The 56,812-nt window shown below is 74.6% G+C and carries 50 protein-coding genes and 2 riboswitches; of the genes, 22 read left to right on the forward strand and 28 right to left on the reverse strand.

What is annotated here, in order from left to right:
• Window positions 1-202: 202 nt before the first annotated feature.
• Window positions 203-607 carry an MFS transporter gene (locus tag ACFY00_RS27440; protein ID WP_388034202.1) on the reverse strand — a complete coding sequence of 135 codons (405 nt, stop codon included), beginning with the start codon at window positions 605-607 and terminating at the stop codon, window positions 203-205.
• 130 nt (window positions 608-737) lie between these two features.
• A complete protein-coding gene (locus ACFY00_RS27445; protein WP_388034203.1) occupies window positions 738-2,069 on the reverse strand; it encodes an MFS transporter in 1,332 nt (443 codons plus the stop codon).
• Between the two features lie 454 nt (window positions 2,070-2,523).
• Window positions 2,524-2,687, forward strand: a riboswitch (cyclic di-AMP (ydaO/yuaA leader).
• Window positions 2,688-2,690: 3 nt separating this feature from the next.
• On the opposite strand from ACFY00_RS27445, the gene ACFY00_RS27450 reads away from it, so the two are divergent.
• Window positions 2,691-3,947, forward strand: a complete 1,257-nt coding sequence (locus tag ACFY00_RS27450) for a transglycosylase family protein (RefSeq protein WP_388034204.1) — start codon at window positions 2,691-2,693, stop codon at window positions 3,945-3,947.
• 37 nt (window positions 3,948-3,984) lie between these two features.
• Here ACFY00_RS27450 and ACFY00_RS27455 read toward each other — a convergent pair whose 3' ends face one another.
• From ACFY00_RS27455 to ACFY00_RS27465, 3 genes are all read right to left on the reverse strand, one after another.
• Window positions 3,985-5,157 (reverse strand): CapA family protein, encoded by a 1,173-nt coding sequence (locus tag ACFY00_RS27455; protein ID WP_388034205.1) that lies wholly within the window; start codon window positions 5,155-5,157, stop codon window positions 3,985-3,987.
• Window positions 5,158-5,298: 141 nt separating this feature from the next.
• Entirely contained in the window at window positions 5,299-6,198 is a 900-nt protein-coding gene (locus ACFY00_RS27460; protein ID WP_388034206.1) for a diiron oxygenase, read from the reverse strand.
• 145 nt (window positions 6,199-6,343) lie between these two features.
• Window positions 6,344-7,291: a pseudouridine synthase gene (locus tag ACFY00_RS27465; RefSeq protein ID WP_388034207.1), complete on the reverse strand. Its 948-nt coding sequence runs from the start codon at window positions 7,289-7,291 to the stop codon at window positions 6,344-6,346.
• Window positions 7,292-7,814: 523 nt separating this feature from the next.
• Between ACFY00_RS27465 and ACFY00_RS27470 the strand changes: the two genes are divergently transcribed.
• From ACFY00_RS27470 to ACFY00_RS27485, 4 genes are all read left to right on the forward strand, one after another.
• Complete coding sequence (locus ACFY00_RS27470) at window positions 7,815-9,053, forward strand: IS110 family transposase (protein WP_388034208.1); 1,239 nt, start codon at window positions 7,815-7,817, stop codon at window positions 9,051-9,053.
• Window positions 9,054-9,143: 90 nt separating this feature from the next.
• Window positions 9,144-9,740, forward strand: a complete 597-nt coding sequence (locus tag ACFY00_RS27475) for an Imm21 family immunity protein (RefSeq protein ID WP_388034209.1) — start codon at window positions 9,144-9,146, stop codon at window positions 9,738-9,740.
• 162 nt (window positions 9,741-9,902) lie between these two features.
• Window positions 9,903-13,001, forward strand: a complete 3,099-nt coding sequence (locus tag ACFY00_RS27480) for a SpoIIE family protein phosphatase (protein WP_388034210.1) — start codon at window positions 9,903-9,905, stop codon at window positions 12,999-13,001.
• A gap of 224 nt (window positions 13,002-13,225) precedes the next feature.
• The gene (locus tag ACFY00_RS27485) at window positions 13,226-13,645 is read left to right on the forward strand and encodes a hypothetical protein (protein WP_388034211.1); all 420 of its coding nucleotides are present in this window, start codon (window positions 13,226-13,228) and stop codon (window positions 13,643-13,645) included.
• Window positions 13,646-13,705: 60 nt separating this feature from the next.
• Here the strand turns inward: ACFY00_RS27485 and ACFY00_RS27490 are convergent, their stop codons facing one another.
• The 3 genes from ACFY00_RS27490 to ACFY00_RS27500 form a co-directional block, all read right to left on the reverse strand.
• Window positions 13,706-14,485 carry a 3-oxoacyl-ACP reductase gene (locus tag ACFY00_RS27490; RefSeq protein WP_388034212.1) on the reverse strand — a complete coding sequence of 260 codons (780 nt, stop codon included), beginning with the start codon at window positions 14,483-14,485 and terminating at the stop codon, window positions 13,706-13,708.
• Complete coding sequence (locus ACFY00_RS27495) at window positions 14,482-15,858, reverse strand: aldehyde dehydrogenase family protein (RefSeq protein ID WP_388034213.1); 1,377 nt, start codon at window positions 15,856-15,858, stop codon at window positions 14,482-14,484. Before ACFY00_RS27495 ends, ACFY00_RS27490 begins: the two co-directional genes overlap by 4 nt.
• A gap of 102 nt (window positions 15,859-15,960) precedes the next feature.
• Window positions 15,961-17,319, reverse strand: a complete 1,359-nt coding sequence (locus ACFY00_RS27500; protein ID WP_388034214.1) for a glutamine synthetase family protein — start codon at window positions 17,317-17,319, stop codon at window positions 15,961-15,963.
• Between the two features lie 293 nt (window positions 17,320-17,612).
• Here ACFY00_RS27500 and ACFY00_RS27505 point away from each other — a divergent pair, with 293 nt between their 5' ends.
• Complete coding sequence (locus ACFY00_RS27505; protein ID WP_388034215.1) at window positions 17,613-18,536, forward strand: GNAT family N-acetyltransferase; 924 nt, start codon at window positions 17,613-17,615, stop codon at window positions 18,534-18,536.
• Between the two features lie 33 nt (window positions 18,537-18,569).
• Here ACFY00_RS27505 and ACFY00_RS27510 read toward each other — a convergent pair whose 3' ends face one another.
• Window positions 18,570-19,952, reverse strand: a complete 1,383-nt coding sequence (locus ACFY00_RS27510) for an acyltransferase (protein ID WP_388034216.1) — start codon at window positions 19,950-19,952, stop codon at window positions 18,570-18,572.
• A 234-nt stretch (window positions 19,953-20,186) separates the two neighbouring features.
• Window positions 20,187-20,360, forward strand: a riboswitch (M-box (ykoK) riboswitch).
• A 654-nt stretch (window positions 20,361-21,014) separates the two neighbouring features.
• On the opposite strand from ACFY00_RS27510, the gene ACFY00_RS27515 reads away from it, so the two are divergent.
• The 3 genes from ACFY00_RS27515 to ACFY00_RS27525 all read left to right on the forward strand — a co-directional run bounded on the left by ACFY00_RS27515 (window position 21,015) and on the right by ACFY00_RS27525 (window position 24,286).
• Window positions 21,015-22,382 carry a magnesium transporter MgtE N-terminal domain-containing protein gene (locus tag ACFY00_RS27515; RefSeq protein ID WP_388034217.1) on the forward strand — a complete coding sequence of 456 codons (1,368 nt, stop codon included), beginning with the start codon at window positions 21,015-21,017 and terminating at the stop codon, window positions 22,380-22,382.
• The gene (locus ACFY00_RS27520) at window positions 22,379-23,776 is read left to right on the forward strand and encodes an NRAMP family divalent metal transporter (RefSeq protein WP_388034218.1); all 1,398 of its coding nucleotides are present in this window, start codon (window positions 22,379-22,381) and stop codon (window positions 23,774-23,776) included. Before ACFY00_RS27515 ends, ACFY00_RS27520 begins: the two co-directional genes overlap by 4 nt.
• 198 nt (window positions 23,777-23,974) lie before the next feature.
• Entirely contained in the window at window positions 23,975-24,286 is a 312-nt protein-coding gene (locus tag ACFY00_RS27525) for a DUF2087 domain-containing protein (protein WP_388034219.1), read from the forward strand.
• Here the strand turns inward: ACFY00_RS27525 and ACFY00_RS27530 are convergent.
• Both ACFY00_RS27530 and ACFY00_RS27535 read right to left on the reverse strand, forming a co-directional pair.
• Window positions 24,268-25,413, reverse strand: coding sequence for a serine hydrolase domain-containing protein (locus ACFY00_RS27530; RefSeq protein ID WP_388034220.1), 1,146 nt, complete (start codon window positions 25,411-25,413; stop codon window positions 24,268-24,270). The two genes, ACFY00_RS27525 and ACFY00_RS27530, sit on opposite strands and share 19 nt — an antisense overlap.
• Window positions 25,414-25,907: 494 nt before the next feature.
• A complete protein-coding gene (locus tag ACFY00_RS27535) occupies window positions 25,908-26,291 on the reverse strand; it encodes a hypothetical protein (protein WP_388034221.1) in 384 nt (127 codons plus the stop codon).
• 276 nt (window positions 26,292-26,567) lie between these two features.
• On the opposite strand from ACFY00_RS27535, the gene ACFY00_RS27540 reads away from it, so the two are divergent.
• The 3 genes from ACFY00_RS27540 (at window position 26,568) to ACFY00_RS27550 (ending at window position 28,921) form a co-directional block, all read left to right on the forward strand.
• Window positions 26,568-26,801: a hypothetical protein gene (locus ACFY00_RS27540; protein WP_388034222.1), complete on the forward strand. Its 234-nt coding sequence runs from the start codon at window positions 26,568-26,570 to the stop codon at window positions 26,799-26,801.
• Window positions 26,798-27,073, forward strand: coding sequence for a hypothetical protein (locus tag ACFY00_RS27545; protein WP_388034223.1), 276 nt, complete (start codon window positions 26,798-26,800; stop codon window positions 27,071-27,073). The genes ACFY00_RS27540 and ACFY00_RS27545 overlap by 4 nt, the downstream gene beginning before the upstream one ends.
• Window positions 27,074-27,598: 525 nt before the next feature.
• Window positions 27,599-28,921: an NUDIX hydrolase gene (locus tag ACFY00_RS27550; RefSeq protein WP_388034224.1), complete on the forward strand. Its 1,323-nt coding sequence runs from the start codon at window positions 27,599-27,601 to the stop codon at window positions 28,919-28,921.
• A gap of 137 nt (window positions 28,922-29,058) precedes the next feature.
• Here the strand turns inward: ACFY00_RS27550 and ACFY00_RS27555 are convergent, their stop codons facing one another.
• On the reverse strand, window positions 29,059-30,102 hold the full coding sequence (locus tag ACFY00_RS27555; RefSeq protein WP_388034225.1) for a DUF6777 domain-containing protein: 1,044 nt from the start codon (window positions 30,100-30,102) through the stop codon (window positions 29,059-29,061).
• An 842-nt stretch (window positions 30,103-30,944) separates the two neighbouring features.
• Here ACFY00_RS27555 and ACFY00_RS27560 point away from each other — a divergent pair.
• Window positions 30,945-32,312, forward strand: coding sequence for a streptophobe family protein (locus tag ACFY00_RS27560; RefSeq protein WP_388034226.1), 1,368 nt, complete (start codon window positions 30,945-30,947; stop codon window positions 32,310-32,312).
• A 6-nt stretch (window positions 32,313-32,318) separates the two neighbouring features.
• On the opposite strand, the gene ACFY00_RS27565 is transcribed toward ACFY00_RS27560, so the two are convergent.
• The 4 genes from ACFY00_RS27565 to ACFY00_RS27580 all read right to left on the reverse strand — a co-directional run bounded on the left by ACFY00_RS27565 (window position 32,319) and on the right by ACFY00_RS27580 (window position 38,201).
• A complete protein-coding gene (locus ACFY00_RS27565) occupies window positions 32,319-34,181 on the reverse strand; it encodes a M1 family aminopeptidase (RefSeq protein ID WP_388034227.1) in 1,863 nt (620 codons plus the stop codon).
• A 132-nt stretch (window positions 34,182-34,313) separates the two neighbouring features.
• A complete protein-coding gene (locus tag ACFY00_RS27570) occupies window positions 34,314-35,312 on the reverse strand; it encodes a serine/threonine-protein kinase (protein WP_388034228.1) in 999 nt (332 codons plus the stop codon).
• Window positions 35,313-35,318: 6 nt separating this feature from the next.
• Window positions 35,319-35,816 carry a hypothetical protein gene (locus ACFY00_RS27575; protein ID WP_388034229.1) on the reverse strand — a complete coding sequence of 166 codons (498 nt, stop codon included), beginning with the start codon at window positions 35,814-35,816 and terminating at the stop codon, window positions 35,319-35,321.
• 3 nt (window positions 35,817-35,819) lie between these two features.
• Window positions 35,820-38,201: an FHA domain-containing protein gene (locus tag ACFY00_RS27580; RefSeq protein ID WP_388034230.1), complete on the reverse strand. Its 2,382-nt coding sequence runs from the start codon at window positions 38,199-38,201 to the stop codon at window positions 35,820-35,822.
• A 145-nt stretch (window positions 38,202-38,346) separates the two neighbouring features.
• Here ACFY00_RS27580 and ACFY00_RS27585 point away from each other — a divergent pair, with 145 nt between their 5' ends.
• On the forward strand, window positions 38,347-38,625 hold the full coding sequence (locus tag ACFY00_RS27585; protein WP_388034231.1) for a hypothetical protein: 279 nt from the start codon (window positions 38,347-38,349) through the stop codon (window positions 38,623-38,625).
• Between the two features lie 90 nt (window positions 38,626-38,715).
• On the opposite strand, the gene ACFY00_RS27590 is transcribed toward ACFY00_RS27585, so the two are convergent.
• The 5 genes from ACFY00_RS27590 to ACFY00_RS27610 form a co-directional block, all read right to left on the reverse strand.
• Window positions 38,716-39,408, reverse strand: coding sequence for a hypothetical protein (locus ACFY00_RS27590; protein ID WP_388034232.1), 693 nt, complete (start codon window positions 39,406-39,408; stop codon window positions 38,716-38,718).
• Between the two features lie 13 nt (window positions 39,409-39,421).
• A complete protein-coding gene (locus ACFY00_RS27595) occupies window positions 39,422-41,071 on the reverse strand; it encodes a protein kinase (RefSeq protein ID WP_388034233.1) in 1,650 nt (549 codons plus the stop codon).
• 197 nt (window positions 41,072-41,268) lie between these two features.
• Complete coding sequence (locus ACFY00_RS27600) at window positions 41,269-41,577, reverse strand: dsRBD fold-containing protein (RefSeq protein WP_388034234.1); 309 nt, start codon at window positions 41,575-41,577, stop codon at window positions 41,269-41,271.
• The gene (locus tag ACFY00_RS27605; RefSeq protein ID WP_388034235.1) at window positions 41,574-41,747 is read right to left on the reverse strand and encodes a hypothetical protein; all 174 of its coding nucleotides are present in this window, start codon (window positions 41,745-41,747) and stop codon (window positions 41,574-41,576) included. The genes ACFY00_RS27600 and ACFY00_RS27605 overlap by 4 nt, the downstream gene beginning before the upstream one ends.
• Before the next feature lie 59 nt (window positions 41,748-41,806).
• Window positions 41,807-42,319, reverse strand: a complete 513-nt coding sequence (locus tag ACFY00_RS27610) for a phosphohydrolase (RefSeq protein ID WP_388034289.1) — start codon at window positions 42,317-42,319, stop codon at window positions 41,807-41,809.
• Between the two features lie 179 nt (window positions 42,320-42,498).
• Between ACFY00_RS27610 and ACFY00_RS27615 the strand changes: the two genes are divergently transcribed.
• Window positions 42,499-43,131: a uridine kinase gene (locus ACFY00_RS27615; RefSeq protein ID WP_388034236.1), complete on the forward strand. Its 633-nt coding sequence runs from the start codon at window positions 42,499-42,501 to the stop codon at window positions 43,129-43,131.
• A gap of 36 nt (window positions 43,132-43,167) precedes the next feature.
• Here the strand turns inward: ACFY00_RS27615 and ACFY00_RS27620 are convergent, their stop codons facing one another.
• Window positions 43,168-43,959 (reverse strand): DNA-formamidopyrimidine glycosylase family protein, encoded by a 792-nt coding sequence (locus ACFY00_RS27620; RefSeq protein ID WP_388034237.1) that lies wholly within the window; start codon window positions 43,957-43,959, stop codon window positions 43,168-43,170.
• Window positions 43,960-44,138: 179 nt separating this feature from the next.
• Between ACFY00_RS27620 and ACFY00_RS27625 the strand changes: the two genes are divergently transcribed.
• A complete protein-coding gene (locus ACFY00_RS27625; protein WP_388034238.1) occupies window positions 44,139-44,900 on the forward strand; it encodes an alpha/beta fold hydrolase in 762 nt (253 codons plus the stop codon).
• Between the two features lie 289 nt (window positions 44,901-45,189).
• Window positions 45,190-46,086: a GNAT family N-acetyltransferase gene (locus tag ACFY00_RS27630; protein ID WP_388034239.1), complete on the forward strand. Its 897-nt coding sequence runs from the start codon at window positions 45,190-45,192 to the stop codon at window positions 46,084-46,086.
• 189 nt (window positions 46,087-46,275) lie between these two features.
• Here the strand turns inward: ACFY00_RS27630 and ACFY00_RS27635 are convergent, their stop codons facing one another.
• Window positions 46,276-46,620, reverse strand: a complete 345-nt coding sequence (locus ACFY00_RS27635; RefSeq protein WP_388034240.1) for a hypothetical protein — start codon at window positions 46,618-46,620, stop codon at window positions 46,276-46,278.
• 343 nt (window positions 46,621-46,963) lie between these two features.
• On the opposite strand from ACFY00_RS27635, the gene ACFY00_RS27640 reads away from it, so the two are divergent.
• Entirely contained in the window at window positions 46,964-47,290 is a 327-nt protein-coding gene (locus ACFY00_RS27640) for a hypothetical protein (RefSeq protein WP_388034241.1), read from the forward strand.
• Between the two features lie 145 nt (window positions 47,291-47,435).
• Here the strand turns inward: ACFY00_RS27640 and ACFY00_RS27645 are convergent, their stop codons facing one another.
• Window positions 47,436-48,296, reverse strand: a complete 861-nt coding sequence (locus tag ACFY00_RS27645; protein WP_388034242.1) for an S-methyl-5'-thioadenosine phosphorylase — start codon at window positions 48,294-48,296, stop codon at window positions 47,436-47,438.
• A gap of 347 nt (window positions 48,297-48,643) precedes the next feature.
• Between ACFY00_RS27645 and ACFY00_RS27650 the strand changes: the two genes are divergently transcribed.
• Together ACFY00_RS27650 and ACFY00_RS27655 are read left to right on the forward strand one after the other, a co-directional pair.
• Entirely contained in the window at window positions 48,644-49,402 is a 759-nt protein-coding gene (locus tag ACFY00_RS27650; protein WP_388034243.1) for an alpha/beta fold hydrolase, read from the forward strand.
• Window positions 49,403-49,602: 200 nt separating this feature from the next.
• Window positions 49,603-50,145, forward strand: a complete 543-nt coding sequence (locus ACFY00_RS27655; protein ID WP_388034244.1) for a GNAT family N-acetyltransferase — start codon at window positions 49,603-49,605, stop codon at window positions 50,143-50,145.
• A 97-nt stretch (window positions 50,146-50,242) separates the two neighbouring features.
• Here ACFY00_RS27655 and ACFY00_RS27660 read toward each other — a convergent pair whose 3' ends face one another.
• From ACFY00_RS27660 to ACFY00_RS27670, 3 genes are all read right to left on the reverse strand, one after another.
• Complete coding sequence (locus tag ACFY00_RS27660; RefSeq protein ID WP_388034245.1) at window positions 50,243-51,259, reverse strand: hypothetical protein; 1,017 nt, start codon at window positions 51,257-51,259, stop codon at window positions 50,243-50,245.
• 77 nt (window positions 51,260-51,336) lie between these two features.
• A complete protein-coding gene (locus tag ACFY00_RS27665; RefSeq protein ID WP_388034246.1) occupies window positions 51,337-52,557 on the reverse strand; it encodes a serine hydrolase domain-containing protein in 1,221 nt (406 codons plus the stop codon).
• A 171-nt stretch (window positions 52,558-52,728) separates the two neighbouring features.
• Window positions 52,729-53,214 carry a carboxymuconolactone decarboxylase family protein gene (locus tag ACFY00_RS27670; protein ID WP_388034247.1) on the reverse strand — a complete coding sequence of 162 codons (486 nt, stop codon included), beginning with the start codon at window positions 53,212-53,214 and terminating at the stop codon, window positions 52,729-52,731.
• Between the two features lie 128 nt (window positions 53,215-53,342).
• Between ACFY00_RS27670 and ACFY00_RS27675 the strand changes: the two genes are divergently transcribed.
• Window positions 53,343-54,269 (forward strand): pirin family protein, encoded by a 927-nt coding sequence (locus ACFY00_RS27675; RefSeq protein ID WP_388034248.1) that lies wholly within the window; start codon window positions 53,343-53,345, stop codon window positions 54,267-54,269.
• 457 nt (window positions 54,270-54,726) lie between these two features.
• Here ACFY00_RS27675 and ACFY00_RS27680 read toward each other — a convergent pair whose 3' ends face one another.
• Complete coding sequence (locus ACFY00_RS27680; RefSeq protein WP_388034249.1) at window positions 54,727-55,740, reverse strand: alpha/beta fold hydrolase; 1,014 nt, start codon at window positions 55,738-55,740, stop codon at window positions 54,727-54,729.
• 136 nt (window positions 55,741-55,876) lie between these two features.
• On the opposite strand from ACFY00_RS27680, the gene ACFY00_RS27685 reads away from it, so the two are divergent.
• Window positions 55,877-56,200: a hypothetical protein gene (locus ACFY00_RS27685; protein WP_388034250.1), complete on the forward strand. Its 324-nt coding sequence runs from the start codon at window positions 55,877-55,879 to the stop codon at window positions 56,198-56,200.
• The last annotated feature ends 612 nt before the right edge of the window (window positions 56,201-56,812 follow it).

Raw genomic sequence — 56,812 nt, forward strand, 5'->3', positions numbered from 1 at the left:
CAACTCGCCCCGGAGCCGCTCCACATCCCCCAGCTTCACACCCAGAAGATGCCCACCAACAGGCAAGATCGCTCAACGTAACGAAGTACTACTAGTCGGCGGGGCCCTGCACGACCGCCCGCGGACGGGTCTCGTGCCTCCGCACCTCCGCCCGTGACCCCGGCCGCCGCGGTGAGGGCGGCGACGGACCGGACCGCGGTGGTCAGGCCGTGGGCGTCGGCGAGGACACCCGTGACCAGTGCCCCGACCGCGAACCCCCGTCGTGCCACAGCCGGTGGACGCCGACGGCCCGGTCCCGCGCAGCCAGGTGGGCGGCGTCCCCGATGACGGCGAGCAGGGTCGGGTGGACCAGTGCGGGGCCTGCGCCGAGCAGGGCCCGGGCCGTCTCCCGCACCGGGAAGGTGGCGGCGACCGCGACCAGGCCGAGGGCGGCCGCCTGGAGCAGCATGCCGGTGGTGATCAGGTGCTTGCGGCCGAGGCGGTCCGACCACCAGCCGGTGAGCAGTTGCCCCGCACCCCATGCCCCGGACCGCCGGGCGGAGCGCGGCGAGGATGCCGATGCGCCCAGGCCAGGGCGTCGTTCAGGTTGTTGACCACGCCCGCCCAACCGGCGGCGGACAGCGCCCGGCCGCCGAGGCTGGTGGTGCGGACTGGTCGGGCGGTGCTCAGCCGGGGCTGCTCGCCCGCGGGCCAGGGCGTTCCCATGTCTCTTGGACGGGTTCGATCCATGGGCGGGGTCACGCTCCCACCACCGCCCCGGGAGCGGGATCGGGCTGCCCGGAGGCCGCGTCGGCCCCGGTCGGCAGGCTCCCGGGCAGGCGGCGGATCGCGGGGATGGCCAGCAGGGCGAGCGAGGCCGGGACGGCGAGGACGGTCATCCCGAACAGCGTCGGACGCACGCCGAGACCGTCGGAGAGCGGACCGGCCAGCACCAGCCCGAGCGGCATCAGGGCGACGGAGATCAGGTGGTCGTAGGAGCTGACCCGGGAGAGCACCCGCTCCGGTATGTGCACCTGGAGCGAGGTCTCCCACAGCACGAAGCACAGGGACACCCCCACCCCCGTGACCGCCTCCAGCACGGCGATCGCCCAGACCGGCGCGCCGGACCCGATGATCAGCGCCTGGCAGGAGGCGACCGCCAGCGCCACGGCCGCGACCGCCATCGGGCGGGCCGGTTTCAGGCGGTAGGCGCACACGTCTCCCACGATCGAGCCGAGGCCGAACGCGATGACCACCACGGTCCACGCACCGGCCCCGCCCCATTCGCGCTCCGCCAGCACCGGCCCGAGCACGAACACCGAGGGCAGCACCACCACGTGGTAGACCGCCAGCGCCAGCATCCCCGCCCAGACCCACGTCCGGCTGCGCACCTGCTGCCAGCCGACCCGGAGCTCGGCCAGGAACCCGAGCCGCGCACCTCGCTCCGCCCCGCCACCGGCGCCGTCCACCACGTCGGCCGCCGGGCCACTGACCGCCGGGCCGCCGACCGCGCCCAGCCGAGCCAACACGGCCGCACTGACCGCGAAACTCGCGGCGTCCATCGCCAGTGCCCCGCCCGGGCCGACCGCGGCGATCAGCAGGCCGGCCAGCGCGGGCCCGACCACCAGGCTGCTCGACTGCACGAACCCGCGCAGTGCGTTCGCCTCGCGCAGTCGGTCGGCGGGGACGAGCAGGGGCAGCAGCCCGGTGGAGGCGGGCAGGAAGAAGGCGTCGGCGACACCGAACAGCGCCATCAGCAACGCCAGCACCCCGACCCGGGCGGTACCGGTGAACAGCAGCACCGCGACGGCCGCCTGCACGGCGCACCGCACCAGGTCGGAGGCCAGCATGATCCGCTGTCTCGGCAGTCTGTCCGCCCAGACTCCCCCGGCCAGCGTGAACACCAGCAGCGGGAGCAGCCCGGCGGCCGTGACCAGCCCGACGTCGGCCGCCGAGCCCCCGATCGACAGCACCGCGAAGGGCAGCGCCACGAACGACACCCGGTCGCCCAGGACCGACAGCGCCTGGCCGACGAACAGCCGGGCGAACTGGCGCTCGACACGGAGCACTTCAGGAATCACGACACCCACGGGACCTCCTCGACGAACCCGGCGACTCGGCTGACGCAGCGAGCAGGGCGATCGTAGGAAGGCCCCCGGCCCCCTGTCGCGTGATTTATCCGCAACGCCACCAATGCCCCTTTTCCGTCGAACTCCCGTCAGCAGAAGGGGACTTGACTCCGACCTCCCACCTCACGGCCGAACCCGGGCGCGGGCCTTCCCTCTTGCCCTCCCTCCCAATCCCACCGATCGGCCAGACTTCTCCAGCCGATCCGCCGACCCCTCCCTCCGTCTGACGGACGTCCACCTCCGCCCGAAGCGCCGTCAACAGGTCGCCCACGCACCAGGCGGCAACCGGCGTGACGAGGACGTGATCCTGGCGCGACGCGCTTGTGATTGCCACGTTCGAGTGAATAGGCTCCTCCCAGCCCGCACCGCCGGGCCCCGCGCGCGAATACGCCGAACCCCGTCCGCCGCGCTGTCGGGTCGACCACCACCACCCTTGGACGGGGGCGGGGGAACCACGATTGTTGCCGTTCCCCACGGCTAGGGGTGAAGCCGTCCGCGCCGGGTGACCGGGGCGTGGCGGCCGGGCCTCCTCCCGGTCCGAACCCGACAGCTCACCTCGCAGGCGTGCGGAGAGGATCCTGCATGCTCTTCACGGGTTCGGGACGTCACCGCCGGCAGGGCCCGGCGGAGAAGGCCGCCGAGCGCGCGATCGCGGCGGCCGGCGTGGCCGGCGTCGGCATCGCCCTGCCGCTGCTCGCCGCGACCGGCGCACACGCCGCTCCCAGCGCGGTCTGGGACCGGGTCGCCGACTGCGAGAGCGGAGGGAACTGGGCCTCCAACCCGGGCAACGGCCTCTACGGCGGCCTGCAGATCAACGCCCAGCGCTGGACCGACTACGGCGGCACCCAGTACGCCCCGCTGCCGAACGGGGCCACCCGCAGCCAGCAGATCGCCGTGGCCGAGCGCATCCTGGCCACCGAGGGCCCCTCGCCCTGGTCCGCCTGCGCGGACGACGCGGGCCTGAACACCGCCACCGCACCGGGCGTCGTCGACGACAACGACTCCGCGGACGAGACGGGTTCGCTGCGCGGCGCCCGCGGCGTCGCAGCGGTCAACGCCGCCCCGGACGGCAGCACCGTCCCGGCCGGGAACGCCGCACCGGTCTTCTCCGGCCTGCCCGGCTACGACCCGGTCTCCCACGTGTACTGGTACGAGAAGAACGGTGCCTGGTTCTGGACCAGCCACCAGAGCCTGTACGAGCGCTACATGCAGCTGGCCCACCCCCACCCCCAGCCGCAGCCGAGCACCCCCGCCCCGGACGCCCAGGCCACGCCGACCCTCCCGCCGACCGCCCCCGGCGTCCCGCTGCTGCCCGCCGACCCGAGCGCCACGCCCAGCCCGAGCACCCCCGCCGACGGCGGCAACGCCAATGGCAGCGGCGACGGCACCTCGAACGGGAACAACGGGAACGGCAACGGAGACGGGAGCAACCCCGGAAACGGGAACGGGAACGGAAGCGGTCTGATCCCCACCCTCCCGGTCATCCCCTCCCCCAGTCCGTCGGCCGACCCCGGCACCGGCACCGGCACCACCCCCGAGGCCACCCCCAGCGGCACCACGGCGCCCCCCACCGCGGGCGCGTCCACCGCTCCGGCGACCTCGGCGGCCTCGGCAGCCCCCGCGACCCCGACCCCGGCCGCCCCAGCAGCCCCGGCACCGGCCGCAACCGCCGCCCCGTCCGCGCAGGCGTACACCGTCAACCCCGGTGACACGCTGGCCGCGATCGCCCGCGAGCACGCCGTGGGCGGCGGCTGGTCCGAGCTCTACAAGTCGAACCAGCAGGTGGTCGGCGAGAACCCGGACCTGATCCGCCCCGGTCAGGTGCTGGACCTGGGCTGACCCCCGCTCCGCCGGTGCGCGCCCGGCTGAGCCGCCGTCACTTCGGGACGGCGGCCAGCCCGGTGCAGCCGCGCAGGCCGTCGCGGCGCTGCTGGGCGGCCTTCGCGGCGCTGCCGGTCTGCGGGACGGGCACGCCGCGGCCGTCGATGTGGGCGGGGGTGAAGTCCTCGCCGGTGACGCGGCCGTCCGCGGTGACGGTGAGCGTGGTGACGCCGGTCTCGTCGGAGGCGGTGTAGTTCGAGGTGCCGTACCAGAGGAAGTTGCCGAAGCCGTACGACACGTAGGTCTTCCCGAGCATGCCCGCGCCGAGCATGGTGTGGGCGTGGGTGCCGACCACGGCGGTCGCTCCGGCGTCGGCGAGCTCCTTGGCGAGGCCGGTCTGCGCGCGGGTCGGGCAGGCCACGCCCTCGTCGCCCCAGTGCAGGTAGACCAGGACCACGGGCGCCTGCGCCTTCGCCGCGGCGACGGCGCGCAGCAGCGCGTTCTCGTCGAGGGCGGAGGCGATGCCGGGCTTGTGGGCGCCGGCCCGCCACTTCTGGTTGGTGATCTCGTTGACCTGGCTGGCCGCCAGGACGGCGACCTTCACGCCGCGCACGGTGGTGACGTACGGGGCGTACGCCTCCTCGGCGTCCTTGCCGATGCCGATCACCGGTATCGGGGAGGCGGCCTTGGCGGCGAGGGTGTCGGCAAGGCCGTCGGGGCCGAAGTCGACGGCGTGGTTGTTGGCCTGGGAGACCACGTCGACGCCCGCGTCCTTGAGCGCGTCGAGCGCCTTGGGCGTCGTGCGGAAGGTGTAGGTCTTGGGCTCGGCCTTGCCCCGGCCGGTGATCGCGGTCTCCAGGTTGAGCACCGCGAGGTCGGCGGCGGACAGCGTGCCGGAGATCGGGCCGAGGGCGGTGTCGGCCTTGGCGGCGCCGAGCCGGGAGGCGGTGCGCCCCTCGAAGTGGACGTCTCCGGCGAACGCCACCGTGATGCTGCCGCCCGTACCGGTGCCCGCCGGAGCGCCGCCCTCCGACGCCCCGGGGGCCGGTCCGGTGGGCGCGGCGGTCGCGGCGCCCGTGGGTTCGGGTGTGCCGGAGGCCGGGGCGGCGGTGGCCGCGCCGCTGGCGGCCCGGTCCGCGGAGGGCTCCGGTCCGCCGCATCCGGCGACGGTGCTGAGCAGCAGGACGGTGGCGGCGGCAGCGGCTGTGCCGGCCGTGGCGCGGTGCATGAACGGACCCCCCGGTGGTTCGGTGACGACGCACTTTATCCGCGTCGTTCGAACACCGGAAGCCCACACCGACACCGAATGATCACGATCCGGGAACCGGACCGGACGGCTCCGCCCCCGCGGCACCCCGGGGGCGCCCGCTCAGGCCACCACTCCGGCGGCGCGCAGCAGCCAGCGGTTGGTCCGGCCGACCAGCCCGGCCCGGTCGAGCACGGAGACGACCTTCTGCGCCATCTCGACCTTGGTGGCCCGCCAGCGCGGGTTGGCGCGGGCCGCGGCCTTGCCGACCTTGGGGTCGATGCCGACGGCGGCGTAGAGCCGGGGGTGGATCAGCGCGGTGGTGGCGTAGTAGACGATCAGTCCGATGAACAGCTGCTCGTACCGGCGACGTACCGGGCCGAGGCGCTTGCGGACGAGCTCCTCGCGGGCGTAACTGATGTGCCGGGCCTCCTCGATGACGTGGATCCGGGAGACCTGGCGGGTGAGCGGCTGGAGGGTCTCGTCGTTCATCACCTCGCGCTGGAAGGCGTCCAGGATCTCCTCGACGTACATGGTGCCGCCGAAGGTCTGGCTGTGGGTGGAGATCGCCTTGAACAGCCGGCCGAGGTTGTGGGCGACGAACCCGGCGCCGTACGCGGGGACGCCCATCTTGGCGATCATGCGGGCGAACATGATCGAGTGCCGGCACTCGTCGGCGATCTCGGTGAGCGCGTACTGGACGTGGTTGCTGGTCGGGTCCCGGTCGAAGGCGTGGCGCAGCAGCATCTGCATGAGGATCTCCTCGAACCAGATGCCGACGCTGGCGATGGAGGCGACCTCGTGCTTGGAGAGTTCGATCCGCTGCTCCTCGCTCATCCGCTCCCAGAGGTCGGTGCCGTAGAGGGAGAGGTGGCGGGGCGGGCAGTAGTAGGCGCCGGGGACGGGGTCGGCGTCCCAGTCGACGTCCGTGAGGGGGTTGAACGAGAGCTTCGCGGAGGAGGCGAGCAGGCGTTCGGCGGTGCGCTCCCGGTCGGGGGCGGTGCGGGCAGGGTGGGGCGACATGCCGGCTCCTTCGCGGTGGGGGCGGAGAGGGTGGAGTGGTGGCCCTGCCGTGAAGGTAGAAGTTATTAGACTTTCCGTCAATACAGCACGCGCGAAGCGGCCCCGACCGGCGCCTGACGGTCCGCCTGCCCCGTGCTCCCCGGCCCTACCAGCCCGCCGGGTCCTGCCAGGCCGCCAGCACCCGGCCGCTGGTGAAGCGCCGCCGCCGTCCGTCCACCGGGTCGGTGAACTCCAGCGAGCGCGCCAGCAGTTGCAGCGGGCGCCGGTAGTCCTCGGGGTCGCCCTCGCCCAGCACCTCGGGGTAGAGCGGGTCGCCCAGGATCGGCAGGCCCAGCCCGTTCATGTGCACCCGCAGCTGGTGGGTGCGCCCGGTGCGCGGGGCGAGGCGGTAGCGGCCCAGGCCGTCGCGGGCCTCGGCCAGTTCGATCCGGCTCTCCGCGTTGGGCTCGCCGGACTCCTCGTACGCGTCGAGCCGGCCGCGGTCCTTGCGGATCCGGCTGCGCACCACGGCGGGCAGCCGGGCCGCCGCGCCCTCCTCGTACCGGGCGATCGCCTCGTACTCCTTGACGGCCTCGCGGCGCTCGAACAGGCCCTGGTAGGCGCCGCGGAGCGCGGGGTCGGCGACGAACAGCACCACGCCCGCGGTGAGCCGGTCCAGGCGGTGGGCGGGGCTGAGCCGGGGCAGGCCGAGGTCGCGGCGCAGCCGGGCGAGGGCGGTCTCGGTGGCGTGGCTGCCGCGCGGGGTGGTGGCGAGGAAGTGCGGCTTGTCGGCGACCACGATGCGCTCGTCGCGGTGCAGGACCTCGACCGGGAAGGGCACCACGGGCTCGGGCGGTCCGGGTTCGCGGTGGAACCAGACGTGGCCGCCGGGCTCGTAGGGCGCGTCGGCGGCGACCGGGCCGTCGGCGGCGACGAACTCGCCGGCCGCGAGCATCGCGGCGATCCGCCCGTCCCCGGCGGCGGCGCCGTAGCGCTCCTCCAGGTAGGCGCGCACCGTCGGCCAGGCGCCCTCCAGCGGCAGTCTGACGTGTACGGGGTCGATGCCGTCGCGTTGCGGCAGCGGGCTGACGGGGGCGGGTTTCCTACGCACCACCGCGCGCCACCGGGGGGTTCGTCCGACGGGTGTCCATCCGGTCCACCCTAATTCCTTCTTAGCGGATGGCGGGAACCCGGGGTTGCCACCAGTCCGCTCGAACGTTGGGGCGTGATGCCTGGGTCCACCCGGACCGTTGAGGTCTCCCGCTAGAGCGGCACACGGCCCCGGCGCTCGTTGCAGTGGTGGTCGTGTGGACATCGGATGGACGCCTAGATAGCACCTGGCTTCGCGGCCTTGCCCCAGAGCGGCGGTGTCCGGCGTCTGCGTGACCACCACCGTCAACACCTCGTACTTGATCACTCGTTGGTGTTGGTGGTGCGAGCCCGCCGCACGGTGACCTCTCGATCTACCCGAGCTGCTCAAGCGCTCGCAACAGACCGAGGCCCGCGCGGCGCGCTGGTGCCACGAACGGCTAGTGAGGTGGCGGACCGACCAGACGGTCGAGTCCTGGAATTAGGTCGCTGCGTGGCCCCGCATGCGCTCGTAACCAGCGCAGACACCGCGTCCCGGGGAGTTAGAGTTGATCTATTGCGGCATTGACTGGGCTGAGAAAACGCACGACGTCGCCCTGGTCGACGACACTGGCCAGTTGCTGGCCAAACGGCACATCACCGACGACTTGGCCGGCTACGAGATCCTCCTGGGCCTGCTTGCCGAGTACGGCGACACCAAAGAGTGCCCGATCCCGGTTGCGATCGAGACGTCTCGCGGCCTGCTGGTCGCTGTCCTTCGGACTGGCCGACGGCAGGTGTTCGCGATCAACCCGATGGCTGCCGCCCGCTATCGCGACCGGCACGCCGTCTCCCGCAAGAAATCTGATCCCGGTGACGCCCTTGTACTGGCGAACATCCTGCGCACTGACATGCACGCCCACCGGCCCCTGCCCAACGACAGTGACCTGGCCCGCGCGATCGCCGTTCTCGCCCGGGCCCAGCAGGACGCAGTCTGGAACCGGCAGCAGATGGCGAACCAGCTACGCTCGCTGCTGCGGGAGTACTACCCCGCTGCCCTGGACGCCTTCGCCAAGTGGGACAACGGCCTGTGCCGCCCGGAGGCCCGCGAGTTGCTCAGGCTCGCTCCCACCCCGACCCAGGCCGCCCGCCTGACCCGCCCCCAGATCACTGCGGCCCTCAAGCGGGTCGGCCGCAAACGCGGTATCGAGGCGGAAACGGAACGGCTACGCGAGGTGTTCCGCGCCGACTGGGCCCACCAAGCCGCTCCGGTCGAAGAGGCGCTCGGCCAGCAGATGCTCGCCCTCCTCGGCCAGCTCACGGCCGCCTGCACGGCGGCCGACGATCTCGCCCATGCGGTGGAGGATGCCTTCCCTCAACACCCGGACGCCGAGATCATCCTCAGCTTCCCAGGCCTGGGCACCCAGCTCGGCGCCCGGGTTCTCGCCGAGATCGGCGACGACCGCGCACGCTTCGCCGACGCCCGCGGTCTCAAGGCATACGCTGGCGCGTCCCCCATCACCCGGGCCTCTGGCAAGAAGTCCAGCATCACCCGCAGATGGGTGAAGAACGACCGACTCAACCACGCCGGCTACCTATGGGCCTTCTCCGCGATTACCGCCTCACCCGGCGCCAAAGCCCACTACCGCCACCGCCGGGACGACGCCGGTGACTGGCACGCGGCCGCCCAGCGAAACCTGTTCAACCGCATGCTCGGCCAGCTCTACCACTGCCTCAAAAACCGCAAGTTGTTCGACGAGCTCATCGCCTTCCCTACCGCGCAGGAGCCCGCTGCGGCAGCGGCGTAGACGATTGGGTGAACCGACACCCCACCTCGCCCTGAGGAGTGAACGACCCCCGCCTCCCTGTCTGTCACAGGCCAGCGGCACACTGCGGGCATGAGCGATACCCCGAACCCTGCCCGTCTGAGACTCGAACTGACCTGGGTCGGGTCTATGGGCGGCCCACTGATCGTCGTCCCGGTGTCCGCACTGCACAATTGGGGTGGCTGCACCGAGGACGGCATGATCCTCGGCAACACCGACCAGCAGGACGACTACGATCGGGCCTGCGCGGTCGCGGACTACGCCGGGGTGATCAGCCTGCGCGGAACCGACTCCGCGACCGCTCTCGTGCTGGGCGATACGCCCGACAGCACCTGCTACCTGCCCGAACACCGGGCCTTCATGCGATGGCTCGCGGCCGACTCCGATACCGAGCTGCTGGCAGCCGCCGAGATCGTACTGAGCGACCCGGCGACGCAGTGGGAGGAGTGCGGCGTCTGGGAGACCGACGGCCCCGCAGTCCTCATGGACTCGGCCGAGGCTGGCAAGGACCTCGGAGTGCCCTACCCGAACGGCAGAGGATTGCCGGACGAAGCCCCGGTCCCCGTCCCTGCAGGGCGCTGGAGAGTCCGCGCGTTCCACCAGCGGGCCAGCGAGGGCGCCTGGGTCGGTGTGGTTCAGCTCCATCCAGAAGCCGAACCCACTCGTTAGCAACCGTGCCTTGGGCATTCGAACAGCGAGTTCCACCCGCGCCCAGTCTTGACTCCTTGGCGCCGTGAGGTGTCTAGCGGCAGGTCACCCGTCTGGGCGCGGGCGGCCCGCCGTGCGACGATGGCAGGGCGGTGACCACCCTCCGGAACGGCAGGTGGCCAGATGGACACCGACAGACAGCGCACAGCACCCCGGACCCGCACCACCTCCCCGCTCGCGGCAGGTGGCGCGTCGGTACCGGACGGTCTGCTCGCGATCCCGGTGGCCACGGCGCTGATCGCGGCGGACGGCCGGATCCTGCACTGGAGCCCGGACGCGGAGGCCCTGCTCGGCTTCCCGACGGACCTGGCGGTGGGCACGCGCGCGGCGGACATCCTGGTCGGCCCGGAGCGGCGCCCGGAGGCGCTGGAGCTGTTCGCCCGGATCCTGAGCGGCCGCCCCTGGGCCGGGGTCTACCCGGTGCGGCACCGGGACGGGCACCTGGTGCAGCTCGACTTCCGGACGTACCCGGTGCTGGACCGCAGCGGCTCGCCGATGGTGCTGGCGGTGGCGTCCGACGTCAGCGAGGTGCAACGGCTGGCGGCGGACCTGGCGCTGCTGAACGGGTTCTTCACGCAGTCGCCGGTCGGCATGGGCGTGCTCGACACCGACCTGCGCTTCGTCCGGCTGAACGAGGCGCTGGCCCGGATCAACGGGCTGCCGGTGGCGCAGCACCTGGGACGGCGGCTGACCGAGCTGCTGCCGGGGATCGACGGCCGGACGGCCGAGGCCACCATGCGCCGCGTGATGGCCGACGGCCGCCCGCTGGTGGACCTGCGCACGCACGGCCGGACGGCGGCCGACCCGGAGCGCGAGCACGCCTGGTCGGTGTCGACCTTCCGGCTGGAGCAGCCGGACGGCACGGTGCTGGGGGTGAGCACCACGGTCGTGGACATCACCGACCGCTTCGAGGCGGAGACCGTCGCCGAGGCCGCCCAGCAGCGGCTGGCGCTGCTGAACGAGGCCTCCACCCGGATCGGCACCACGCTGGACCTGGCCACCACGGCCCGGGAGCTGGCCGAGACCGCCGCCCCGATCCTGGCCGACACCGTGGTGGTGGAGGTGCTGGACGGCCTGGTGCGGGGCGAACCGCCCGCGCTGCCGGACCGCAGGGACCGGTCCGCGGTGCTGCGCAGGCTGGCGTTCCACACCGTGCCGGGCAGCGGGATGACCCCGATCGCACCGGTCGGTTCGGTGCAGCGGCTGCACCCGAGCACGCCGTACGCGTGGGCGCTGTCGCACGGGCGTCCGGTGCTGGTGCCGCGCACCGACGGCGCGGCGATGAGCTGGTTCGCGGACGACCCGGTGCGCGGCGGGGCGATCCGGGCCCAGGGGGTGCTCTCGCTGATGGTGGTGCCGCTGATCGCGCGCGGCGCGGCGATCGGCACCGCGACGTTCTTCCGCTCCCGGAACACGGCGCCGTACGGGCAGGCCGACCTGGCGCTGGCCGGCGAGCTGGCGGCGCGGGCGGCGGTCTCGATCGACAACGCGCTGCTGTACACCCGGGAGCGGGACGCCGCCGAGCAGCGGCAGCGGGCGCTGGAGGCCGCGGAGGCCGCCCAGCAGCGGCTGGCGCTGCTGAACGAGGCCTCCACCCGGATCGGCACCACGCTGGACCTGTCGATCACCGCGCAGGAGCTGGTGGACGTGGTGATCCCGCGGTTCGCGGACTTCGTGACGGTGGACATCCGCGAGGCGGTGCTGACCGGCGAGGACCCGGAGCCGGTGCCGGAGTCCGGTTCGGTGGCGCTGCGGGCGGTCGCGGTGGGCGAGCGGGAGGGCGGCACGCTGCTGACCGGGGCGGCGGACCAGGTCGGGGAGACCACGCACTCGGCCAAGCTGTACGCGCAGGCGATGCGCACCGGCCGGTCGATCCTGGTGCCGCACGTGGACGAGGCGGAGCTGCGCCGGATCGTCGCGCACCCGGACCGGGTCCAGCCGGGCCTGGACGCCGGGATCCACTCGTACCTGATGGTGCCGCTGCTGGCCCGCGGCCAGGTGCTGGGCGGGGTGGAGTTCGTCCGGCTGGCGAACCCGGAGTCGTTCACCCCGGCCGACCGGGCGCTGGGCGAGGAGCTGGCGGCGCGGGCCGCGGTGTGCATCGACAACGCCCGGCTGTACCGGCGGGAGCGGGACACCGCGCTGACCCTGCAGCGCAGCCTGCTGCCGCAGGACGTGCACGGCACGCCGGGGCTGGAGATAGCGCACCGGTACCTGCCGTCGACGGTGGGCGACGAGATCGGCGGCGACTGGTTCGACGTGGTGCCGCTGACCGGCGGGCGGGTGGCGCTGATCGTCGGGGACGTGATGGGGCACGGCATCCGGGCGGCCGCGACGATGGGCCAGTTGCGGACGGTGGCGCGGACGCTGGTGACGCTGGACCTCGACCCGGCCCGGGTGCTGCGGCGGCTGGACGAGGCGACCGCGCAGCTCGGCGAGGGCCAGTTCGCGACCTGCGTGTGCGCGGTGTTCGACCCGGTGGACGAGGAGTGCATCCTGGCCTCCGCGGGCCACCTGCCGCCGGTGCTCTCGGAACGGGACGGCGAGGCCCGGCTGGTGGAGCCGCCGCCGGGCGCGCCGCTGGGCGTGGGCGGGGTGCCGTTCGAGTCGGTGCGCTTCCCGCTGCGCGAGGACGGGCTGCTGGTGCTGTACACGGACGGGCTGGTGGAGCGGCGCGGGCAGGACCTGGACGACGGCCTGGAGCTGCTGCGCGCGACGGTCACCCAGCGGCAGCCGACCCTGGAGCGGGGCTGCGACGCGGTGCTGGGGGCGTTCGGGTCGACGCTGGGGCAGGACGACGTGGCGGTGATCATGGCGCACGCCGGTCCGGTCGGCGCGGACCGGCTGGCGACCCTGGCGCTGTCCGGCGATCCGGCGCTGCTGCGGTACGCCCGGGATTTCGTCCGGCGGACGCTGACCGGCTGGGGGCTGACCTCGCTGGTGGAGCCGGTGGTGCTGCTGACCGGCGAGCTGCTGGCGAACGCGGTGCTGCACGCGGGTTCGCCGATGCAGCTGCGGATGTTCCGGGGGGCGCTGCTGACCGTGGAGGTGTCGGACGCGGACAGCCGGGAGCCGAGGCTGCGGCCGGTGGGCGAGCACGACGAGGGCGGACGGGGAATGCTGCTGATCAACGAGCTGGCGCACCGCTGGGGCAGTCGGGCGACCCGGGACGGCAAGGTGGTCTGGTTCGAGATGGAGCTTCCGGTCCGATCGTCACACTGACGCGTCCTCAACTCCCTTTCCCCGCAAGCGCGTCAACCCCGCACGTCGCCCCGTACGGCATCCGGCGGTACCGCGCTCACCCGTCGCGGCGGTGCCCTTGCCCCGGCCGGGTGACCGCCCGGACCGCCGCGTGCGGCCCGGGCCCGCGGGCGCCGATGATCGTCGCGTCCCGCACCAACCCGCGTCCGACGCCACCGCGTTCGGCGCTGAGCATGGAGAACTCGATGCGTTCCAGCCTCGCCAAGGTCACCACCGCCACCTTCCTCACCGGGCTCGCCCTGCTCGGCGGAGCCGGCACCGCCTCCGCCCACTCGCACCACCACAACCACCACCAGGAGACGCACCCGCACGGGGCACTGGCCGTCGGCGGCGACGCGGCGGCCCAGGGCGGCGACGCCCTCGCGGTCGGCGGGGACGCCTGGGCCCAGGGCGGGGACGCGCTGGGCGTCGGCGGGGACGCGGGCGCGCTGGGCGGCAGCGCCGGTGCGGTCGGCGGGGACGCCTGGGCCGAGGGCGGGAACGCGGGCGCGGTCGGCGGCGACGCCGAGGCGCTGTGCGGCTCGGCCCTGGCCGTCGGCGGCGACGCGCTGGGCAGCGGCGGCGACGCCCTCGCGGTCGGCGGGGACGCCTCCTCCTCGCACTGACGCCCTCGGCGCCGCCCCGGCCGGGCGGGTCCGCCGCCGACCCGCCCGGCCGCGCTGCCGCTACGGGAGCGGGGTGACGTACGCCCCGGAGATGCCGCCGTCCACCAGGAAGGTGCTGGCGGTCATGAAGGAGGAGTCGTCGCTGGCCAGGAAGGCCACCGCGGCGGCGATCTCCTCGGGCTCGGCGAACCGGCCGAGCGGGATGTGCACCAGTCGGCGGGCGGCGCGCTCCGGGTCCTTGGCGAACAGCTCCTGCAGCAGCGGGGTGTTGACCGGTCCGGGGCACAGCGCGTTGACCCGGATGCCCTCGCGGGCGAACTCCACGCCCAGCTCCCGGCTCATCGCCAGCACGCCGCCCTTGGAGGCGCTGTAGGAGATCTGCGAGGTCGCCGCGCCCATCACCGCCACGAACGACGCGGTGTTGATGATCGACCCCCTGCCCTGCCGCCGCATGTGCCCGATCGCGTACTTGCAGCACAGGTAGACCGAGGTCAGGTTGACGTCCTGGACGCGCTTCCACGCCTCCAGGCCGGTGACCAGGATGGAGTCGTCGTCCGGCGGGGAGATGCCCGCGTTGTTGAAGGCGACGTCCAGGCCGCCGTAGTGCGCGACGGCGGTGTCGAACAGCGCCCGGACCTGCTCCTCGTCGGTGACGTCGGTGCGCACGAACAGGCCGCCGACCTCGTTGGCGGCCTTGGCGCCGGTCTCCTCGTCGATGTCGGCGCACACCACCTTCGCGCCCTCGGCGGCGAAGCGGCGCACCGTGGCCAGGCCGATGCCGCTGCCCGCGCCGGTGACGACCGCCACCCGGCCGTCAAGTCGCTTGCTCATGTGGTTCATTCCTCCGTCGCGATGAAGACGTTCTTGGTCTCGGTGAAGGCGTGCAGGGCGTCCGGCCCGAGCTCGCGGCCCAGGCCGGACTGCTTGAAACCGCCGAAGGGCGTCCAGTAGCGCACCGAGGAGTGCGAGTTGACGGACAGGTTGCCCGCCTCCACCGCCCGGGCGACCCGCAGGGCCCGGCCCACGTCGCGCGTCCAGATCGATCCGGACAGGCCGTACTCGGTGGCGTTGGCGATCCGCACCGCATCGTCCTCGCCGCGGAACGGGACCACCGCGACGACCGGGCCGAACACCTCCTCGGTGAACGCCCGGTGGTCGGGGGCGATCGGCGCCAGCACCGTCGGCGGGTACCAGAAGCCCGGCCCCTCGGGCGCGCTGCCGCGGAACGCCACCTCGGTGTCGCCGTCCACGTAGGACGCCACCCGGGCCCGGTGCGCGGCCGAGATCAGCGGCCCCATCTCGGTCTTCTCGTCCGCCGGGTCGCCGACCCGGACCCCGCGCACCGCGCGCTCCAACCGCTCCAGGAACTCCTCGTGCACGCTCGCCTCGACCAGGATCCGGGAGCGCGCGCAGCAGTCCTGCCCGGCGTTGTCGAAGACCGCGTACGGGGCGGTGGCGGCGGCCCTGTCCAGGTCGGCGTCGGCGAAGACGATGTTGGCGCTCTTGCCGCCGAGTTCGAGCGTGACGGGCTTGACCTGGGCGGCGCAGCCCGCCATCACCGACTTCCCGACGGCGGTGGAGCCGGTGAACACCACCTTGCGGACGCCGGGGTGGGTGACGAAGCGCTGCCCGACCACCGGGCCGCGGCCGGGCAGCACCTGCAGCACGCCCTCGGGCAGGCCCGCGCGCAGGGCGAGTTCGGCCAGCCGGAGCGCGGTGAGCGGGGTGAGTTCGGCCGGTTTGACGATGACGGTGTTCCCGGCGGCCAGCGCGGGGGCCAGCGCCCAGGCGGCGATCGGCAGCGGGAAGTTCCACGGCACGATCACGCCGACCACGCCCAGCGGCTCGTGGAAGGTGACGTCGAGGCCGCCGGCCACCGGGATCTGCCGGCCGAACAGCCGCTCGGGCGCGCCGGCGTAGTACTCGATCACGTCCCGGGCGTTGCCGGCCTCCCAGCGGGCGTTGCCGATGGTGTGCCCGGCGTTGGCGACCTCCAGCACGGCCAACTGCTCGCGTTCGGCGTCCACTTCGGCGGCGAAGCGGCGCAGCAGCCGGGCCCGGTCGCCGGGCGCCACCTGCCGCCAGCTCTCGAACGCCGCCCCGGCCCGGGCGATCGCGGCGTCGGTCGCGGCCAGGTCGGCCAGTTCGACGGTGGCGATCACCTCCTCGGTGGCGGGATTGACCACCTGGTACGGCTCGGGCCCCTCGGTCACCTGCTCCTCCTCGCTCTCGGTCCTGTTCCGTTCCGTTCCCGCACCGCGGTCGCCCGCGGCGGCTCGGCACGGCCGCTCCTCACGGTTCGGCAGGGCCGCTCCTCACAGCCGCTCGAAGCCGCGGCGACGCTCCCAGTCGGTCACCGCGGCGTCGTACGCGGCGAGTTCGACCCGCCCGGCGTGGGCGTAGTGCCGCACGACGTCCTTGCCGAACGCCTCGGTGGCGGCCTCGCTGGACTCGAACCGGTCGACCGCCTCGCGCAGCGTCGCGGGCACCCGGGGCGCGTCGGAGGCGTAGGCGTTGCCGGTGAACTCGGCCTCCAGCGGCAACTGGCGCTCCACGCCGTGCAGTCCGGCCGCGATCAGGGCGGCCACCGCCAGGTACGGGTTGACGTCGCCGCCGGGCACCCGGTTCTCGAACCGCAGCGAGGCCCCGTGCCCGACCACCCGCAGCGCGCACGTCCGGTTGTCGCGGCCCCAGGCGATCGCGGTGGGGGCGAAGCTGCCCGGCACGTAGCGCTTGTAGGAGTTGACGGTCGGGGCCAGCAGCAGCGCGAACCGGTCGAGGCAGGCGAGCTGCCCGGCCAGGAAGTGCTCCATCGTCCGGGAGAAGCCGTGCGCGCCCTCGCCGGGGAACACCGGGCGGCCCCGCTCGTCGCGCAGGCTCAGGTGCACGTGGCAGGAGTTGCCCTCGCGCTGGTCGTACTTGGCCATGAAGGTGAGGCTGACGCCCTCCTGCGCGGCGATCTCCTTGGCGCCGGTCTTGTAGACGGCGTGGTCGTCGCAGGTGGTCAGCGCGTCGGCGTAGCGGAACGCGATCTCGTGCTGCCCGAGGTTGCACTCGCCCTTCGCGGACTCCACCGTCAGCCCGGCCCCGGCCATGCCGGTGCGCAGGCGGCGCAGCAGCGGTTCGATCCGGGCCGTGCCGAGGATCGAGTAGTCGACGTTGTACTGGTTGACGGGCGTCAGGTCCTGGTAGTGCTTCTCCCAGGCCTGCTCGTAGCTGTCCCGGAACACCATGAACTCCAGCTCGGTGCCCACGTACGCGCTCCAGCCGTAGCCCGCCAGTCGCTCCAGTTGGCGCCGCAGCACCTGGCGGGGCGAGACCGCGACCGGGGTGCCGTCGTGGTGGGCGAGGTCGCACTGGACCATGGCGGTGGCCGGGTGCCAGGGCACCAGCCGCAGGGTGGCGAGGTCGGGGGCGAAGACCAGGTCCCCGTAGCCGTTCTCCCAGGAGGAGACGGCGTAGCCGTCGACGGTGTTCATCTCCACGTCCACCGCCAGCAGGTAGCCGCAGCCCTCGGCGCCGCCGGTCAGCACCTCGGTGAGGAAGTACCCGGCGTCCAGGCGTTTGCCCTGCAGCCGGCCCTGCATGTCGGTGACGGCCAGCACGACCGTCTCCACCGCGCCCTCGGCCACCAGTTCCCGCAGTCGCTCCACCGTGAGCCGTGCCTCGGTCATCCGCCCACCACCTCCGCCACCCGGCCCACCGCACGCGGACCGGTCCGCCACAGCGACGATGATCCCGCCCCCGGCCCGGGCGCACCAGTGTCCGCGCGGGTGTCAGAAGTTCCTGATCAACCGTCAGAAGATCATTACTGAAGGTGAGATGACTGCTCGTCGGCCCTTTCGCCGCGCCCTCCCCTCCGTTCCCCGGGCCGAAATCCGATTGCCCCGGACGGCCGGAACTGCTTCGGTGGCGCCTGCCCGCCCGTCCCGTCCTCCCCGGACCTCCTCCCCGGAGCCTGCCACCCGTGACCTTCCGTCTGACCGCCCTCACCGACCCCGCCGGTGGCCCCCGCTCGCGCCGCCTCGCCTGGCTGGCCGCCGCCCCGGACGGCACCCCGCTCGGCAGTGCCTTCCTCCGACTGTTCACCTCCCCCGGCCAGGCCCACCTGTGCGAACTCACCCTGGACGTGCACCCCGCCGAACGGCGGCGCGGGGCGGGGTCGGCGCTGCTCGCGGCCGCCGTGGCCGCGGCCCGGGAGGACGGGCGCGGCGCGCTGCTGGCCCAGGCCGTCGAGGGCTCCCCGGGCGATGCGTTCCTCACCGCCCGCGGCTTCGAGCGGGCCCTCGTCCTCGACTTCGGCCGACTGGACCTGACCGCCGCCGCCACCGCTCCCGGCCCTGCCGCTGCCCCTGCCCCTGCCCCTGCCGTCGAACTCCCGCCCGGCTACCGGCTGGTCTCCTGGGTCGGCAGTTGCCCCGGGGAGTGGCTGACCGCCTTCACCCGCTCGCGCACCGCCATGGACGACATGCCGATGGGCGACACCGGGTTCGGCACCGTCGTCTGGGACGAGGAGCGGGTGCTGTCCGCGGCCCGGGCGGTCGCCGACCGGGGCGAACTGCTGCACACCGTCGCGGTGCTGGAGACCGCCACCGGCGAACTGGTCGGCTTCAGCGAACTGGTGCTGCCCGCCGACCGCTCCGGTGACGCCCAGCACTACGGCACCGCCGTCCAGCCCGCCCACCGCAGGCGCGGCCTGGCCCGGGCGATGAAGGCCGAGGCGATCCGCTGGACGCGGGCCGAGCACCCCGGGATCACCGGGCTGCTCACCGACACCGCCGAGCACAACACCGGCATGCTGGCGGTCAACCGCGCCCTGGGCTACCGCAGCACCCACCGCTCCGTCGAGTTCCGCCTCTCCCTGCCCGGGGAGGCCGCCCCACCCGGGTAGGGCGTCCCACTCGGGTAGGCCGTCCCACCCGGCTCAGCCCACCTGCTCCCCCGCTCCGTCCGGCTGCGCCCCCGCATCGGCCGTGCCGTCGGCGCCCCCGGGCCCCGGACGGGCCCACCGGGCCGCCGCGCCCGCGACCAGGGCGGTGCCGACCGCGAAGGCGAGCAGCACCGGCCGGTCCGGCGCCCCGTCGTGGGCCAGGCCCTGGACCGCCCAACGGGCCAGCGCCCAGCCCGCGACGGCCAGCCCCGCCAGCAGGGCGACGGCCCGGCCCGCACCCGCGGCGCGGTCCTGCGGTCGCAGGTGCCGGGCCAGCCGCAGCAGCAGGCCGTCGACCGGGCGGAGCGCGGCCAGCAGCCCGCCGAGCAGCGCTGCCAGCAGCAGCACCCACACCGGCCGCCAGGCCCACCAGAGGGCCGAGCCGACCTCCGGTTCGGGGGCCAGGTCGGTGAGGTAGAAGGCTGCTCCGACGGCCAGCACGGGCACCATGTGCCAGAGGTACAGCGACATGCCGGCCCGGCCGAGCGGTGCGACCAGGCGGCCCGCCCGCCGCCGGGCCCGCAGGGCCCGCTCGGCGTACGGGGCCAGCAGCAGGCACAGGCCGCACTGGGCGAACAACCAGGCCAGCATCGCCAGCGACGGCGGATCGGTGTTCGAGACCTCCTCGCCACTGACCAGGACCAGGCTGACCGGGAACGGCCCGAACCCGACCAGTGCCGCGTACCCGGCGGCGCCGCCCGTGGTCAGGGCCGCCGCGAACGCCGGACGGGCCGCCAGGCCGCCCTCCCGCCAGGCGAAGCCGAGTTGGTAGGCGACGGCCCAGACCAGCAGGTAGTTCAGCAGGCCGACGCGGTGCGCCCCCTCGGTGTCGGCGCCGAGCACCAGCAGGTCGACGGCCGCCCCCGCGGCGGCGAGGGCCGCGACCGAGCCCAGGCCCCAGCGCCGGTGCAGTGCGGCCAGCCAGGGCGTCAGCGCGCTGATCACCAGGTAGACCGGCAGGAACCAGAACTGCATCGCCAGGGCCCACCCGACCATGCCGAGCAGCACCGGATCCGCCCCGCACGCCCCGGCGACCGCCAGACCACCCAGGGTCGGCAGCAGGTACGCGGCGGTGGGCAGCAGCAGCCGCAGGGCCCGGCCGCGGATCCAGCCCGCTGCCGTACCGCCCCCGGCCCGGCAGCGGCCCCAGGAGCCGGCTGCCGCGTAGCCACCGGCCAGGAAGAACACCGGCATGATCTGGAAGCCCAGGGTCAGCCACTGCGTCCACGGAACGGTCACCATCAACTCGGGTGCCGTCAACGCCCCGTCAGGTCCCCGCACCAGTGCGGTGATCAGCCAATGCCCGAGCACCACCAGCACGATCGCCCCCGCGCGCAGCAGGTCCACGTACCCGCTGCGGCCCGTTCCGTCCTCCACGTCCTTCCCCCGTCCCCTTCCCGTCCCCGTAGCGGTCATCATCGCCAGCCGTCCTCCACGTCCGCCGCCCCCGGCGCGTTGCGGTTCGGCCACAACCCTCCCTCCGGTTCGCGCCTCGCCGTGCGCCCCGCCCTTCTGCCGCCGTCCCCGGGCCGGAGCGTGGTCGCGCGGTCAAACCCTGGTCAAGGATGAGGTGGTGGGGGTGGCGGGGGCCTATCCTGGTCGCGCAACGACAAGACACCTCGTTCGGTGAGGCGTCTTCACGGACACAGGCCACTGATCCCACCCGTCGAGAGACGCTCCGGATCAGGACAGGTCTCCCCGGCCCAAGGGGTGACCCCAAGTGGCTTCCCCGCTACCGGGGACACGCCGTGGAGTGCCAAAGCTCTGACGAGACTGGGGTGTGCCGGGCCGCCGCGGCCCGGTCGCCTGCCGCGCGGCCGCGAGCTGAACTCGTCGGCCAGGACCGGGAGGAGGCGGGATGGACAGCAGTAGTCCGGGGCACAGTCGGCCCCTCCCCGTCGCACCCTCGCCGCTGTTCCGCGGTTCGAGGCAGTTCTCCTTCCGCTGATTCCGCCCTGGGTGGTTCCCTCCCGCTGGCCCGCTCTCCGTGGGCACCGAGCGGCCGGGTGCCGCCGGTCGTCCGCCGTGTCGGCCGCCCGCCGGGCGACCGGCTCGTCGGACTGTCGCCGGTCCGACCCGCCCGGGCGGTACCGGAGCCGTCCCCGCAGCAGTCACCCGCTGCCCGGAGCCGGTCGGCACCGTCCGGAGGACCGGTTCCGCCGGATCGGCAGCCGCCGTGCCCGCCGGCTACCGGACCGTTCCGCCGCACCCGCGCGCCTTCCCGCGCGAGGTGACCGACGGCCGGTGACCGGGAGTACCGGCGGTGCCGGCACACGGCCGCGTGCTCGGGCACCGGTTGCGGACGCCGGTTCCGACCCCTCGGCCGGACGCCGGTTCCGGACGCTGCGGCCGGGCGGTGCCCGTCGGCCGTGGTGCGGGAGGAACTGCCGCGAACCGCCCGTCCGCCCCGCCCTGCCGGGGCAGAGGAGGTGTTCCCCCATGGCCACCCACACGCTGTTCAGCTCCACCACGGCCCGGCTGCGCGACCGCCGGGTCACCCTCGACCACCGGGCCACCGCCGGCCGCGCGGTGCGTTCCTCCCTCGTCTCGTTGGCCGGGCTGACCGGGGCGCCGGTCACCAACCAGGCCGGTGCCGAGGTCGGCCGACTGGCCGACGTGGTCGCCCGGTTGTACGGCCCCGACCCGTACCCGCCGGTGACCGGCCTGATCCTGCGGATCGGGCGCCGCCGGGCCTTCCTGCCCGCCGACGCGGTCGGACGGCTCGGCGCCGGGCACGTCCGGCTCCGGGCGTCCCGCGTCGACCTGCGGGACTTCCGGCGCCGCCCCGGCGAGGTGCTGCTGGCCCGCGACGTGCTGGACCACCAACTCGTCGACGTGGACGGCGTGCAGGTCACCCGCGCCGCCGACCTGTACCTCGCGCCGCTGGCCGACCGGGTGGTGCTGGTCGGGGTGGACGTGTCGCTGCCCACCCTGCTGCGCCGGCTCGGACCGCGCCGCTGGCAGGCCCGGCCCACCCCGGAGCGCGTCCTGGACTGGCAATCGGTCGCCCCGTTCGGCGAACAGGCCACCGAGGGCCCGGCCGAGGTGCGGCTGCGGGCCTCCCGCTCGGCCCTGCACCGGCTCCGCCCGGCGGACCTGGCCGACATCCTGGAGGACCTCGGCCGCAGCGAACGGCAGCAGCTACTGGGCTGGTTGGAGCCCGAGCAGGCGGCCGACGCGCTGGAGGAGATGGAGCCCGCCGAACTGGAGAACCTGCTCCGCGAAACCCGGCCGGAGCACGCCGCCCGGCTGGTCGACGAGATGGAACCCGACGAGGCCGCCGACGCGCTGCGCGACCTCCATCCGCGCGAACGGGAGACCCTGCTCGACCGGATGCCCAGCGAGGGGGCCGCCGAACTGCGCGGTCTGCTCGCGCACCGGGAGGGCACGGCGGGCGGTGCCATGACGACCCGGCTGGTCACGGCCCGGCCGGGGCAGACCGTCGCCGAGGTCCGCGCCGTTCTGGCCGCACAGGCCGAGCACCGCACCGAGCTCGACGCCGTCGTGGTGCTGGACGCCGCCGACCGGCTGATCGCCGACGTGCCGCTGTTCGACCTGGCCGTGGCCGAGGACAGCACCCCGGTCGCCGATCTGGTGGCCTGGCTGGCCCAGTTCGGCCCGCCCGTCACGCTCTCCCCCGACACCCGGCTGGCCGAAGCCGCGGACCGGCTGGTGGCCGCCCGCAAGTCCTCCCTCCTGGTGGCCGACGCGGACGGCCGGCCGCTCGGCCGGATCCTCGCCGACGACATCCTCGACGCCCTGCTGCCCGAGCGCGGGCGCCTGCACTTCCGGAGGTTCCTCCAGTGAACGCCCGCACCGACCTCGGCCCCGCCGACCCCACGACCCCCTCCGCCGCCCCCGGTCCCGCTGCCTCCCCTCCCCCCTCCGGGGCGTCCGTCTGCTCCCTCCCGGCCCAGGCGGGCCCCGCCACCCCGGCTCCCGCCGACCCCCAGGCTCCGCCCCGGCGGCGCGGGCTGCGCCGGGTCGCCGCGGTGGCGATGGTGGCCGGCCCCGGCCTGGTCGCCGCCAACGCGGGCAATGACGCCGCCGGCATCGCCACCTACGCCTCGGCCGGTTCGCAGTACGCGTACGGCACGCTGTTCTTCATGGTGCTGGTGACCGTCGCCCTGGTGATGGTCCAGGAGATGGCCGTCCGGCTCGGCGCGCACACCGGCAAGGGGCTCGGGGCACTGATCCGCGAGCAGTTCAGCCTCCGGCTGACCGCATTGGCCGTCGGCTGCCTGCTGCTGGCGAACACCGGCCTGGTGGTCAGCGAGTTCGCCGGGATCGGCGCGGCCTTCGAGCTGCTGGGCGTTCCGAAGTGGGCGGTGGTGCCGCCCGCGGCCGTGCTGCTGTGGGCGCTGGTGCTGTTCGGTTCCTACCGCTGGGCGGAGCGGATCTTCCTGGTGATGTCGCTGGCGTTCTTCTCCTACCCGATCGCCATGGTCCTCGGGCACCCGCACTGGGGCGAGGTCGGCCGGAACCTCGCGGTGCCGCACCTGCAGCCGTCCAGCGGCTTCGTCCTGCTCGCGGTGGCGCTGATCGGCACGACCGTCAGCCCGTACATGCAGTTCTACGCGGCGGCGGGCGTCGTGGACCGGGGCGCGAAGCCCGAGGACTACAGGCTGATCCGGGCCGACGCCGTGCTCGGCGCGGTGTTCGCCTGTGCGATCAGCCTGACCATCATCATCGCCACCGCCTCGGCGATCGGTGGAACGGGACCGCTGCGGTCCGCCGCCGAGGCCGCCCGGGCGCTGGAGCCGGTGGCCGGGCCGGGCGCGGAGCTGCTGTTCGCCTTCGGGCTGCTCGGCGCCTCGGCCCTCGCCGGGGCGGTGGTGCCGCTGTCGGCGAGCTACGCGATCGGCGAGGCCGCCGGGGTGGAGCGGTCGGTCTCCCGGCGCTTCCGGGACGCCCCGCTCTTCCTCGGCGTGTTCACCGCACAGATCGCCCTGGGCGCGGTCGTGGCGCTGACCCCGGTCGACGTCATCCGCCTGCTGATCGGCACCCAGGTGCTCCAAGGGCTGATCAGTCCGGTCGTGCTGGTGTACCTGCTGGTGCTGACCAACCGGCGCTCCCTGCTCGGCGCCGCTGCGAACGGCCCGCGGTACCGGATCGCCGCGACCGCAGTGGTCGTCGGGGTGGCGCTGATGTCCACCGTCCTGCTGGTGCAGACCGTCCTGGGCTGGTTCGGCCTGGTGTGAGCAGCGGCCCCGGCGGGGGCGGAGCACCGACGGCGCACGCCCCGCCGCCCACCGGAACCGGTCCTGCCCCGGGCCGGTCCTCCCCATCCGTTCCTCCCCTCCCGCGGGGTGTCGGTCCGGTCCGACGGACCGACGCCCCGTCCGCCCCGTCCGGTAATCCGTTTGTCTCCCGGTAGCCGCCCTGACAGGCTGCCTGTCATGTCTGTTCACGAACCGCCGGCCACCCTCACCGCGTTCTTCACCGATGGCCGTCTGACCTCGATCCCGCGCAAGCCCGCCCGCCGCACCGCCCTGCTCGAGCACCTCGCGCGCACCCTCTTCGACCCCGAGCGCTCGTACACCGAGCAGGAGGTCAACGAGGCCCTGCTCACCGTTCACTCGGACACCTCCATGCTCCGTCGCTACCTGGTCGAAGCCCTGCTGCTGACCCGCACCCGGGACGGGTCGAGCTACCGCCTCGCCGCCACCGCCCCGGCGGGCGCGGACGGCGCTCAGCCGACCGCCGCGTAGCGCCAGAACTCCCGCATCAGCGGTGGCGGGGTGGGGCTGGTCATCTCCCGCTGGGTGAGCAGCACCGTCACCAGCCCGGTCGACCGCACCACGTGCGCGGCGGTGCCGGTGCCGCCGATCCAGCCGTAGCGGCCCGGCACGTTCCACGGCTCGCGGCAGGCCACGTCCACCGAGCCGCCGTAGCCCCAGCCCTGCCCTTCGAGGAAGAGTTCGCCGTCCGCGCGCTGGCGCTCCGTCAGGTGGTCGGTGGTCATCAGCCGCACCGCGCCGAAGGAGAGCACCCGCCGCCCGTCCTCGGCGCGGCCGCCCGCGCGCAGCATCCGCAGGAAGGTGAACACGTCGTCGAGGGTGGACACCAAGCCGCCGGCCCCGGACGGGAACGGGGGCGGGGTGCTCCACTGGCCGTCCGGTGGGTCGGCCACCTCCAGCGTGCCGTCCGGGGCCGGACGGTACAGCGGGCCCAGGCGGTCGGGTGGGGCGTGGAAGGCCGTGTCGGGCATGCCCAGGGGGTCGAACAGCCGCTCCTCCAGCACCTGGTCGAGCGGTTGGCCGGTCGCCCTGGCGACCAGGACGCCCTGGATGTCGGAGCAGGTGTTGTACAGCCAGACCGCGCCGGGTTGGTGGAGCATCGGGATCCCCGCCAGGACGGCCGTCCACTCCTCTGGCGGGAGGACGTGCTGCGGTTGCGGCGGCCCCTGTCCCAGCTCCGTGACCAGCGGGGCCAGCGCGGGCAGGGTGAAGTCCGCTGGGAAGCCGTAGCCGGCCCGCGACTCCAGCACGTCCCGCACCGTGAAGGGCCGGTCGGCCGGGACGGTGTCCGTCACCGGCGCGTCCGGTGTCCGCACCACGCGCCGGTCGGCCAGCTCCGGCAGCCAGCGCTCGACCGGGTCGTCCAGCGCGAGCACCCCGTCGTCGACCAGTTGGAGCACCGCCGCGGCCGTGACGGGCTTCCCCACCGAGGCGATCCGCACCGGCGACTCCCGACCCAGCTCTCCCGCGGCGGCCGCCTCGACCTGCCCCTCGCGGGCGACCAGGGCGACCGCCCCGGGCACCGCACCGTCCGCGACCCAGCGGTCCAGCAGCGCCTGCAGGCCGCCCGCCCCACGCACCTCGTGCACCTCACGCATGGTCGTCCCCTTTCGACACCGGTGCCCCTTCGGCACCGTCCGTACCTTCTGTCTCCTGCTGAGGAGAGTGTGCCCGGCCCCCACAACCCGCCCACCTGACGATCGGATACCGTTCGCGCACCGATCGGTTGACACTCCATCAGCCGATCGGTTGACCCTGGCATCAACCGGTGGATGCTTTTCCGCGGCGCGCCCACCCGCCGCCGCCCGCTTCCGCCGTTCGGGCGCCGTGCGCGAGCAGCGTGACCGGCACCCTTGACCGCCGCTGGTACCGGAGGTTTCGATGAGCGTCGGCGCCGCCCACAGCCACGAGAGCCGGGGCGCGCTGCCCGCCCCCGACGACGAGAACGCCTCCGACCACCCGTGCCGGAGGCCCGAGACCTTCGCCAACTGGAGGCTCCACGACCAGGGTTGCCGCAGCGGCCTGACCGCCCGGACCACCGACGGGACGACCACCGGCCGCCCCGGAGGAGGAGCCTCGGCGCCCGCCGGCGCTACCGCTCGAACGGGCGCAGCAGTTGCGGCAGTCCCACCGACAGGTCGACCCGGTGGGGCGTGGCGTCCCAGGCGGTGGTCCACACGACGGGGTCCGCCAGGTTGAGGGCGGTCAGCACGGTGAAGACCACCCGGAACGGGGCCTCGAGCGGGTCCTGGTCGGCGAACGCGAAGAACCGCCGTTCCGCGAAGTAGGCGAGTTCCACCGGCTCCTCGACGCCGTCGACGGGCACGCTCAGCCCGCACGCCCCGGCCTGCGTCATCGGACCGCTCACCCGGGCCAGCGGCCACGCCTCGAGGAGCGCCCACTCCACCTGCTCGAAGCCGAACGTCCAGGCACCACCGCGCTCCTGGTCCGCTGTCACGTAGTACGTGCCCGACACCGGTTGCTCCTTCCCCCTGCCCCTCGGTTCCCAGGGTCCCCGGCAGGTTACGGCACGCCCCCGCACGCAGCCCGGACAGTTATCGGCGGCCGGGACCGCGCTGGAGTACGCCGCGCCCTGCTGACCGTTGGGGACCCGCTTCCAGGCGGTTGATCGGCGCTCGGCGCGGGCCTTGGAAGGCGTTGTCCGCGCCGCCGAGTCGGTACGGCGATCGGCAGTTGGACTTCTGGCCGATGCGCTTGCCGTCGATCGCCGCTCCACCCCGGGCTTCTTCGGGTGGGCCGGGTCCGGGCCGCCGCCTTCGAGCACACCACCGACGCCCGGGTGTCCGTCGACGACCAGCTCGCCGTCTTCATGCCGCTGCGCGGCAGCACGGACGACGCCCGCCGCACCCTCGACCTCACCGGGGACGGCAACGTCACCCTCCAGGTCCACCAGGACCAGAACGCCGACGCCGCCCTGCTCTCCGGCGTCCTCAACACCCCCGCCACCAGAGCTGGACCGACGTGACGATCCCCGCCGGAACCACCCACGAGTACCAGGCCCTGTTCCTCGCCCTCACCCTGCCCAACTCCCTGCTGCGGATGGCCGTCAGCACCACCGCCCGCGAGAACGGCACCGCCGCGCCGATGTTCGGCTGGGGCGCCATGGCCACGGTCCCGACGCCACCACCCTGCCGCCCGATCACCGTCACCTGGGAGCAACCACCGTGTACCCGACCGGACCCACCGTCCAGCGCTTCCCGCTGGCGCCCAGGATCCGGCCCGCGTACCTGCCCCTGAACGCCCGTGTCGGCCGGCAGAGCGCCGTCCGCGACACCGAACCCGACGCCCCATGGAAGGACGTCCCCTGCCCGAAACCTCGCCCGGGCCGCCATCAGTCGAACGAATGAATCCGGCGACGGCTACGCCCTACGCGACCTCCTTGCCCGCCCAACCACCCTCGAATAAGGCTCTCGCCGCCTGCGCGCTGGGCAGCAGCACCCTGTCCGAGGGCCGCTCGCAGGCAGTCGGGCCCCGCGTGGACGGCGTCGCCCAGGTGCTCGAAAACGCACCCTTCGACCCAGGCACGCCCGGAGGCGACCCACTTGAACGCCACCCACCCGATCCCCCAGCATCGAACCCCAACACGCCCTGAACCGCCGAGACTTGCCGCCCTGCCCCGCGCAACCGACCCGTCCCGTCCCGCGACACGGGAACGGAGTCCCGATTGCCTGCCACCCCGACAAACACGTCCGACCCCACCACCCCGCCCGAACCCCGACCACCCGAACCCCGCCTGTCGCCGAACCGGCGCGCCGAACACTCGTGGCGGACGCCGGGGAACTCGCGCGGCTGCGCCTGGTGATGCTGCACTCCGCGGGCGTCACCGCGCCGCCCGGCTGGGAGCAGACCTGCGCCGCGCGGTTCCGCGACCGCCTCGCCGAACAGGCGGCCTTCGTCGTCGACGCCGCCCCGGAACACCGAGCGGACGCCCGGGACGACCACCACCTGCCCCGCCCGGGCCGCGCGCCCTGGCACCTCGGGGTCATCGCCGCCGCCCCCACCAACCCCACCCACCGCCATCGCCGACTGCGGGCAGGCCCACCTCACCGCGTCCCCGACCGCGAACGGCTCCACCGAGACCTCGGCTCCGCCCACCCGGACCCGTCCGGCCCGATCCCCCGCCTGGAGTGCTCCGTGACCACCGAAATCCATCCCCTGCCCGACCCGCTCGCCCAGGCCCGGGCGGACGGCGTCGAACGCACCTCCACCAGCGTTCTGCTCACCGCCCCCTCCGGCCGCGTCCTGCTGCTGCGCCGCGCCCCCGGCACCCTGCAGGCCGGGCTGTGGGAGCTGCCCGGCGGCGGAACCGAACCGGGCGAGGACCTCGTCACGGCCGCTCTGCGCGAGCTGGACGAGGAGACCGGCCTCGCGCGCGCCCGCGTCACCGCGTACCTCGGCTTCGAGGACCACACCAACTCCCGCGGCGCCCGCACTCGTGCCTTCGTCGTCGCCGCGCACCTCGACCACCCGCAGGAAGTGCGGCTGTCGCCCGAGCACGACGACCACCGCTGGGCCCTGCCCGCCGACCTGCCGGAGCCGATCGCCGCCCACGAAACGCACCTGGTCCGTCGGCACACCGCGCCGCCACCCGCCCTGCCCGGGCACCGGCCGCTGCCCGCCTACCTGCCCACGATCCCCGCCGCCCCGATGTGGGGCAGCGTCTTCTTCACCACCGAGGACGGACGGGCCGTACTGCTGCGCGCCACCGACCCGGCCAAGGGCCTCCAGTGGGCGGGCGGCGACGTCGAGTTCACCGACCCGAGCCCGCTGCACACCGCAGTACGCGAGTGCGCGGAGGAGACCGGCATCCTCCTGCCTCCCGACCCAGTCCGGCTGCCGCTGCTGGCCACCGTCTTCGAACAGCCCGGGGGCGGCTGGCCCGCCAAGGTCGGCTTCACCTTCCACGGCGGCGCGTTGACCCCCGCACAGGTCGCCGGAATCCGCCTCGATCCGGCCGAGCACACCGAAGTCGTCCTCCTGACCCGTGACGAACTGGCCACGCACACCGACCCCCGCCGCGCGCAGCTCACCCTCGCCGTCCTGGACGCGGCACGCACCGGCGTGCCCGCCTACGTCGTCCGCTGAAACCGGTCGGCCCCGCCGTGCACCCGGCTCGTCCCGTTCGGAGACCCGCCCCGACGGGAGGGCCCGCCCCGACGGAAGGGCCCGCCGTGACCGGCCCCTGCTCCGCGCCCCGCCGCTCGGCGGGCCGACGCCGGCCGTCATCGACTGCCCGAGCCCGCCGCCTTCGACGAACCCGCGGGTGCTCCGGCGGAACTCCCGTGCCCCGACGCCCCGCCGGAGCCGGAGCCCGAACCCGCACCGCCGCCCGGCGATCCGGGCGATCCCGGCGATCCGGGTGAGCCGGACTGGCCTGACGAGCCCGCGCCACCGGACGAGGGGGCCGACGACGCTCCGGAGGAGGGTGCCGAGGAGGAGCCCCCGGAGGGCTTGCCCGTCCCGGAGGAACTGCCGGACGCACCCGAGCCGGACGCGCTGGGCGAGGCCGACCCGTCGGTTCCGCCCGTCCCGCCCACGGGACGGTCGAACTGACCGCCCGTCGCCTGGTCCACCAGCACGATCTTGCCCACCGGCGCCAGTGCGGGCTGCACCGTCACCACCCCGTCCGGGTGGAACGAGGGCCAGGCCGTCCCGGTGTACCTGCCGCCCGTGCCGTTCGGTGGCGTCAGCGGGTTGCCGCAGGCGCAGCGCACCCGCGGCACGCCCTGGCTGTCGACCAGCACGGCCGTCCCGGACTGCAGGACGGCCTGGTAGGCGGTGGCGTGCCCGTTCTCGTAGCCGTGGTTGGTGACCCGGGTGTCCTGGCGCAGCACCACGGGCGTCAGGCCGTTCAGATAGCCGTTGACCTGCGAGCTGTCGATGCCCTCGACCCCGGCCCAGGCGTGGGCCTTGTCGGTGTTCGCGGCGAGGTACCCGGAGAGTTTGGGCACGTCGCAGCTGGCGACCTCGCGGGTCCCGCCGTACAGGCCGGGTTGGCCGCCGTTCACGGTGCCGCCGGACGCGCTCGGGCTACCGGCCGTCGAAGCGCCCGCGGACGGGGCGGAGGCCCCGGCCGAGGTGGCCCCGCTCGGCGAGGCCGAGGAGGGCGTGCCGCCGTTGGCGACCGAGTCCGTGAAGGGTTCCTGCCCGGAGGCGGACACCGGCTGCATCTCGACGGCCTGCGCACTGCCGCCGCCCGACCCGCCGGTGGCGACCACGCCCAGGGCGATGCCCAGTCCGGCGACGAGGACCGCCCCGGCGAGCACCGGCCCCCTCCGCCACCACGGCCTCCCCCCGCCCCCGCCGTCACCGGCCGACGCCCCGCCCCCGGCCGTCGGCCGCCCGCCGCCCGGCGGCGCCCCGCTGCCCGCGGCCCCCGCCGGAGCCCCGGAACCCCCCGCGCTCCCCGAACCGGCCGACGGACGCAGCCCGCCCGCCGACAGCGGCCCGGACGGCGGCCCCACCGGTTCGCTCCCGCCTCCGGGGGCGGCGGGGGAGGACGCCGCCGCACCACCGACCCCGACCCCGAACGCGCCCCCGACCGGCGGCGGACCGCCCGCGCTGCCTCCGGCCGTCGGCCGCACCACCTCCGTGGGCTGCGGTGCCCCGCCCCCGTCTCCCGCCCCGGGCCCGTCCGCACCGCCGCTCGCCCGCTCCACCAGCTCGGTCGGCTGCGCCTGCGAACCCCCGGTCCCCGGTTCACCGGGTCCGGAACTGGGTCCGGAGCCGGGTCCGGCCACCGTCGCCCCCGCCCCCGGCCCGACCACCTCGGTCGGCGGTCCGGCCGTTCCGTCCACCAGTTCGGTGGGGCGGTGCGGCGGCGGGGCCTGGGCACCGTCGTTCTCGCTGTCCGGTTCTTCGGGCTGCCGGGGTGTCGGCTGTTCGGTCACGGGACTGCCTCCCGGTCGGACTCCCCCGAGTCCACGTGCGCACCCACCATTGTCCGCCCGCCCCTCCGAACCCGCCGCCCCAGACCTGGGCGCCCCAGACCTGGGCGTCCCCGTCCCCGCCTGCGGCAACTCGCCGTCCGCCGCCCCCTGTCGGAAGCTGGAGAGGTCGGCCGCTCCGGGCCGACGCGGGGGCTGCGCTCGAAGGGTCGGTGAGGCGCGTGTCCGGTGCCGCCACTCCTGCGAACCCCCGCCAACCCCCGCCGCCCGGCAACCGGTCCGCGCCCTCCCCGCCCCCGTCCGACCGGCTGTCCGCGCCCGTGGCCGTCGTGCTCTCCGCGCTGGTGACGGTGGCGGGGGCACTCGCGGCGATGGCGGTGGTGGCCGCGCTCGGCCTGTGGCTGGCGGGCGCGGACGGGTTGCCGGGCGGCGGGTTCGGTCCGGTGCTGGCGGCGACGCTGCTGATGGCGCTGGGCGCACCGGCCCGGTTGGACGGCGGTGCGGCCTTCGTGGCGACCGCGCAGGGCGGGATCTCGGCGATGCCGCTGTCGGTGACGCTGGTGGGGGCGTTGGTGGCGGCGTACCTGTTCCTGCGGCCGCTGCGTCGGCACGCGGTGGTGGGCGGGCGGTTGCTGCTGGCCCGGGCGCTGGCGCTGGCGGCCTGCTGGGCGGTGGCGGTGCTGCTGCTGTCGGTGGCGGCGCGGCACTCCTTCACGGTGTCGACGGGTGAGCCGCTGCTCGACGAGTTGGGCGGGGCGTTCGGCGCGGCGCCGGTGGTGGGGTTCCGGGTGGATCCGGGTCCGGCGGTGGGTTTCGGTCTGCTGTGGTTGGCGGTGGTGGTGCTGCTGGCGTTGGCGGCCTCGCGCCGGGCGCCGCTGCCGACCGCCCTGGTGCGCTGGCACGGCACGCTGCGGCCGACGGTGCACGCGGTGCTGGTGCTGCTGCTGGGGTACGTGGTGCTGGCGCTGGTGGGCGGTCTGGTGGCGGCGGTGACGGGGAGCGAGCCGCGGAAGACCTTGGCGGTGGTCCTCCTGGGTCTGCCGAACCTGGCCTGGCTGGGGTTCGGCGTCGGCCTGGGCGCGTCCTGGCACGGCCACGTCACGAACAGTCTGGGCCTGCCGTTCCCGCACCCGCTGGCGGCGGTGCTGCGTTCCGGGCAGGACGTGACGCTGGACCTGGGCGCGCTGGCGGAGGAGAACGGCTGGGCGTGGCTGCTGCTGCCGCTGGCGGCGCTGCTGGTGCTGGCGGCGGGTGCGGTGTCGGTGGCCCGGACGCGTCCGGTGCTGCCGGTGTGGCGGTCGGCCGTGCAGTGGGCGGTGGTGCTGGCGCTGGCGGTGCTGGCGGTCGGCCTGGTGACGCGGGTGTCGGCGGTGTTCGGGCTGTCGCTGCTGGGCCTGGGCGGCGGGGGCCGGACGGTGCTGGAGCCGGACCTGCTGACGGCCGTGCCGATCGCCGCGGGCTGGGGTGCGCTGGCCGGCCTGCTGGGCGCGCTGCTCGCCCGCCGTTCCCGGCGCCGCGGCCCGACCCCGCCCGGTGCCGCCGCGGGACCGGGCCCCGTGACGGACCGGACGGGGCGCCGGAACCGTTAGCGTCGGTCAGCCGTCGATGCGGTGCTGCGCCCAGAACGGGGCCAGGTCGACGGTGGTGGCGGCCTGCGCGGCGGCCTTGAACTCGGCGGTGGTGGAGATCCCGTACCGGTGCGCGGCCGCGTAGTCGTGCAGCAGCGTGGTCATCGCGCCGTCGCCGATGGTGCGGCGCAGGTCGTGCAGGGCGCACTTGCCGTAGCCGTAGACGACGGTCGAGTAGCGGGAGGGGTTGGCGTCCCAGTAGGCCATCGAGTTGCTGATCCTCTCGGCGGAGGAGGCCCAGGAGGTGCTGCTCCAGCAGTTGGTGCCGGTCTTGCCGAGCGCCAGGTCGGTGGCGTAGTCGGTGAACGCCTCGTCCAGCCAGGGGTTGGTGTACTCGTCGTCGCCGACGATGCCGTACCACCACTGGTGGCCGATCTCGTGGGTGAGCGCGGTGGTGGAGACCAGGTCGAGGACGAAGCCGGGGTACTCCATGCCGCCGAACCAGAAGTTGTTGTCGATCACGGCGTCGAGTTCGCCGTAGGGGTAGGCGCCGAACCGGGCGGCGTGCGCGTCCACGGCGCTCTTGGCGGTGGTCAGCATGGACTGCGCGTCGGCGGAGCCGATGCCGCTGACCGAGTAGACGTTGATCGCGGTGCCCGCCGCCGAGGTGCCGGAGGTCTTGCTGAACGGCCCGGCGGCCCAGGCGAACTCGCGGACGTTCCTGGCGGTGGCCTTGGTGACGGTCCGTCCGGTGCTGCCGGGGGTGTCGACGGAGGTGCCGGTGGCGGGGACGAGCAGGGCGGTGGGGTGGTCGAGGGTGACGGTGTAGTCGGAGGCGAGGGTGTAGAAGGACTCGCCGTTGTTGGTGTACGGGTCGAGGTGCCACCCGGCGGCGTCGCGCACGGCGAGGACGGGCAGGGCGTTGCCGACGAAGGCGAACGCCCCGTCGCGGCCGAAGCGGTCCGCGCCGGTGGGGACGGCGATGGTCAGGTCGAAGCCGAGGCTGCCGCTCTGGCCCTGGGCCAGCGGCGCGGGCAGGGTGACCTTGAGCGCGGTGCAGTTGACGGTGAGCGCGCCCGCGGTGCCGCCGGTGAGGTTGCTGACGGTGACGGGGGTGGTGGGGCAGGCGCCGTGGGCGTTGTCCCACAGCCGCAGGTACACCTCGGTCAGCGGGGTCGCCGAGGGGTTGCCGAAGGCGATGCTCTGGTGGCCGGTCCAGGTGGCGCCGCTCGCGTCGCTGCTCAGGCTGACGGTGTACCCGGCGGGCGCGGGGGTGCGGGTGCCGTCGGTGGTGGGGGGCGGGGTGGTGGTGCCGCCGGAGGCGTCGAGCGCGAGGTCGTCGAGCACGAAGCTGGTCTGCAGCCCGGAGTCCTCGACGCCGGTGAAGGAGAGGCTGACGGTCTGTCCGGCGTAGGCGGAGACGTCGATGCTCTTCTTCAGGTAGCCGGTGGCGGCGTCCAGGTTGGAGTAGGTGGCGAGGGTGGTGCCGCCGAGCTTCGCGGTCAGTTTGTCGTACGCCGTGGTGCTGCTGGTCTCGGCGGTGTCGACGTGCAGCCAGAAGCTCAGGGTGGCGCTGGTGCAGCCCGCCGGGAGGGTGACGGTCTGGCCGAGCGTGTCGGTGTGCGCGGATCCGTAGCCGTCCAGCCAGGCGTAGGAGGTGCCGCCGTGGGGGCTCTGGCCGCCGCCGCCGGTGATCACGCCGCTGGACGAGGTCCAGGGCGAACTGCCGGACTCGAAGCCGCCGTTCACCAGCACCTGGGCCGGGGCGCAGGTGGCGGCCTGCGCGGCGGAGGCGGGTCCGGTGGCGGTCGCGGCGCCGACGGCGGCGAGCACGGTGGTGCCCAGGACGGCGACGGCGCGGGTGGCGAGGACGCGGAGTCTGTTGCTCATGGTGCTCCTCTCGGTCGCCAGGGTCTGTGGGGGCCCTGGCCGAGGGGCAGACTGCCAGCAAACCCCCGCCTTTGAAAGGTTCATGCCACTGATCGTTACGCCGGGGAACCGGCCGAGAAGGCAGCAGACCGCTCAGGGGTCGAACACCGGCCGCGCCCAGTCCGGCGGCAACGGCGGCCGCGCCTCCCGGGAGGCGTCCTCCCGGAAGGGCCCCTCCCGGAAGGTTCCGCGCACCGCCCTCCCCTCCTCCGCCCCCGCCCGCAGCGCCGCGACGAACTCCAGGCAGCTCCCGTACCGCGCCTCGGGCCGCTTCGCCATCGCCCGCCCCAGCACCGCCCCCACCCCGGCGGGCAGGTCCGCGCGCCGCTCCCGGACGTCCGGCGGCGGGTCGTTGAGGTGCGCCCAGAGCAGCGCCAGGTCGTCGTCGCGCAGGTAGGGCGGGCCGCCGGTGAGCATCTCGAACACCACGCAGCCCAGGCTGTACACGTCGCACCGCCCGTCCACCGGCTTGCCGGAGATCTGCTCGGGGGCGACGTAGTCGAGCGTGCCGACGAACTGGCCGACGCTGGTCAGGCCGGTCAGCGAGAGCGACTTCTTGGTCAGCCCGAAGTCGGTCAGGTAGGCGTGCTCGGGGTGGTCGGGGTCGGTGCCCTCGGCGATCAGTACGTTGCCCGGTTTGACGTCCCGGTGCACCAGTTCGCGGGCGTGCGCGGCGTCCAGCGCGCTGGCCACCTGGACGGCGATCCGCACGGTCTGGGCGCCCGTCAGCGGCCCCTCCCGGTCGAGCAGGGCGCGCAGGTCCCGGCCGCGGACGTACCGCATGGCCAGGTAGAGCACGCCCTCGACCTCGCCCGCGTCGTACACCGGGACGATGTTGGGGTGGTCGAGCGAGGCCGCGATGTGCGACTCCCGGACGAAGCGCTTGCGGAAGGTCTCGTTGCGGGCCAGTTCGGGGGCCAGCAGCTTGACCGCGACGGTGCGGCCGAGCCGCAGGTCCTCGGCGCGGTAGACCACCGCCATGCCGCCCCGCCCGAGCACGTGCTCCAGCCGGTAGCCCGCCAGCGTGCGGCCGTCCAGCTCGCCCGGCTCGGCGGCGGCCAGCGACGGCTGCTCGGGCGGCTCCCCGGGCATCGGCGGTCAGCCCCGGTCGGCGCGGTCGGCGGCCGCGTAGGTCTGCAGCTGGGTGGCGTCGCAGTAGTACCAGCGGCCCCGGTCGAGGTCGAGCAGCCAGGCGTTCGTACCGTCCAGCACCGCGCCCAGCCGCAGGTCGCGGGTGCCGTCGTGGAAGGTCTCCAGGTCGATCCGGCCGGCCGCCCAGTCGTCGACCAGCCGCCGGTAGGTGGCCAGCGAGCGTTCCAGCGCGGCGAGCAGCGGGCGCGGGTCGTCGGTGGTGGCGAGCGGGGCGCCGGTGGTCGGGGGCCGCTGCGGGAGGGCGACCAGCAGCCGCCCGTCGACCCACGCGGACCAGCCGTTGGAGCAGACGATCCGGGCCCAGTTGCCGTTGGTCCGGGTGAGCGCGACCGGCAGCAGCGGGTCCAGCGGCACCCCGACGGCGGCCGGGTCGGGGGCGGTCCAGGTCGGCATGCCGTCGGCGGGGACGACGTGGGTGGGCCGGAACCCGTCGGGCGTCGCCATGCGCTACCGCCGCATCACGGCGGGCTCGTGCCGGCGCAGCAGCCGGGCGACGACCAGTCCGTACGCGACGGCCAGCACGATCAGCATGCCCATGTCGAGCAGCCAGACGCCCTGCCGGTGCGCGAACAGCGGGTCGTCGGTGAGCGCGCCGGGCACGGTGGTGTGCAGGTCGATGGTGGCGGCCATGGCACCGAGCGCCCAGCGCGAGGGCACCAGCCAGGACAGCTGGTTGAGCACCGGGATGTGGTCGAGCTGCAGCAGCGCCCCGCAGAACACCACCTGGACGATGGCGACCAGCACCAGCAGCGGCATGGTCACCTCTTCCTTCTTCACCAGCGCGGAGATCAGCAGGCCGAGCATCATCGCGCTGAGCGAGAGCAGCGCCACGGCCAGGGTGATCTCCAGCAGCGGCGGCAGGAACACCCCGCTGCCGCCCTGCGGTCTGAGCTTCACCCCGATCAGCGCGACCATGGTCAGCACCACCGACTGGACGACGGTGACGGTGCCCAGCACGACGACCTTCGAGCACAGGTACGCGGATCTGGACAGGCCGACGGCGCGTTCGCGCTGGTAGATCGTCCGTTCCTTGACGAGTTCGCGCACCGCGTTGGCGGCGCCGGTGAGCACCCCGCCGACGCACAGGATCAGCAGCGCGTTCAGGGCGGTGTCCTGGTTCAGGCGGCTGCCGGCCAGCGCGTGCGCCATCGCGCCCATCACGAACGGCAGCGCGATCATCACGGCGAGGAAGGTCCGGTCGGCGGCCAGCGCGCTGGCGTACCGGCGGCACAGCGTGCCGACCTGTCCGAGCCAGCTCCGCGGCCGGGGCGGCGGCGCGGGGGTCGCCTCCTCGGGCAGGGCGTGCTCGGCGGGGGCGAGCGCGCCGGGCCAGTCGCCGGGGCCGCCGGCCGGACCGCTGACGTACTTGCGGTAGGGGGCGGAGGCGCGGAACTGCCCCGCCCAGTCGCGGTCGGTCTGGTTCTCGAACGCCTCGAAGGCGTCCGGCCAGTGCGCGAACCCGAAGTGCTCCAGCGTCTCGCCGGGCGGTCCGTACCAGGCGGTCCGCCCGCCGGGCGCCAGCAGCAGCAGCCGGTCGCACAGGTCGAGGCTCAGCACGCTGTGGGTGACCACGATGACGGTCCGCCCGTCGTCGGCGAGGCCGCGCAGCATCTGCATCACGGACCGGTCCATGCCGGGGTCGAGCCCGCTGGTGGGCTCGTCGAGGAAGAGCAGGGACGGCTTGGTGAGCAGCTCCAGGGCGACGCTGACCCGCTTGCGCTGGCCGCCGGAGAGGCTGGAGATGACCTGGTCGGCGCGCTTGCCGAGGCCGAGCTCGTCGATCACCTCCTCGACCCGGGCGGCCCGCTCCTCGGGCGCGGTGTCCTCGGGGAAGCGCAGTTCGGCGGCGTACGAGAGGGCCTTCCGGACGGGCAGTTGGGTGTGCAGGATGTCGTCCTGCGGGACGAGGCCGATCCGGCGGCGCAGTTCGGCGTAGTCGCGGTAGAGGTCGCGGCCGTCGTAGCGGACGGTGCCGCGGTCGGCGGGGCGCAGCCCGGTGAGCGCGTTGAGCAGGGTGGACTTCCCGGCGCCGCTGGGCCCGGCGACCGCGAGCAGGCACTTCTGGCCGACCGGGAAGGTGACCTGGTCGAGCAGGGTGCGGCCGTCGTCGACCTGGACGGTGAGGCCCTCCACGTCGAGGTCGATGTCGCCGGTGTCGACGAACTCCTGCAGCTCGTCACCGACCAGGCAGAACACCGAGTGGCCGATTCCGACCAGGTCCCCGGGCCCGACGGGGGCCTGTCGCACCGGCTGGCCGTTCAGGTAGGTGCCGTTGTGGCTGCCCAGGTCGGTGATCTCGTACCGGCCGTCGGCCGCGGCGCGCAGTTCGGCGTGGTGCCGGGAGACCGACAGGTCGCCGACCACCAGGTCGTTGTCGGACGCCCGGCCGATCCGCACCACCTTGGCGGGCAGCGGCATGACGCTGGACGGCGGCCGGTAGGAGCCGGTGATCGCGGTCAGCCCGGACGGGCGGCGGCCGGGCAGCGGGTGCACGGCGGTCGGTTCGGGCACCGCGCTGAACGTGCAGCGCGGGCCGTCGGCGGGACTCCCCAGGCAGAGCACGGTGCCGGGCTCGATCTCCAGGTGGACGACCCGGTGGCCGTCGGCGGCGTAGGTGCCGTTGGTCGAGCCGGTGTCGTCGACGATCCAGTGGCCGTCGCCGACGTGCAGTTCGGCGTGGTGCCAGGAGACCCGCGGGTCGGTCAGCACGATGTCGCTGGTGGGGTCGCGTCCGAGGGCGTACCGGCGGCTCGGGGTGATGACCGTGGAGTCACCACCGGTTTCCAGGATCAGTTTCGGCGCGGTGAGCGCAGCCTCTCGCTCTCCCATACGTCGATGCTAGACCGCGCGGCGAGCGCCCGCCCGGGGGGCGGTTTTCGGCCCTTCGGGTGACAGTGGGAAGCGGTCGCCACGGAGCGGGTACCTGTGGGGTCGGGACCGAGCGGCCCGTTGGGCGGCGGATGGGAGCGGGCTTGTGAACACCTGGGCAACCTGGACCACTCAGGGCATTCTGTCCGGCCACGGTGGCGTGAGGACCGTGGAGATCGGCGTCATCACCGGGGACCTGACGGTGCACACCATGTGGATCGAGGGCGAGGCGCGGCTGACCGTGCAGTACAGCGGCGCGCTCGACTGGTTCACCGTGGAGGGCAGCCCGGTGGCCGCCGCGGACGAGGCGGCGGCCCGCGAGGTGCACCAGCACATGGTCGAGGCCGTGAAGACGGGCGGGGGTGCGACCGCCCCGCAGGCCTGACCCGGACGGCCCGACCCGGACCGCCACCGACCCGTCGTCGGCCGCGGCCCGGGTTTCGCGCGTCCCCGGGCCCTCACGGGCAGGAGTGCCTCACGGGCAGGAGTAGACGAACGCCGCCTCGGCACCCGGCCCGCCCGCGGGCTCCAGCACCTCCAGCCGGGCGGTGGCGGCGTACCCGCCGTGCCCCCGGAAGGTCCACTCCAGCCGCACCTCGGTGCGCCGGTGCCCGGCCCCCACGTGCTGCACGAGCGGCCCGGAGTCGGTCCCGTCGCTGCGCACCCAGCGGTAGCGCACCTCGCCCTCGCCGCCGTCGGTCTCCAGCGTCCCGGTGACCACCGCGGTGCCCTCGCACCCGGGCCCGTCGACCGCGGTCCGCGCCGTCACGCCCACCACCTCGACGGGCCGCCCGTAGCGGTCCCACAGCAGGTACCCGAGCAGCGCGAGCAGCAGCACCAGCGGCACCAGCAGCCACCTGTCCCACCGCCGCCGCGGCGCCCGCGCCACCGCCTCCCCCCGCCACACCGCGGCCGCCCCGGGCGGCACCCCTGGCCCGAACCGCCGCAACCCGCCCTCCGGCCCGGGCGCCGCCGCTTCGAGCCGCACCGTCTCCGCCGGACCGTCCAGCCGCACGGTCTCGGCCAGGCCGTCCAGCCGCACCGTCTCGGCCGCGTCCGGCAACGGGGCCGCCGGGCGGAGCCGGACGGTGCGCCGGTCGTCCTGCGGGGCGGCGGGCCGTCGGACCGGTCCGAGCCGGAGGCCGGGGTCGGGGGGAAACTCGGTCATCGTCGGTTTCTTCCTAACTCGGCGGGCAGATCATGAGGTACGAGGGCGAGGCGCCTGTGCTCCCACTGACGGTGGTCACCTTCACCGCCACGTACTTGGTGCCCCGGTAGCAGGGGAAGAGGTGGGCCACCCGCACAGTCCTCGCGTTCGCGGGGATGTCCACGGGCTCGGGCCCGGTCTCTGCCTTTCCGTCGATCCAGACCAGTGTCAGCGTGGCCCGGCTGCTCCCGGCAGGCTGCACCGTCACCGGAATGTCGACCGTCAACTGCGTACCGTTGACGACCCCGCTGATGGCGCCCAGCGTCACGGTGACCGGCGTCGCGGTGCTCAGCGTCGGGCTGGGTGTCGGTGACGGGGTGGCGGACGCGCTGGTGCCGGGGCTGGGCTTGGCGCTGGCGCTGGGCTTCGCCGTCGGGCTCGGGCTCGTGCTCGGTGCCGCGCTCGGGCTGCTCTCCTCGGTGGGCGAGGGGCTCGGGCTGTCGGCGGGGGTCGGGGTGGGCGCGGGGGCGGGGGCCGCCGTGGTGGGCTGGACGGTGGTGGTGGCGGGCGGGGCGGCGGCCGGTCGCGGGTCGGCGGTGGTGGTGCCGTCCTCCCCGGCCGAGGCGACCGTGGCGAGCGCGCCGAGGACGAGGACGATCGCGCCGACGGTGGCGATCAGCCGTCCCCGGAACGGGACCCGCGGGGCGGCGAGCACCGTCGTCGCGTACGAGGTCGCGCCGGGCAGCGCGCCGTCGGCGGTCGGGGTGGGCAGCAGCAGGGGCAGCAGGGCGACGAGCGCGGCCAGCCGTCTGCGTCCGCGTTCCTCCCAGTCGGCGCCGTAGGCGGCACCCGCGGCGGCCTCCAGTTCGTCGACCAGGGCTTCCGCGCCCGGGGGCCGCTGTTCGGGGGTCTTGGCCAGCCCGGCCCGGATGAGCGGGCGGAGGGCTTCGGGCGCCAGGGTGTCGGGGATCTCGGCCTCGGTGTGCTGGACCGCGAGTTCCATCAGGGTGGTTCCGGCGTACGGCTTGGCGCCGGTGAGGCACTCGAAGAAGGTCGCGGTGGCGGCGTACACGTCGGTGGCCGGGGAGGCGGGGCGTCCGGCCCACTGCTCGGGGGCCATGTAGGCGGGCGTGCCCGCGACGGTGCCGCCGGCGCCGTCGCGGACGGCGATGCCGAAGTCGACGAGCTTGGACTGCCCGTCGGCGGTGACCAGCACGTTCCCGGGCTTGTAGTCGCGGTGCACGACACCGGCCCGGTGCGCGGCGGCCAGACCGAGCAGCGAGCCCTTGAGGACGACCAGGGCGGCCTCCGGCCCGGTGCTGCCCTCGGCGCGCAGCAGGTCGCGCAGCGAGACGCCCTCGACGAGCTCCATCACGATGGCGGCGCCGTGCGGGCCTTCGACGTACTCGTGCAGGCGGGTGACGTGCGGACTGTCGAGGGTGGCGAGCAGTTCGGCCTCGACCCGGAAGGCGGCCTGGTCGGGGTGGTCGCCGAGCAGGTACTTGATCGCGACGGGGGTGCCGGTGGCCCGGTGGCGGGCGAGGACGACGCGGCCGGAGGCACCGGCGCCGAGTTCGCGTCCGTGCGCGTAGTCGGGGAGTTCCCAGTGGACGGGGGTCCGTCCGGGCGCGTCCCGCGGGGGCGGGTCCGCCGGTCTGCCGTCCGGGTGCTGAGCGTCCGTCACCTTGTCCACCCCCGGCGTCCCCGTGCTGTGCGGGGGCGCCCCGTTCGTCGCCTGCGGGCCGGCGCGGGTGCGCGGCCACCGGGAGTGACGCGCCCCCGGCCGGGCGGGTTCCGGCGCGGGGGCGGTGAAAGGTCACGATTCGGCTGTTTCGTGCACTGATCTTCGGCCGCCGCGGGGCGGCCCGTCACCAGGCGCTGTCACCAGGCGCTGTCGGGCGGCGGCACGTCGCGGCGGCGGGCGGATTCGGCGGCCTCGGCGGCGACGGAGCCGCGGTGGACGAGCTGCTGGCCGAGGGCGGTGAGGGCCCGGCCGACGGCGAGTTCGTCGCCGATCTCGGGGTCCGCGGGGTCGGTGCTGCTGCGATGGGCCTCGGCCTCGACCTCGATCAGCTGGACGCCGGTGTCGAGGACGGCGTGCGCCTGGGTGAGGTCGCCGACCTCGACCACCCGAAGCCGGACCGACCACTCGCTGCTGTGCGGCTCGGGCGCCGCCGCGCGGCCGCTCACCGCTGCTCCTCCGGCCGCGACGGGTCGGCGACCGGATCGCCCTCCGCCTGGGACTCCTCCCACGCGTGCATGGTCTGGTAGGAGGTGACGCCTTCCTCGGGGTCGGCCGACCGGACGTCGTCCTCGTCCCGCCGGGCCTTCTCGTCGAGCCTGTCGTTCATCTCGGACATCCCGGGCTCCTCGCTCTCGGACCCCCGCTTCTCCTTCCAGCGTGCCCCCGTGGACGGGCTCAGTCGAGTTCGGCCAGCAGGTCCGGGTTGACCAGCGCGACGATCGTCCGGACGTCCGCCACCGCGACGGCGGGCCACAGCACGGCGCGGGCGGCCCGGTAGCGCTCGGCCAGCCGGGCCCGGTCCGCCGCCGGGAGCAGCGCGGCGCGGTCGGCGCGGGAGTTGTGGGCGTTGTCGGCGATCTTGACCAGGGCGGCGGCGTGGTCGGTGGCGACGTCCTGCAGCATCGCCCGGTAGTCCGCCCCGGGCGTGCGGGTGACCCGCCGGACGGTCGCCACCACGGCGGCGGGGACGCCCGCGGCGAGCAGGTCCTCGGCGGTGAGCGGGGTGTCCTCCAGGACGTCGTGCAGCAGCGCCGCCATCCGCAGGCCCGCGCCGAACGGGGCGACGCCCGCGGCGACCGCGCGCACGTGCTCCACGTACGGCACGCCGATCCGGTCGTACTGGCCCGCGTGCGCCCGGGCGGCGAGCGCGTCGACCTCCTCCGGGGTCAGGAAGGGCACCGCGGCCATCACGTCCTCGCTCTCCACTCCGTCCGGAGCACTGTGGCCGGAGTGGTCTGAACGGGCACCCGGCTTCCCGTGGAGTGTTCCACGCCCGCCCGGCCCCGCCGCCCCGGGGCCGGGTTCGGACGACGGATCCTCAGGCGCCGCGACGTATAGTCCGGTTGACCGAAGGGAGTGATCGTCCGGTGCGGGTGACCCCGATCTCCCCGGAGCGGCTGGTCGAGCTGCTGGCGGGGCGGATCCACGAACTGGCCGACGACGGACGGCGGCTGCGGGTCGCGATCGACGGCGCGGCGGCGACCCGCCCCGGCGAGCTGGCGGACGCCCTGGTGGAGCCGCTGCGGCTGCTCGGCCGACCGGTGCAGCGGGTCTCGGCGGACGACTTCCTGCGGCCCGCCTCGGTGCGCTTCGAGTACGGCAAGCAGGACCCGGACGCCTTCCACGACCTGTGGCTGGACCAGGGCGCGCTGCTCCGCGAGGTCCTCGACCCGCTCGAACCGGACGGCGACGGCCGCGTGCTGCCCACGTACTGGGACCGGGAGACCGACCGTGCCACCCGGGCCCACTACGTCGAACTGCCGCCGCGCGGCGTGCTGCTGCTGGACGGGCCGTTCCTGCTCGGCCGCTGGCTGTCGTTCGAGCTGACCGTGCACCTGGCCCAGTCCGCCGCCGCGCTGGCCCGCCGCACCCCGGCGGCCGAGCGGTGGACGCTGCCCGCGCACGAGCGCTACCGCACCGAGACCGACCCGGGCGGGTTGGCCGACCTGACGGTGCGGGTCGAGGACCCCCGGCACCCGGCGCTGGTGGAGCGGGACTGAGGCCGGACGCGCCGGCGGGCCGGTGCCCGGGCGGCCTCAGGCCGTCGGCGCGGGGCCGTGCTGGCAGCGCGGGCACCAGTAGGCGACGCGGTCCCGGTCGTGCTTGGCGGTGCGGATGGGCGTGCCGCAGCGCCGGCAGGGGCGGCGGCCCCGGCCGTACACCCAGTGCTGCTGACCGGGGCGGGGGTCGCCGGTGGTGACGTGGCCGGGCCGCAGCTTGTTGGCGTCCAGCAGTTGCCGGGCGCCGTCCAGCAGGTCGTCCGGGTCGGGCAGGTCGCCGACCGGCAGCCAGGGGGTGACACCGGCCAGGAAGGGCAGCTCGTTGGCGTACACGTTGCCGATGCCGGCCAGGGTCCGCTGGTCGAGCAGGGCCTCGCCGACCGAACGCCGCGGATCGGCGAGCAGGCGGCGGCGCGCCTCGGCGGCGTCCCAGTCCGGGCCGAGCAGGTCGGGGCCGAGGTGGCCGACCACCCGGTGCTCCTGGTCGCTGCGCAGCAGTTGGACCACGGGCAGCCGGTAGCCGACGGCGGTGCCGTGCTCGGTGCCCAGGACCACCCGGATCTGGAACGCGGGACCGCTGCGCCAGCGCTCGCCGGGTCGGAAGGTCTGCCAGCGGCCGTCCATCCGCAGGTGGGTGTGGAGCGTCACGCCGCCCTCGAACCTGGTCAGCAGGTGCTTGCCGCGCGGCACCGTCCGCAGCACCCGGCGCCCCCTCAGGTCCGCGGTGGCGTGCGCGGGAACGCGGAAGTCCGACACCGTCAGCACGTGACCGGCCAGCGCCTGGTCGAGCTGGGTGGCGACGCGGTAGATGCTGTCTCCTTCGGGCACGCCCCCATCATGCCGCCCGCCGCCGACACCGCGACCGACGCCCCTCCCCCGCCGACCGGCCCAGGCCGGAACCCGGTCGGAACCGGGCCGGAACCCGGCCGCCGCGGCCGCCGTCGCCGTTCTCTGCCGGCAGCGGAAATCCCTGGTCAGTGACCTGTTCGTGCTCTACGGTCGGCGGAATGACAATCACTCACGAGGTGGCTGGAGACGGCCCCGCGGTCGTGCTGCTGCACTCCTCCGTCTGCGACCGGCGGATGTGGGACGGGCAGTGGGACGCACTGCGCGAGGCCGGGTACCGCGTGCTGCGGTGCGACTTCCGCGGTTTCGGGGAGACCCCCTGCGCGGACCGCCCGTACGACAACCTGACCGACCTGGCGGACCTGCTCGACGAACTCGGCATCGAACGGGCGGCCCTGGTCGGCTCCTCCTTCGGCGGCCGGATCGCCCTGCAGTTCGCCGCCCTGCACCCCGACCGGGTCGGCTCGCTGACCCTGCTCTGCCCCGGCAGCCCCGACCACGAACCGAGCGCCGAACTGGTCGCGCTGGACGAACTGGAGGTCGACCTCGTCGAGTCCGGCCGCCTGGACGAGGCGGTCGAGCTGATGGTCGACACCTGGCTCGGACCGGACGCGGACGAGGCGGCCCGGGCGAAGGTCCGGACGATGCAGCGCAACGCGTACGAGGTGCAGTTGGCGCCCGAGGAGGAGATCTCCCCGACCCGGGTCTCGGTCGACCTGCGGGCGGCCGTCGCGCCCACCCTGGTGTACTCCGGCGCGCACGACCTGGACGACTTCCGCCGGATCGCCGCCGACCTGGCGGCCCTGCTGCCGGACGCCGAGCACCGCGAACTCCCCTGGGCCGGCCACCTGCCCGCCCTGGAGCGCCCCGCGGAGACCGCCGAACTGCTGCTGGCCCGGCTCGCCGAGGTCGGCCGACGCTGATCCCCGTCATCCTCCCCCTTCCCCGGGTTCACTCACCCGAGTGAATCCCACCGGTCGGCCGGGGCCCCGCAACCACGGGCGCCCCGGCGGGCCGGCTGCTCTTCGGGCCGCTGCAGACCGAGCGGGAATTGGCGGAAACGGTTCTCCATTGATGCTCCGTCAGCCCTCCCTCTTCGAACGGTCGGTGCGCCTGGTTCGAAAAAACCCGTGCACACGATCGACCGCTCTGATGTGATGCCGCCTGATCAACCTCCGCAGAAGAGGACGAACTCCACCTTTGGACGGCACGATGCGCGAAACGAACCACCCCCTCACCTCCGGGTCGGAGGCCGTCCTGGCCCGGCTGGAGACCTACTACGACGCGGCTCCCCGGTTCTCCGCCACCACCGAGGAGCACGGCCCCCTCACCCTGTTCGTCCGCACCGGGCAGGGCTGGCACTACTACGGTCGCCCCACCCTGGGCGGCCCGGGCGTCTTCACCGCCGAGGACGTGCAACGGGTCCGGGCCCGGCAGCGCGAACTCGGCGCGCCCGAGAGCTTCGAGTGGGTGCACGAGACCTCCCCCGCCCTGCGTGCGGCCGTCGAGGCCGCCGGGCTGGAGGTGCACGAGCACCCGCTGCTGGTGCTCGACCTCGACGCCCCGACCACCGCCGACCCGTCCGCCACCGACCCGACGACCGCCGACAGCACGGTGGCAGCGGCCGACGACCCCGAGGTGCGCACCGTCGCCCCCGGCGATCCGCTGCTGCCGAGCGCCGTCATGCTGCCGCACCTGGCCTTCGCCGAGGCCGGCACCGGGATCGGCACCGCCGGGCCCGAACAGCTCGCCGAAGCGGTGCAGGGCCCCGAGAGCGAAGCAGCCGTGGCCCGCATGGCGGAGCGAATAACGGCCGGGCGCACGGTCCTCGCCGCGACCGTCGGAGCGGACGGGGCGGCCACCGCCTCCGGCTGCCACCAGCCGGTCGGCGAGGTCAGCGAGATCGTCGCGGTGGCCACCCTGCCCGCCCTGCGCCGCCAGGGCCTGGCCCGCCGCGTCACCGCGCACCTGGTCGAGCACGCCCGCACCACCGGGGTGCGGACGGTGTTCCTCTCCGCGAGCGACGCCGACGTGGCGCGGATCTACGAGAGCGTGGGCTTCCGCCGGATAGCCACCGCCCTGATCGCCGAACCGCCCGCCGCGGGCTGACCGGCCGGCCGCTCCACCGACCGGCCCGCCAGCAAGGCGGTCGGCCGGTGGAGCGGCCGACCCAACGGGTCGGGGCCCAGCGGGTCGGGGGCGCAGCGGGCCGGTCAGGTCAGCTCAGGGCGGATTGCGCCAGGCCGACGGCGGCGACAGAACAGCACCGCGCGGCACAACACTTGGGAAGGGAGCGCCTCAGGAGAACAGCGCGGAGCGGAGCTTGAGCCGGTCGGAGGCGCGGCCGCCCGGACGGAGGCTGTAGTAGTCGCCGTCGCAGTCGGGGCCGGTGAACACGGTGACGGTCGACCCGGTGAAGTTCTGCGGGGCGAAGGCGGGTTCGGTGGTGTCGGGGTCGGCGACCTCGGGCAGGGTGACGCAGACGCGGCTGTCCGGCTCGACGAGGACACCGGCCGCCCGGTTCCCGAAGTCGTCGTAGTAGGTGTAGCGGAACTCGCCGACGGCCGCCCCGGCCGGGCTGGGCAGGGCGAGCAGCAGGGCGATCGAAGCAGCGGCGGCGGCAACCGCCTGACGCAGGTGCATGGGGTGGAACGGCCTTCCGGTAGGGGTGGGTTGCGGGCGGAACGCCCGATTCGTCGCACACCACCGTAGGAGCGGGGTCCGGCAGCAAAACGGTTCTGCTTGCCCGCCTCGCGTGTCACTCCGTTCCCGTGCGCACCACGGTTGACCGCATCACGGGCCGCCGGTGACGAGCCGGGGTCGACGGGGCGTCAACGGGAGGGACGGCCGGTGGACATCGAGGAGGTCGAGCGCTTGTTCGCGTGTTAGAACCGGCGTCCAGCGGGCACATGTGTTGCTACCTGGGAGCAGGGTCGCGTCGGCGGGGAAGGCCGGGGCGTGCCTGCCTGCGGCGCGGAGGTGGTTGATGGAAGGACCCGCACTCTCCCCGCGTGAGCTACTGATCCTCCAGCAGATCGAGGCCGAGCTGGGGAGCGATCAGGAGCTGGAGCGCGAGCTGCGCACGATGCGGCCGGCGAGGGCCGCACGGCTACGACGGGCGCTGGTGGCCCGGCCGTGGATCGTGGTCACGGCGATCTCGTGCTGTCTGGCCCTCTCGTTCGGACTGTTGGCCCTGGCGGTGGCACTGGACGAACCGGCCCTGCTGCTGGCCGTCCTGGCCAGTTGGGCCGCCGTGCTGGTGGTGCTGATGACGGTCGCGGCCCATCTGCACCGACGCAGGCGAACCCGGTAGCCGCCCGGGCGGCGGGCCGCCGCCGGGCGGCCCGCACTTCCGGCCCGGGACACCCGGGGCCCCGGGCGGAGACCCCGGGCCGAAGGAGCGGACCGGCGGACGGCGGACAGACGGGCGGGTCAGACGGGTCAGACGGGCGGACGGGTCAGACGCCGGGGAGGCCGGTGTCCAGGTCGTCCAGGGCGTGCGAGCAGATGCAGTCGCGGGCGGCGGGCAGCGACTCCAGGGCCTTGAACAGGACGGTGCGCAGCCGGTCGACGTTGCGGGCGAAGACCTCCAGCACCTCGGCGTGGGTGACGCCCTCGCCGGTCTCGACCCCGGCGTCCAGGTCGGTCACCAGGGCCAACGAGGTGTAGCAGAGGCCGAGTTCGCGGGCGAGGACGGCTTCCGGGTGGCCGGTCATCCCGACCACGGACCAGCCGTTGGCGGTGAACCAGCGCGACTCCGCCCGGGTGGAGAAGCGCGGGCCCTCGATCACCACCAGGGTGCCGCCGTCGACGGGCTCCCAGGCGAGGTCGCGGGCGGCGGCCAGGGCGGCGGCGCGGCCGTCCGGGCAGTAGGGGTCGGCCATCGAGACGTGCACCACCTCGGGCATCGACCCGTCGGGCAGGATCCGGCCGTCGTAGTAGGTCTGCGCCCGCCCGGAGGTGCGGTCGACGAACTGGTCGGGCACCAGCAGCGTGCCGGGCCCGTACTCGGGCCGCAGGCCGCCGACCGCGCACGGCCCGAGGACCTGGCGCACGCCCAGGGCGTGCAGGGCCCACAGGTTGGCGCGGTAGTTGATCCGGTGCGGCGGCAGCCGGTGGCCGCGGCCGTGGCGGGGCAGGAAGGCGACCTGCCGCCCGGCCACCTCGCCGACGAACAGCGCGTCGGACGGCGGCCCGTACGGGGTCTCGACGTGCACCTCGGTGACGTCGTCGAGCAGCGCGTACAGGCCCGATCCGCCGATGACTCCGAGCTCGGCGGTCGGGGTGCCGTCGGTGCGGGGCGGGTGGACGTCGGCCATGGCTCTCCCTCGGCTCTGGCGGTCGGTCGCGGCCCCGGGCGCCCGGCGGAGCCGGGCGGGTGGATCGGGTCCGCGGTGCGCGGGGCCGGGGCTCGGGCGGAACGGTCCGGCCGAGCACCTCGGGCGCGCTCCCACCTTACGAGCAGTCAGCTGCGCCCGCGTGCAAGGGCGGTCGTGGTGCGCCGTCCACCCGGTGCGTCTGCCCGTTCACCACCGTTTCGTCCCGGTCCGGGCCGCCCCGCACGGCGCCCGCGTACAGTGTCAACTCCACCGGCAGCGGCCGCGGGTGGTGGAGGGGCGGCCGCGAGCCGCTGAACGACCGGGCGACTACGACATGGGGCGGTGCGATGGGCGGGCGGGTGGAGGTGCACTCGGGTGCCGAGGTGGTGGGGGCGCACCGGCCGCTGGCCTGGCGGGTGCTGCCGTCCTCACCGGACGCGGCGGTGCTGGTGCTGCACGGCGGGAAGGAGTTCGGCGCGGCGGCGCCTCCGCTGCTGAACCTGCCGGGGCTGCGGATGCGGCCGTTCGCGAGGGCGGTGCAGCGCGGCGCGGAGGCCGCGGGCGGGCGGTCGCTGGCGGTGGGCACGGTGCGCTACCGGTGCCGGGGCTGGAACGGCGACCGGGCGGACGCGGCCCGTGACGCGGAGGCGGCGATGTCCGACCTGGCCGAGCAGCTGGGGCCGGTGCCGACGGTGCTGATCGGGCACTCGATGGGCGGGCGGGCGGCCCTGCGGGCGGCGGCCCACCCGTGCGTGCGGGGTGTGGTCGCGCTGGCGCCGTGGTGTCCGCAGGACGAGCCGACCGAGCACCTGCGGGGCCGCTCGGTGCTGATGCTGCACGGCGACCGGGACAGGGTCACCCCGCCCGACGAGACCGACCTGTTCGCGCTGCGGGCCCGCGACCACGGCGCGCGGGTGGCCGGCTACCGGGTGCTGGGCAGCGGTCACACCCTGATGCGGCGGGCCGGTGACTGGCACCGCGCCGCCGCCGACCTGGCCTTGGCCCTGCTCGGCCTGAGGTCGCTGCCCGAGGAGGTCCGCACCGCCCTGGCCCTGCACGGCCCGGACCGGAACGGCCTGCACATCCCGCTCCGCGGCGGCCACTGACCCGCCCGGTCGCCCTACCGGCCGGAGGGGCACGGTCCGGAAGGGCACGGACCGAGGGGAGACGGACCGGTCCGCGACGGGCGGGTGACCGTCCGGTGACGGTTGGTGCGGTTCCGGCTTCCGGCTCGCCCCGGGCGGGTAGGGGGCGCACACTCCGGTGGAGGGAGACGTCCGCCAATCGACTGAGGGAGGACCCGCCCATGGGGATCAGCCTGACCACTGACCGGCTCGTCGTCCGGGACTGGACACCGGACGACGCCGAGGACGCGCTGGCCGTGTACGGCTCCACGGACGTCGCCCGCTGGCTGACGCCTGTGATGGACCAGGTCGTCGACGTCGAGGCGATGCGTTCGGTGCTGCGCGGCTGGGAGCAGGAGCAGCCCGGACTGCTGCCGCCGCGCGGACGGTGGGCGGTGGAGCGCCGCGAGGACGGGAGGGTGGTCGGCGGTCTGGGCATCCGTCCGCTGCCGCCCTACGACGAGGACCTGGAGATCACCTGGCAGCTCTCCCCGCAGTACTGGGGCGAGGGCTACGCGACGGAGGGGGGTCTGGCGCTGCTGCGCTGGGCGTTCACCCAGGACGTCGAGGAGGTCTTCGCGGTGGCCCGGCCCAAGAACGACCGGGCGCACGCGGTGGCGAAGCGGCTGGGGATGCGCTGGGTCGGCGAGACCACCAAGTACTACGGGTTGAACCTCCAGGTGTACCGGATCCGCCCGGCCGACCTGCCCGAGTACCGGCCCTGAGCACCCGCCCGCCCGGCCGCGCCCTGCCGTCAGCCGGACCGGACCGGGCTGGGCTGGGCTGGGCAGGGCAGGGCAGAACCGAACCGGGGTGATCGGTTCAGGCCGGGTGCCCGACGGGTCGCCGGTCGACCAGCGGGTGCAGGCGGAGGGGCCCGGCCTCGTCCGCCCGGGGAAGATCTGCGGCGTACCGGGCGACGAGGGCGAGCCCGGCGGGCGGCAGCCAGGGGGTGGGGTCGGGGGCGGGGTCGAGGTCGGGGCCGAGGTCGGAGCCGAGCAGGACGAGGAGTTGGCCGGGCGTCGGGCGCAGCACCGGGTCGGGGTCGAGGCAGCGGGCGAGGGCGGGCAGCAGCGCCCCGGGGACGTCGGCGAGGTCGGGCCGGCCGTCCAGGGTGCGCCGCCGGACGGCCCGGGCGTCCTCCGCCCCGGCAGCGCTCCCGATGCCACCGCCTGCACCCGCGCCCGCGCCCGTCGCCCACGGTCGCGGGTGGCCGGTCCAGGGATGGCGGCCCTGGGCCGCGGTGGCGAGCAGCGCGCCGAGGGCGAAGACGTCGCCGGGCGATCCGGCCTCGGCGGGGCGTTCGATCTGCTCGGGCGGGGCGTACCCGAGGGGGCCGGTGCTGCCGTCCGGGCCGGAGGCGGGCGGGAGGCCGAAGCCGGTCAGCAACGGGTCGTCCGCGGTGACCAGGACCCGGGCGGGTTCGAGTCCGCCGTGGACGACTCCGGCGGCGTGCCCGGCGGCCAGGGCCCGGGCGAGTCCCGCGCCCAGGCGGCGGACGGTGGCGACCGACAGCGGGCCGGTGGCGCGCAGCAGGCGGGTCAGGTCGGGGGCGGGGGCGTGCGCGGAGGCCAGCCAGGGCCGTTCGGCCTCAGGGTCGGCGTCCAGGACGGGCAGGGTCCAGGGCCCGTCGATCCGCCCGGCGGCGCGGGCCCGCCGGGCGAAGCGGCGGCGGGCGGCGGCGTCCGGTACATGGGCGGGGTGCAGTTCCTCGACGACCACCAGCAACCCGTCGGCGGCGCGGCACAGGTGGCCCCGCGCCGCGCCGCCGACGCCGTCCGCAGTGCCGTCGCCGGTTCCGGGTGCTCGCAGCACCCGGTACGGTCCGATCTCCCGCACGTCCGGGTCCTCCCCCGTCGTCTTCCAGGACGACGGGAGGGACGACGGGGTCCGGGGCCGGGGTTCCCGACCGGGGGTCACTTCTCGGCGGGCAGCTCGTAGACGTGGCCGGGGGTGGCGATCGAGGTGACCGCCCGGGCGAACAGGGTGGAGGGCTCGCTGCCCTCGTGGATGATGTCGGTGTTCAGCAGGACCACCAGGGTGGCGTCCTGCTCGGGCAGGTAGACGGTGACGCTCTCGTAGCCGGGCAGTGAGCCGTTGTGGCCGACCCAGCCGCCGACCCGGAACAGTCCGAGCCCGTAGCCCGCGCCGTCGCCGAAGCCCGGGACGGGGAGGAACTTCTCGCGCTCGGCCTGGGTGGCGGGGCTGAGCAGGGTGCCGGTGGCCAGGGTCCTGGCCCAGCTGTGCAGGTCGTGCAGGTCGGAGATCATCGCACCGGCGGCCCAGCCCCAGGAGGGGTTCCAGTGGGTGGCGTCGGCGACGGAGCCGTCCAGGGTCTGGTCGGTGTAGCCGTGCGCGTAAGGGCGGGGCAGTTCGGCGGCGCGCGGGAAGAGGGTGCGCTCCAGGTGCGCGGGGCCGGTGACGTTGCGGTGGATGAAGTCGCGCAGCGGCATCCGGCCGAGCTTCTCGACCAGCAGGCCGAGCAGGACGGTGTTGGTGTTCGAGTACTGGAAGTCGGTGCCGGGCGGGAAGACGTTGTCGTGCTTGAACGCGTAGGAGAGCAACTGCTGCGGGGTGAACGGCTGTTGGGGGTCGGTGAGGAGGGCCTTCACGAAGTCGTCGTCGAAGGTGTAGGAGTACAGTCCGCTGCGCATCTCGGCGAGTTGGCGGATCGTGATGTGCTCGCCGTCGGGCACGCCGTCGAGGTACTTGGCGATCGGGTCGTCGAGGCCGAGCAGGCCGCGGTCGACGAGTTCGAGCACGGCGGTGACGGTGAAGGTCTTGGTCTCGCTGCCGATCCGCAGGTTCAGGTCGGGGGTCATCGGCTGCCCGGTGGCCTTGTCCGCGACGCCGTCGGCGTGGACGTACGTGCCGCGCCCCGGCAGCCACAGTCCGACGATCACCCCGGGCGTCCCGGTCCGTTCGCGCACCTCGGCGATCGCCGCGTCCAGCCGGGCCGCGAGCGCCGGGTCGAGCGGGCAGTCCTCGTCCACCGACGGGTGCACGGGGCGGTGCGCGGGCTGCAGGGCGGGTCGGGCGAACGGGGCGCCGGGGTCGGCCGTGGCCGGGGCGGCGGGGGCGAGGGCGCTCAGGGCGAGCAGGGCGACGGCGAGTCGCCGGACGCGGGGACGGCGCATGGCGGGGCACCTCTTCCGGGGAGGGGGCGGACGTGTTCCGCCCAGGTCACCACCCGGACGCCCGCACCGGGCCGCGGCCGCCCGCCCGCCCCCGCGATTCCACCCGTGCGGCGGGCGGCCGCCCCGCCCGCGGACGCCCCCCGTCAGCGGACGACCTGCGCCGATGGGACGTCAGCGGGCCGGGCGGACCGGGTGCTTGCTCAGGATCGAGACCCGGTTGAACGCGTTGATGGCGATCGCCACCCAGATCACCGCCGAGATCTCCTGGTCGCCGAACACCTCCCGGGCCTGCGCGTACGCCGCCTCCTGCGCGGCCGCGTCGGACGGGTGGGTGGTCGCCTCGGCCAGCGCGAGGGCGGCGCGTTCGCGCGCGTCGAACACGGCGGCGTCCCGCCAGGCGGCCAGCACGCCGAGCCGCTGCACGCTCTCGCCCTCCTTCAGCGCGGCCTTGGTGTGCACGTCCAGGCAGTAGGCGCAGCCGTTGAGTTGCGAGACCCGCAGGTTGACCAGTTCGACCAGCCGCCGGTCGAGCCCGGCGTCGGCGGCCGCCTGCCGGACCGCCTCCGCGGTGCCCAGCATGGCGCGGAACGCCTGCGGGGTCTGCTTGTCGACGTAGACCCGACCCGTCGGGGCCGCCACCTCGGTCACCTCGGACACCTGGACTCTCCTCCACTGCTCCACTGCGGACCGGCGTTTGTCGGACGCCCCGATCCATGATAGTTGAAGATGAAACGACTTGTTGGACGTGTTCGCCGGTCCGCGGCGGCACGGGAGGGAGCACCCCGATGAGCACCACCGAGAACGGCGCCGCCGAAGTCCTGCCCCCGCGCGACGTCCCGCTCGGCGGCCCGCGCGCGATGACCGTCCGACGCACCCTGCCGCAGCGCGAGCGCACCCTCATCGGCGCCTGGTGCTTCGTCGACCACTACGGCCCGGACGACGTCGCCACCACCGGCGGCATGGACGTCGCCCCGCACCCGCACATCGGCCTGCAGACCGTCAGTTGGCTGTTCAGCGGCGAGATCGAGCACCGCGACAGCCTCGGCGTGCACGCCTTCGTCCGCCCCGGCGAACTCAACCTGATGACGGCGGGCCGGGGCATCGCGCACTCCGAGACCTCCACCGCCACCACCACCGTCCTGCACGGCGTCCAGCTCTGGGTCGCCCTCCCCGACGCCCACCGGCACACCGCCCGCGACTTCCACCACCACGTCCCCGCGCCCGTCCCGCTCCCCGGCGGCGGCCAGGCCCGGGTCTTCCTCGGCACCCTGGCCGGCGACACCTCCCCCGTCCCCACCTTCACCCCCCTCCTCGGCGCCGAACTCACCCTCCCCGCGGGCGCCACCACCACCCTCGACGTCGACCCGGCCTTCGAACACGGCCTCCTCGTCGACCAGGGCGAGGTCCTCTTCGCCGACACCCCCCTCCACCCCGCCGACCTCGGCCACCTCCCGCCCGGCCGCACCACACTCACCCTCACCAACACCTCCCCCACCCCGGCCCGCCTGATCCTGCTCGGCGGCCCGCCCTTCGGCGAGGACATCGTCATGTGGTGGAACTTCATCGGCCGGTCCAGCGAGGAGATCGCACAGGCCCGACTCGACTGGGAGCAGGGGGTCCGGTTCGGCGAGGTCCACGGCTACCCGGGCGACCGCCTGCCCGCCCCGGAACTCCCGAACGTGACCCTCAAGGCGCGCGGAAACCGCGACTGACCCGCGGAAACCCATGGTCGGAGCGGTCGCGTCCACCGGAGCGGAACGGGTGCTCCACGACCGCCTCCGACCAGGGCTCCAGCACTGACGAACGTCGTCGGCAAGGGCCTCAAGGGCAGTCGCGGCCCGCCCGCCGGCTCCCATCCACGGGCGTGTTCCGCAGGGCCCGGGTGGATGAATGCCGACCTTTTGCCGACCTTACCGACCACCCGTCAGCTTCCTGCGCATCCCTGCCGGGCAAGGCGGCGGACCCGCAGTTCGAAGAACTGGCGCGCCCTCACCCGGCACCACGGCCGTCGCGACCACCTGCCCGACACCGTCCGAGCCGTCGTCGGACCCCTCTCGGACCGACGAGCCGCGTACGAGCAGCAGTTGGCGGCACTCCCGGCAGGTCGAGCCGCGTGATCAGCAGGGCCGGGCCCTCCCGAGCACGCGCCGCGGCTGTCCACGTACGAGGTCAGTCGTCCAGGTGGGCGAGGAAGTCCAGCAGGGCCGCGTTCACCTCGGCGGGGCGTTCCTGCTGGGTCCAGTGGCCGGTCCCCGGGAGGCGGAGGTGGCCGTGCAGCCGGGGCAGTCGGCCCAGCAGGTGGGCCAGTGCCTCCGGCGGGACCAGCGCGTTGACCAGGTCCTGCTCGCCCGCGGCGTACAGCGCCGGGACGTCGATCGACAGGTCGGCGAAAGGGGCCAGGAGTTCGGCGTTCCGGTCCAGGTTGCGGTACCAGTTGAGCCCGCCGGTGAACGCGTGCTCGCCGTGCGGGGCGTAGTCGGCGGTGAAGGCGTCGAGGTCGGCCTCGGTGAGCCAGTGCGGTAGCCGCTCGGGCTCGGGGAGGGTGTCGAGGAGCTTGCCGCCCTCGGGGACGACCCACGGCCGCGGCACCCCGTCGGGCTGCACGCCGCACAGGATGCGCCGCAGGCTCGTCCGGACGTCCGAGGCCAACTCGGCGTCGGCCCGGCCCGGTTCCTGGAAGTAGACCTGGTAGAAGCCCTCCCCGTACGCCTCCCGCAGCGATCGCAGCGGCGGCGGTCCGCTCATCGGCAGCGGCGGCACGCTCAGCCCGGCCACCCCGCGCACCAGGTCCGGCCGCAGCGCCGCCGTGGCCCAGGCGACCAGAGCGCCCCAGTCGTGCCCGACCACCACCGCCCGTCGCGCGCCCAGCGCCCCGATCAGCGCCGTCACGTCGCCCACCAGGTGCAGCAGGGTGTACGCGTCGACCGCCTCCGGCCGTGAGCTGCGGGCGTACCCGCGCTGGTCCGGCGCGACCACCCGGTATCCGGCTGCGGCCAGCGGGCCGAACTGGTGCCGCCACGAGTACCAGCTCTCCGGGAACCCGTGCAACAGCAGGACCAGCGGCCCCTCACCCTGCTCCGCCAGGTGCAGCCGCACCCCGTTCACCTCGACCTGGCCGTGCTCGATGCCGTCGCTCAACTCCAGCTCCTCGTCCGGGCAGCGGGCCTTCCGGCCCCTCCCCACGAGAACGTCCGCGCCGGGCCCGGGAGTTCCGGCCCCGAACCCCGCCGCGTCGGCCCTCTCCTCCAGTGCTGGGACCGCACAGGTCCACCGGGTGAACGGCGGCGACAGACGCTCCGCTCCTGAGTAGCCTCGCCTCATGGTGGATCATGAGCAGTACGGCCGGTACCGGGCCGACTCGAAGGCGCTGGCAGCGATCGGGGAGCATGTCGACGCCCAGGTCGGCCAGGTCACTGTGCGACTGCCCGGGGTTGTGGCCGAGGCCGCCGTGGACGCGTGGGAACGCGACGAGTTGGGCGGGCGCGCTCCTGAGACCCACGAGGAGTACGAGCTTCGGGACCAGGCGGCGGAACTCGCCCTGATCGGCCTGGCGATCTCGGAGCGTGGCCGCTGGGAGGGCGAGGACGTCGTGGTCGACCTGGATGTCGCTTCGGCGGGGGCGGCCTTGCGGGCGTCGCAGTAGTCGGGCCGGGGCGCTCGTCTGCCGACCGCCCACCGGGAGTCCAGGCCGGCCGGGCCGATCTCGTTGAACCGGTGGATCACGTCCCGCGCCGTCTCCTCGCCCGCCTGCACCGGCCGGGCGAGCACCGGCACCCGGTTCCCGCCAACCGGGGCCGGCAGCAGCATCGCCCGCCGATGGCGCACCGTGTTCGCGCTGCCCCGGCGCGCGATCCGCTGCCACCGCCGGCCCTCCTGACCGGTCGGCCTTCGGCCCCTGACCGGCTCCGCCACCAACGCCTCCCGCACCGACGCCCTACGGGCCGCCTTCCGCAGTCACCGCCTGACCGGACAGCTGATCCTCCCCTCCGACCGCGGCTGCCGAACCGGGTCACCGACGGCCAGGACGACGCGCGGTCCACACCGAGCGGCGGCAACAACGGCGCCGACCCGTCCCCGATGGTCTTCCGGCCGAACGGCACGGTCTGCCGCACCGGTGGCCGGCTGAGGACGGACGACCACCTGATCTACCCAAAAGCCTCACGGGCTGTCGCTGTCATCGGACGTGTGCGGTGCTTAGGCTCCGGCATGCGAGGCAGCACCCAAGACTCGACGGAAGATCACATGAACTACTGCA

The sequence above is a fragment of the Kitasatospora sp. NPDC001540 genome (assembly GCF_042894345.1).
In the GTDB taxonomy this organism is placed as follows: Bacteria; Actinomycetota; Actinomycetes; order Streptomycetales; family Streptomycetaceae; genus Kitasatospora; species Kitasatospora phosalacinea_C.

Coding starts and splice junctions, on each gene's coding strand:
- ACFY00_RS27475 (WP_388034209.1), top strand. CDS start 9,144: ATGAGCGATACCCCGAACCCTGCCCGTCTGAGACTCGAACTGACCTGG.
- ACFY00_RS27485 (WP_388034211.1), top strand. CDS start 13,226: ATGCGTTCCAGCCTCGCCAAGGTCACCACCGCCACCTTCCTCACCGGG.
- ACFY00_RS27490 (WP_388034212.1), bottom strand. CDS start 14,485: ATGAACCACATGAGCAAGCGACTTGACGGCCGGGTGGCGGTCGTCACC.
- ACFY00_RS27565 (WP_388034227.1), bottom strand. CDS start 34,181: ATGAGCAACAGACTCCGCGTCCTCGCCACCCGCGCCGTCGCCGTCCTG.
- ACFY00_RS27655 (WP_388034244.1), top strand. CDS start 49,603: ATGGGGATCAGCCTGACCACTGACCGGCTCGTCGTCCGGGACTGGACA.
- ACFY00_RS27625 (WP_388034238.1), top strand. CDS start 44,139: ATGACAATCACTCACGAGGTGGCTGGAGACGGCCCCGCGGTCGTGCTG.
- ACFY00_RS27675 (WP_388034248.1), top strand. CDS start 53,343: ATGAGCACCACCGAGAACGGCGCCGCCGAAGTCCTGCCCCCGCGCGAC.
- ACFY00_RS27450 (WP_388034204.1), top strand. CDS start 2,691: ATGCTCTTCACGGGTTCGGGACGTCACCGCCGGCAGGGCCCGGCGGAG.
- ACFY00_RS27530 (WP_388034220.1), bottom strand. CDS start 25,413: ATGCGTGAGGTGCACGAGGTGCGTGGGGCGGGCGGCCTGCAGGCGCTG.
- ACFY00_RS27635 (WP_388034240.1), bottom strand. CDS start 46,620: ATGCACCTGCGTCAGGCGGTTGCCGCCGCCGCTGCTTCGATCGCCCTG.
- ACFY00_RS27640 (WP_388034241.1), top strand. CDS start 46,964: ATGGAAGGACCCGCACTCTCCCCGCGTGAGCTACTGATCCTCCAGCAG.
- ACFY00_RS27575 (WP_388034229.1), bottom strand. CDS start 35,816: ATGGCGACGCCCGACGGGTTCCGGCCCACCCACGTCGTCCCCGCCGAC.
- ACFY00_RS27645 (WP_388034242.1), bottom strand. CDS start 48,296: ATGGCCGACGTCCACCCGCCCCGCACCGACGGCACCCCGACCGCCGAG.
- ACFY00_RS27500 (WP_388034214.1), bottom strand. CDS start 17,319: ATGACCGAGGCACGGCTCACGGTGGAGCGACTGCGGGAACTGGTGGCC.
- ACFY00_RS27515 (WP_388034217.1), top strand. CDS start 21,015: ATGGCCACCCACACGCTGTTCAGCTCCACCACGGCCCGGCTGCGCGAC.
- ACFY00_RS27480 (WP_388034210.1), top strand. CDS start 9,903: ATGGACACCGACAGACAGCGCACAGCACCCCGGACCCGCACCACCTCC.
- ACFY00_RS27525 (WP_388034219.1), top strand. CDS start 23,975: ATGTCTGTTCACGAACCGCCGGCCACCCTCACCGCGTTCTTCACCGAT.
- ACFY00_RS27650 (WP_388034243.1), top strand. CDS start 48,644: ATGGGCGGGCGGGTGGAGGTGCACTCGGGTGCCGAGGTGGTGGGGGCG.
- ACFY00_RS27610 (WP_388034289.1), bottom strand. CDS start 42,319: ATGGCCGCGGTGCCCTTCCTGACCCCGGAGGAGGTCGACGCGCTCGCC.
- ACFY00_RS27460 (WP_388034206.1), bottom strand. CDS start 6,198: ATGTCGCCCCACCCTGCCCGCACCGCCCCCGACCGGGAGCGCACCGCC.
- ACFY00_RS27580 (WP_388034230.1), bottom strand. CDS start 38,201: ATGGGAGAGCGAGAGGCTGCGCTCACCGCGCCGAAACTGATCCTGGAA.
- ACFY00_RS27665 (WP_388034246.1), bottom strand. CDS start 52,557: ATGCGCCGTCCCCGCGTCCGGCGACTCGCCGTCGCCCTGCTCGCCCTG.
- ACFY00_RS27590 (WP_388034232.1), bottom strand. CDS start 39,408: ATGACCGAGTTTCCCCCCGACCCCGGCCTCCGGCTCGGACCGGTCCGA.
- ACFY00_RS27455 (WP_388034205.1), bottom strand. CDS start 5,157: ATGCACCGCGCCACGGCCGGCACAGCCGCTGCCGCCGCCACCGTCCTG.
- ACFY00_RS27570 (WP_388034228.1), bottom strand. CDS start 35,312: ATGCCCGGGGAGCCGCCCGAGCAGCCGTCGCTGGCCGCCGCCGAGCCG.
- ACFY00_RS27630 (WP_388034239.1), top strand. CDS start 45,190: ATGCGCGAAACGAACCACCCCCTCACCTCCGGGTCGGAGGCCGTCCTG.
- ACFY00_RS27685 (WP_388034250.1), top strand. CDS start 55,877: ATGGTGGATCATGAGCAGTACGGCCGGTACCGGGCCGACTCGAAGGCG.
- ACFY00_RS27605 (WP_388034235.1), bottom strand. CDS start 41,747: ATGTCCGAGATGAACGACAGGCTCGACGAGAAGGCCCGGCGGGACGAG.